General features: G+C 71.4%; 36 protein-coding genes. 13 read left to right on the forward strand and 23 right to left on the reverse strand.

The genetic code is table 11. The features are described 5' to 3' along the window. Nucleotides 1-98: 98 nt before the first annotated feature. The 7 genes from ACFWW9_RS22045 to ACFWW9_RS22075 all read right to left on the reverse strand — a co-directional run bounded on the left by ACFWW9_RS22045 (nt 99) and on the right by ACFWW9_RS22075 (nt 7,870). Complete coding sequence (locus ACFWW9_RS22045) at nt 99-1,727, reverse strand: alpha-amylase family glycosyl hydrolase (protein ID WP_390380824.1); 1,629 nt, start codon at nt 1,725-1,727, stop codon at nt 99-101. A gap of 25 nt (nt 1,728-1,752) precedes the next feature. Next, nucleotides 1,753-2,622, reverse strand: coding sequence for a carbohydrate ABC transporter permease (locus tag ACFWW9_RS22050; RefSeq protein WP_390380827.1), 870 nt, complete (start codon nt 2,620-2,622; stop codon nt 1,753-1,755). After that, nucleotides 2,619-3,569 carry a carbohydrate ABC transporter permease gene (locus ACFWW9_RS22055; RefSeq protein ID WP_390380830.1) on the reverse strand — a complete coding sequence of 317 codons (951 nt, stop codon included), beginning with the start codon at nt 3,567-3,569 and terminating at the stop codon, nt 2,619-2,621. The genes ACFWW9_RS22050 and ACFWW9_RS22055 overlap by 4 nt, the downstream gene beginning before the upstream one ends. Beyond that, nucleotides 3,569-4,930 carry an ABC transporter substrate-binding protein gene (locus ACFWW9_RS22060; protein WP_390380833.1) on the reverse strand — a complete coding sequence of 454 codons (1,362 nt, stop codon included), beginning with the start codon at nt 4,928-4,930 and terminating at the stop codon, nt 3,569-3,571. The genes ACFWW9_RS22055 and ACFWW9_RS22060 overlap by 1 nt, the downstream gene beginning before the upstream one ends. A gap of 231 nt (nt 4,931-5,161) precedes the next feature. Beyond that, on the reverse strand, nt 5,162-6,172 hold the full coding sequence (locus tag ACFWW9_RS22065) for a LacI family DNA-binding transcriptional regulator (RefSeq protein WP_390380836.1): 1,011 nt from the start codon (nt 6,170-6,172) through the stop codon (nt 5,162-5,164). Between the two features lie 21 nt (nt 6,173-6,193). Further along, nucleotides 6,194-6,754, reverse strand: coding sequence for an enoyl-CoA hydratase/isomerase family protein (locus ACFWW9_RS22070; RefSeq protein WP_390380839.1), 561 nt, complete (start codon nt 6,752-6,754; stop codon nt 6,194-6,196). Nucleotides 6,755-6,910: 156 nt separating this feature from the next. Beyond that, entirely contained in the window at nt 6,911-7,870 is a 960-nt protein-coding gene (locus ACFWW9_RS22075; RefSeq protein WP_390380843.1) for a helix-turn-helix domain-containing protein, read from the reverse strand. A 218-nt stretch (nt 7,871-8,088) separates the two neighbouring features. Between ACFWW9_RS22075 and ACFWW9_RS22080 the strand changes: the two genes are divergently transcribed. Continuing rightward, nucleotides 8,089-9,909 carry a S8 family serine peptidase gene (locus ACFWW9_RS22080; RefSeq protein ID WP_390380846.1) on the forward strand — a complete coding sequence of 607 codons (1,821 nt, stop codon included), beginning with the start codon at nt 8,089-8,091 and terminating at the stop codon, nt 9,907-9,909. 57 nt (nt 9,910-9,966) lie between these two features. Here ACFWW9_RS22080 and ACFWW9_RS22085 read toward each other — a convergent pair whose 3' ends face one another. After that, complete coding sequence (locus tag ACFWW9_RS22085) at nt 9,967-10,449, reverse strand: Lrp/AsnC family transcriptional regulator (RefSeq protein ID WP_390380849.1); 483 nt, start codon at nt 10,447-10,449, stop codon at nt 9,967-9,969. Between the two features lie 107 nt (nt 10,450-10,556). Between ACFWW9_RS22085 and ACFWW9_RS22090 the strand changes: the two genes are divergently transcribed. Next, nucleotides 10,557-11,570, forward strand: coding sequence for a Glu/Leu/Phe/Val dehydrogenase dimerization domain-containing protein (locus ACFWW9_RS22090; protein ID WP_390380852.1), 1,014 nt, complete (start codon nt 10,557-10,559; stop codon nt 11,568-11,570). 5 nt (nt 11,571-11,575) lie between these two features. Here ACFWW9_RS22090 and ACFWW9_RS22095 read toward each other — a convergent pair whose 3' ends face one another. Beyond that, nucleotides 11,576-12,361: an alpha/beta fold hydrolase gene (locus ACFWW9_RS22095; protein WP_390380855.1), complete on the reverse strand. Its 786-nt coding sequence runs from the start codon at nt 12,359-12,361 to the stop codon at nt 11,576-11,578. 86 nt (nt 12,362-12,447) lie between these two features. On the opposite strand from ACFWW9_RS22095, the gene ACFWW9_RS22100 reads away from it, so the two are divergent. Next, nucleotides 12,448-13,851: an aminopeptidase P family protein gene (locus ACFWW9_RS22100; protein ID WP_390380858.1), complete on the forward strand. Its 1,404-nt coding sequence runs from the start codon at nt 12,448-12,450 to the stop codon at nt 13,849-13,851. A gap of 1 nt (nt 13,852) precedes the next feature. Here ACFWW9_RS22100 and ACFWW9_RS22105 read toward each other — a convergent pair whose 3' ends face one another. The 11 genes from ACFWW9_RS22105 to ACFWW9_RS22155 form a co-directional block, all read right to left on the reverse strand. Continuing rightward, nucleotides 13,853-15,253, reverse strand: a complete 1,401-nt coding sequence (locus ACFWW9_RS22105) for a pyridoxal phosphate-dependent decarboxylase family protein (RefSeq protein WP_390380930.1) — start codon at nt 15,251-15,253, stop codon at nt 13,853-13,855. A gap of 2 nt (nt 15,254-15,255) precedes the next feature. Next, entirely contained in the window at nt 15,256-16,506 is a 1,251-nt protein-coding gene (locus ACFWW9_RS22110; protein WP_390380861.1) for an MFS transporter, read from the reverse strand. A gap of 1,089 nt (nt 16,507-17,595) precedes the next feature. Then, the gene (locus ACFWW9_RS22115; RefSeq protein ID WP_390380864.1) at nt 17,596-18,915 is read right to left on the reverse strand and encodes a M14 family zinc carboxypeptidase; all 1,320 of its coding nucleotides are present in this window, start codon (nt 18,913-18,915) and stop codon (nt 17,596-17,598) included. 128 nt (nt 18,916-19,043) lie between these two features. Further along, nucleotides 19,044-25,766, reverse strand: coding sequence for an amino acid adenylation domain-containing protein (locus ACFWW9_RS22120; RefSeq protein ID WP_390380867.1), 6,723 nt, complete (start codon nt 25,764-25,766; stop codon nt 19,044-19,046). A gap of 8 nt (nt 25,767-25,774) precedes the next feature. Then, nucleotides 25,775-28,912, reverse strand: coding sequence for an amino acid adenylation domain-containing protein (locus ACFWW9_RS22125; RefSeq protein ID WP_390380870.1), 3,138 nt, complete (start codon nt 28,910-28,912; stop codon nt 25,775-25,777). Nucleotides 28,913-28,944: 32 nt separating this feature from the next. Beyond that, a complete protein-coding gene (locus ACFWW9_RS22130; RefSeq protein ID WP_390380873.1) occupies nt 28,945-29,157 on the reverse strand; it encodes an MbtH family protein in 213 nt (70 codons plus the stop codon). Further along, nucleotides 29,157-30,467, reverse strand: a complete 1,311-nt coding sequence (locus ACFWW9_RS22135; RefSeq protein ID WP_390380876.1) for an MFS transporter — start codon at nt 30,465-30,467, stop codon at nt 29,157-29,159. Before ACFWW9_RS22135 ends, ACFWW9_RS22130 begins: the two co-directional genes overlap by 1 nt. Then, nucleotides 30,464-30,643: a hypothetical protein gene (locus ACFWW9_RS22140; protein WP_390380879.1), complete on the reverse strand. Its 180-nt coding sequence runs from the start codon at nt 30,641-30,643 to the stop codon at nt 30,464-30,466. The genes ACFWW9_RS22135 and ACFWW9_RS22140 overlap by 4 nt, the downstream gene beginning before the upstream one ends. Then, complete coding sequence (locus ACFWW9_RS22145; protein ID WP_390380882.1) at nt 30,640-31,902, reverse strand: glutamate synthase-related protein; 1,263 nt, start codon at nt 31,900-31,902, stop codon at nt 30,640-30,642. Before ACFWW9_RS22145 ends, ACFWW9_RS22140 begins: the two co-directional genes overlap by 4 nt. Further along, nucleotides 31,899-34,148, reverse strand: coding sequence for an amino acid--tRNA ligase-related protein (locus ACFWW9_RS22150; RefSeq protein ID WP_390380885.1), 2,250 nt, complete (start codon nt 34,146-34,148; stop codon nt 31,899-31,901). Before ACFWW9_RS22150 ends, ACFWW9_RS22145 begins: the two co-directional genes overlap by 4 nt. Then, nucleotides 34,145-34,585 (reverse strand): cobalamin B12-binding domain-containing protein, encoded by a 441-nt coding sequence (locus tag ACFWW9_RS22155; protein WP_390380888.1) that lies wholly within the window; start codon nt 34,583-34,585, stop codon nt 34,145-34,147. The genes ACFWW9_RS22150 and ACFWW9_RS22155 overlap by 4 nt, the downstream gene beginning before the upstream one ends. Nucleotides 34,586-34,773: 188 nt before the next feature. Between ACFWW9_RS22155 and ACFWW9_RS22160 the strand changes: the two genes are divergently transcribed. From ACFWW9_RS22160 to ACFWW9_RS22170, 3 genes are all read left to right on the forward strand, one after another. After that, nucleotides 34,774-37,767 (forward strand): type 2 lanthipeptide synthetase LanM family protein, encoded by a 2,994-nt coding sequence (locus tag ACFWW9_RS22160; protein WP_390380891.1) that lies wholly within the window; start codon nt 34,774-34,776, stop codon nt 37,765-37,767. A gap of 29 nt (nt 37,768-37,796) precedes the next feature. Further along, nucleotides 37,797-38,012 (forward strand): hypothetical protein, encoded by a 216-nt coding sequence (locus ACFWW9_RS22165; protein ID WP_390380894.1) that lies wholly within the window; start codon nt 37,797-37,799, stop codon nt 38,010-38,012. Between the two features lie 114 nt (nt 38,013-38,126). Further along, a complete protein-coding gene (locus ACFWW9_RS22170) occupies nt 38,127-41,042 on the forward strand; it encodes a helix-turn-helix transcriptional regulator (protein WP_390380897.1) in 2,916 nt (971 codons plus the stop codon). A gap of 197 nt (nt 41,043-41,239) precedes the next feature. Here the strand turns inward: ACFWW9_RS22170 and ACFWW9_RS22175 are convergent, their stop codons facing one another. Next, on the reverse strand, nt 41,240-42,226 hold the full coding sequence (locus ACFWW9_RS22175) for a pirin family protein (RefSeq protein WP_390380900.1): 987 nt from the start codon (nt 42,224-42,226) through the stop codon (nt 41,240-41,242). A gap of 247 nt (nt 42,227-42,473) precedes the next feature. Here ACFWW9_RS22175 and ACFWW9_RS22180 point away from each other — a divergent pair, with 247 nt between their 5' ends. Next, complete coding sequence (locus ACFWW9_RS22180) at nt 42,474-43,502, forward strand: NlpC/P60 family protein (RefSeq protein ID WP_390380903.1); 1,029 nt, start codon at nt 42,474-42,476, stop codon at nt 43,500-43,502. Nucleotides 43,503-43,556: 54 nt separating this feature from the next. Here ACFWW9_RS22180 and ACFWW9_RS22185 read toward each other — a convergent pair whose 3' ends face one another. After that, nucleotides 43,557-44,864 carry an alpha/beta fold hydrolase gene (locus tag ACFWW9_RS22185; RefSeq protein WP_390380906.1) on the reverse strand — a complete coding sequence of 436 codons (1,308 nt, stop codon included), beginning with the start codon at nt 44,862-44,864 and terminating at the stop codon, nt 43,557-43,559. Nucleotides 44,865-45,058: 194 nt separating this feature from the next. On the opposite strand from ACFWW9_RS22185, the gene ACFWW9_RS22190 reads away from it, so the two are divergent. After that, entirely contained in the window at nt 45,059-45,796 is a 738-nt protein-coding gene (locus tag ACFWW9_RS22190) for a peptidylprolyl isomerase (protein ID WP_390380909.1), read from the forward strand. Nucleotides 45,797-45,902: 106 nt separating this feature from the next. Further along, the gene (locus ACFWW9_RS22195) at nt 45,903-46,901 is read left to right on the forward strand and encodes a Ca2+-dependent phosphoinositide-specific phospholipase C (protein WP_390380912.1); all 999 of its coding nucleotides are present in this window, start codon (nt 45,903-45,905) and stop codon (nt 46,899-46,901) included. A 58-nt stretch (nt 46,902-46,959) separates the two neighbouring features. On the opposite strand, the gene paaZ is transcribed toward ACFWW9_RS22195, so the two are convergent. Continuing rightward, nucleotides 46,960-48,990, reverse strand: coding sequence for a phenylacetic acid degradation bifunctional protein PaaZ (gene paaZ / locus ACFWW9_RS22200; protein ID WP_390380915.1), 2,031 nt, complete (start codon nt 48,988-48,990; stop codon nt 46,960-46,962). A gap of 280 nt (nt 48,991-49,270) precedes the next feature. Here paaZ and ACFWW9_RS22205 point away from each other — a divergent pair, with 280 nt between their 5' ends. The 4 genes from ACFWW9_RS22205 to ACFWW9_RS22220 all read left to right on the forward strand — a co-directional run bounded on the left by ACFWW9_RS22205 (nt 49,271) and on the right by ACFWW9_RS22220 (nt 53,788). Further along, a complete protein-coding gene (locus ACFWW9_RS22205; protein WP_390380918.1) occupies nt 49,271-50,539 on the forward strand; it encodes a family 16 glycosylhydrolase in 1,269 nt (422 codons plus the stop codon). 239 nt (nt 50,540-50,778) lie between these two features. Beyond that, the gene (locus tag ACFWW9_RS22210; protein WP_390380921.1) at nt 50,779-51,786 is read left to right on the forward strand and encodes an efflux RND transporter periplasmic adaptor subunit; all 1,008 of its coding nucleotides are present in this window, start codon (nt 50,779-50,781) and stop codon (nt 51,784-51,786) included. Beyond that, nucleotides 51,786-52,484 (forward strand): ABC transporter ATP-binding protein, encoded by a 699-nt coding sequence (locus ACFWW9_RS22215; RefSeq protein WP_390380924.1) that lies wholly within the window; start codon nt 51,786-51,788, stop codon nt 52,482-52,484. Before ACFWW9_RS22210 ends, ACFWW9_RS22215 begins: the two co-directional genes overlap by 1 nt. 83 nt (nt 52,485-52,567) lie before the next feature. Continuing rightward, entirely contained in the window at nt 52,568-53,788 is a 1,221-nt protein-coding gene (locus tag ACFWW9_RS22220; RefSeq protein WP_390380927.1) for an ABC transporter permease, read from the forward strand. Nucleotides 53,789-53,895: the final 107 nt, after the last annotated feature.

Consider the following 53,895-nt stretch of genomic DNA (forward strand, 5'->3'; position numbering starts at 1 on the left):
TGGTTGTTCGGGCCGACAACCGAGGGGCGCGCGCGGAGGGCAGGGACCTACCGGGGCACGGGTCTCAGGCGGAACGACATCGTTGTCCTCCTCGCGGATCAGCCCAGGCGGAGCCAGGCGGCGGTGTCCGACGGCAGGTCGCCGTCGACCAGGGGGTTGCTGGTGAGCAGGACGCTCTCATGCTCCGGCAGGGGGATCGGAGTGGACGACAGGTTGACCACGCAGGCGAAACCGGGCGAGCGGGTGAACGCGAGCACGCCCGGCCCGAGGTCGAGCCACGTCAGGTCGCCGTCGCCGAGCGCCTCCTCGCTGCGGCGCAGGCCGAGCGCGGTCCGGTAGAACGACAGCATCGAGTCCGGGTCGGCCGCCTCCACCTCCGCGGTGAAGCCGCTCCACTCCGCGGGCTGCGGCAGCCACGCCGTGCCGTCGCCGAACCCGAACGGCGCTTCCGTGCCGCCCCAGGGGATCGGGATGCGGCAGCCGTCACGCCCGCGGTCGGTGTGGCCGGACCGCACCCACACCGGGTCCTCGCGCAGGTCGTCGTCGAGGTCCTCGACCTCCCAGAGGCCCAGCTCCTCGCCCTGGTAGACGTAGACGCCTCCGGGCAGCGACGTGGTCAGCATCGCCGCGGCGCGGGCCCGGCGGGTGCCGAGGTCGAAGTCGGTGGGCGCCAGGTGCTGGCGGTCGCCGAAGTCGAACGAGGTGTCCGCGCGGCCGTAGCGGGTGACGTGCCGGGTGACGTCGTGGTTGGACAGCACCCACGTGGGCGGCGCGCCGACGGGGGCGTGCGCGGCGAGGGTGTCGTCGATGACCCCGCGCAGCGCGGAGGCCTCCCACGGGCAGCCGAGGAAGTCGAAGTTGAACGCCGAGTGCAGCTCGTCCGCGCGCAGGTAGCGGGCGAAGCGCACCGGGTCCGGCAGCCACATCTCGCCGACGAAGACCCGTTCGCCGGGGTACTCGTCGGCGACGCGCCGCCAGTGCCGGTAGATCTCGTGGACGCCGTCCTGGTCGGAGAAGGGCAGCGGCTCCGGGGTCTCCCCGTTGAGGTCCGGCAGGCCGTCCTCCTTCACCAGGCCGTCGGCGACGTCGATGCGGAAGCCGTCAACGCCGCGGTCCAGCCAGAACCGGAGGATGTCGTCGAACTCGTCGTGCACCTTCTGGTTGGTCCAGTTGAAGTCCGGCTGCTCGGGGCTGTAGAGGTGCAGGTACCAGTCGCCCGCCGTGCCGTCCGGGTTCGTGGACCGGGTCCACGCCGGGCCGCCGAACCGGGACTGCCAGTCGTTCGGCGGCTCCGAGCCGTCCTCCCCCTTGCCCGGCCTGAACCAGAACAGCTCGCGCGCGGGGCTGCCCGGCCCCTCGGCGATGGCCTGGAGGAACCAGGGGTGCTGGTCCGAGCAGTGGTTGGGGACGATGTCGATGATGATCCGGATGCCGAGGGCGTGCGCCTCGTCGATCAGCTTCTCGGCCTCCACCAGGGAACCGAACAGCGGCTCGATGGCCCGGTAGTCGGCCACGTCGTAGCCGCCGTCGGCCATCGGCGACGGGTACCACGGGTTGAGCCAGATCGCGTCGATGCCCAGTTCGGCGATGTAGGGCAGCTTGCGCAGCAGGCCCTGGAGGTCACCGACCCCGTCGCCGTTGCCGTCCGCGAAACTCCGGACGTACACCTGGTAGATCGCCGCCCCGCGCCACCAACGCGTGGTCGTGGTCGTCTTCGCTTCGGCCACTTCAATGCCCTCCTCGTGGAATGGTTCAGCCCTTGACGCTTCCCGCTGTGAGTCCGGCCAGGATGTGCCGTTGGAAAACCAGGAAAACGGCGATCATCGGCAGGGCGGCGAGCACCAATCCGGCCAGCAGCAGGTTGATCGGGGTGTCGGGCGCGAAGCGCTGCAACGCCACGCTGAGCGTCTGCAGCGCCGGGTCGGAGAAGACCAGCAGGGGCCAGATGAAGTCCTTCCAGGCGGCCACCACGGCCAGGATCGAGACCACGGCCAGGATCGGGCGGGCCATCGGCAGGACCACCCGCCACAGCACGGTGACCGCGCCCGCGCCGTCCATCCGCGCGGCGTCGAGCAGCTCCGAGGGGATCTGGTCGAAGAACCGCTTCAGCAGGTAGATGTTGAACGCGTTGGCGGCGGCGGGCAGCCAGATCGCGGCGGGGTTGTTGACCAGGTTGACGCCCAGGATCGGGACGTCGGTGATGGTCAGGTACATCGGCACGAGCAGGGTGGACGGCGGCAGCATCAGCGTGATCAGCATCGCCACCAGCACCCCGTTGCCGAACACGGGCCGCAGCTTGGACAGCGCGTACGCGGCGGGCACGTCGAACAGGATCTGGATCACCCAGGCCCCCGCCACCACGAGCACGGTGTTGAGGAAGTACTTGCCCAGGTCCATCAACTGCCACGCCTCGGTGTAGTTGCCGGGCTGCCACGTCTCCGGCAGCACCGTCACCGGCACCCGAGCCAGTTCCACGGTGGGTTTCATCGCGCCGAGCACCAGCCACAGGAACGGCAGCACGAACGCCGCGGTGAACACCACGATCGTCACGGTGAACACGACCTTGTAGCCGAGGCCGGTGCGGTTGCCGGAGAAGAGGGTCCGAACAGGACGGTCGCTCACGCGTCTGCCCTCCTGGTGATCCGCAGGTAGGCGAAGGAGAACACCGACAGCACCACGAGCAGCAGCGTGCTGAGAGCGCTGGCCGTGCCGAAGTCGTTGTAGACGAAGGCGTAGCGGTACAGCAGGAGCAGCACGGTGACCGTGGAGTCGTCCGGTCCGCCGCCGGTCATGATGTAGGGCTCGGTGAACACCTGCATCGTCGCGACGATCTGCAACAGCAGCAGCACCAGCAGCACGAACCGGGTCTGCGGGATCGTCACGTGGCGCAGGCGCTGCACGACGTTCGCGCCGTCCAGCTCCGCGGCCTCGTACAGCTCGCCGGGGATGGTCTGCAACGCCGCCAGGTAGATCAGCGTCGCCGAGCCCAGGTTCGACCACGTGGCCACGAGCACCAGCGACAGCAACGACGTCGTGCTGTCGTCGAGCCAGTGCGGGCCGTCGATCCCGACGATCCGCAGCAGCGAGTTGAACAGGCCGGGGCCCGGATCGTAGAACCACTTCCACAGCAGCGCCGCGACCACCGGAGGGAGCATCACCGGCAGGTAGACGACCAGCCGGAAGTACCCCTTGGCGTGCCGGAGTTCGTTGAGCAGCACGGCGATCAGGAACGGGACGAAGAACCCGAACACCAGCGCCAGCCCGGTGAACAGCAGCGTGTTGCGCCACGCGTCCCAGAACAGCGGGTCCGCGAAGAGCCGTTCGAAGTTGTCGAACCCGACCCACTCCGGGTCGGTGATGAAGTTGACCTGCTGGAACGCCAGCAGGACACCGCGAACGATGGGGTACCAGGAGAACAGCGCGAAGCAGACCAGGGCGGCGCACAGGAACCCGTACGCCGTCAGGTTCTCCACGATCCGGCGGCGCGTCCGGCCGGGGGCCCGCCCCGGACGCCGGGTGGCGTCCGGGGCGGGTGCTCCGGCAGGGCGGAGCAGTGTGGAAGCCGACATCACTTCACCTGGGCCAGCACCGGGTTCACCTTGGCTTCGGCATCGGCGAGCAGCTTGGAGACGTCCGCGTCCTTGTCCGTGAGCACGGCCTGCATCACGTTGTCGAGGATCGCGTACACCTGCTGGGCGTTCGGGGGCTCGATGGCGCCCTTGATGCTCTCGAAGGAGTCGACGTAGGCCTTGAAGTTCGCCACCGGCACGGTCGCGTTGGCGTCCTTGAGCTGGTTCTGCTTGTCACGCGTGGCGCCGGTCCAGATGTCGGCGACCGGCGGGACCGGCAGCCCGATGGGCTGGCCCTCGGCCTTGTAGCGCTGGAGGTTCTTCTCGATGCGGTCCGGGTTCAGGTACTTCCACTGGATCCACTTGAGGCCGGCCTTGATCTTCTCGGGCGTGGCCTTCGGGTTGAGCATGTAGCCCTCGCCGCCGATCAGCGTGCCCTTGCCGTCCGGGATGCCCGCCAGGCCGTAGTCCTCGTACTTGCCCTTGAACTGGTTGACCAGCGTGGGCACGTTGTCCGGCGCGGACAGGTACATGCCGAGTTGGCCCGCGCCCATCATCTGCTGCACGTCGGCGAGTTCGAGGAGCTGCTTCTCGCCCATGCTGTTGTCCTCCCACCTCATCTTCTTGAGGTGGTTCAGCACGGCCTTGCCCTTGTCGTTGTTGAAGTCCGCGACCCACTTGTCGCCGTCCTTCTTCGCGATCTGGCCGCCCTGCGAGTACATCCAAGTGGTGAAGTGCCAGCCGCCCTGGTTGCTCTTGCTGTACTCGGCGAAGCCGACCGTGCCGCCGCCGAGGTCGGCGATCTTCTTGGCCGCCACCGCGACCTCGTCCCACGTCTTCGGCGGGGAGTCGGGGTTCAGGCCCGCCTTGGTGAACAGCGCCCGGCTGTAGAGCAGGCCCATGGAGTAGTTGGCCGTCGGGACGCCGTAGACCTTGCCGCCCGCGCTGAACACGTCCTTGAGGTTCTGCTGGATGTCCGCGTAGTGCGGCACGTCCTTCACGTAGTCCGTGATGTCCGCGGCCTGCTTGCGGGCGATGAGGTTCGCCGGGTCGGTGAAGTAGGCGTAGAACACGTCTTCGAGCTGGCCGCCCGCGAGCTTCGCCGAGAAGGTCTTGGGGTCCATGAACCCCTCCTTCGGCTGGAGGTCGATGTCGGGGTTCGCCGCCTCGAACTCGGCGACGTCGTCGTCGAAGACCTTCCGGTCGAACGCCTGCGTCTGGGGCGGCTGGCCGTTGACCGTGATGGCCACCTTGCCGCCGGTGGACGCGTCGGGCGTGCTGGAGGAGCACGCCACCGTGGCGAGGCTGAGGCTGCCGACCAGCACCAGGCCTGCGGCTCTGCGGACCGTTGATGTGTTCATCGTCTGGGGACCCTTCTCGACGAGGGTGCGCGGGATCTGTCCGTGAGTCGGAGGTGACTCTCGGCGGTGGATCAGCGACGGCTTGTGTGGCGCACACCATAAGCGTGACGAGCCGGAGTCCGCAAGATGTCTACGATATTTCGCAAGATGCTGACATTTATCACGAACGGGTGACGCGAAGAAGGGGCGAGCCGTGGCGGCTCGCCCCTTCGGGGTCTGACGGGAGCGGGACTAGCGCGGAGCGGGGCCCGTGGACGCGCGGACGACCAGCTCGGGCTCGAACAGCAGCTCCTCGTCGGGCACCTGCGCCCCGGAGATCTGGTTCGCCAACAGCTCGACGGCCGCCCGGCCCATGGCCTCGATCGGCTGCCGGACCGTGGTCAGCGGCGGCTCGGTGCAGTTCATGAACGCCGAGTCGTCGTAGCCGACCACCGACACGTCCTGCGGGATCCGCTTGCCCTGCCTGCGCACCGCGCGCACCGCGCCTAGCGCAAGCGGGTCACTGGCGCAGACGATGCCGGTGACCCCGCGGTGCAGCAGCCGGGTGGCCGCGGCCTGCCCGCCCTCGAGGGAGAACATGGTGTGCTCGACGTAATCGTGCAAGAGCTCCAGGTTCGCCCGTTCGGCGCACACCTGGAGGGCCGCCAGCTTGCGCTGCGACGGCACGTGGTCGGGCGGTCCGAGCACCGCGCCGATGCGCTGGTGGCCCAGCGACACCAGGTGCCCGAACGCCTGCTCGACGGCCACCGCGTCGTCGCACGACACCCGCGGGAAGCCGAGGTCCTCGACGGCCGCGTTGACGAGCACGGCGGGCAGCTTGCGGCGGGTCATCTGCCGGTAGTGCTCGTGCGGCGCGTCGGCCTGGGCGTACTGCCCGCCCGCGAACACGACGCCGGACACGTGCTGTTCGAGCAGCAGTTCCAGGTAGTCGGCCTCGGACACGCCACCGGCCGTGCGGGTGCACAGCACGGGGGTGAACCCGCGCTGCGCGAGCGCGTTGCCGACCACGTCCGCGAACGCCGGAAAGATCGGGTTCTGCAACTCCGGGAGCACCAGCCCGACCAGCCGGGCGCGCTCGCCGCGCAGCTGCGTGGGGCGCTCGTAGCCGAGCACGTCGAGGGCCGTGAGCACGGCGGAGCGGGTAGCGTCGGAGACACCCGGCTTGCCGTTGAGCACCCGGCTCACCGTCGCCTCGCTCACGCCGACCTTCGCGGCCACTTCCGCCAACCGTCGCTGCGTCATAGAGCAACTATACGACAATGATTAACGGACTTTTGCGTACTCTTGCGCTCGTTTGCGTGGTTTGTGTGCCGCGTGGCTGACGGCCAGCTCCCGCGCTGACGCAAGCAGTGCGCAAAACGGCACCACCAGGTCGACGAGCCCACCGCGCAACGCCTCCGCCGGGGGCACCCGGCGGCCGGTCAGGACCGCGCGATCCGCTCGCGCCGAGGTCACGCACCCCAGGCTGCCGGTGTCCGCGAGCACCCGCGCGTCGCACGCCATCGCCACCGCACACCCGCCGCCGACCGCGTCCCCGCCGATCGCGGCGACCACCGGGACGGGCATCCGGGCGATCCGCTCGCACAGCAGGCGGAGGTCCTCGGCGCGGGCCCGGACCTCGGCGGGCGAGGTGCGCGCGACGAGCCGGAGGTCGACGCCGGAGAGGAACGGGCGGTCGTCGCAGTGCAGCACGATCGCGACGGCGTCCGACGCGGTGTCGAGCGCCGACCGCACGGCGGCGAGGTCGGAGTCGGTCGGTCCGGCCGGAGAGTGCTCGACGCGGATCGACGCGACCCCGTCGGTGAACTCCAAGGTGACGGGCATGAGGCCGTCATCGTGACTGAAACCGCACCCGTGTGTCATGCGGGTGACCACCATCGAGTGACATGCGGCGTGTCATGTCGGCTGGTCAGGCGGGGTGCCGGATCGGACGGCGACGACGCGACCGGGTAGGTGAGTTCCAGAGGGTGACTCAGGTATTCAGAGCCAACCGCGTCTCATCGCCTGCACACCGGCCTGGAACCGGGTCTGGGCGCCCGAGCGGTCCATCAGCTGCCGCACCCGCCGCTGCACGGTCCGGGGCGCCAGCCCGAGCTGCCGCGCGATGCTCTCGTCGGTCAGCCCGGCGGCCAGCAGCGCCAGCAGCTGCGGGTCGGCGACCTCGTCGGCGGGCGCTCCGGCCGACGACCGGGGCGTGAACGGGATCCCCTGGTCCCAGTACAGCTCGAACGTCGAGAGCAGCACGTCCAGCAGCGCGGACGGCCGGATCAGCAGCACCTTGTCCACGACCCCGTTCGACCCCACCGGCAGCACCGCGACCCGCGCGTCGACCAGCCCGAGCTTGAACGGCAGCGTGGGCGTGACCCGCGCCCGCTCCCCCGCCGCGACCAGGTGCACGATCTCGGCCAGCCGACCGGGCAGCTCGATGCTGGACCGGTCGTAGATGACCCGCCACTGCACCTGCCGGGCGCGCGTGTCGACCTCCAGCGCCACGTGGTCCTCCGGCGGCGACACGTACGGCGGCTGGTCCAGCACGCACACCTCGCGGCGCGCGCCCGCGAGCAGCGTCTCCCACAGGTCGCGCACGGCGTTCACACCCGTGACGACCTCGACCATGCCGCTGTCGTCCTGGTGCTGCTCGTCGCGGCCCTTCAGGTACAGCTCCATCAGCGGCAGCGCCTCGGCGCGCGCCCGCCGGTGGCCGTCCTCGCGCGCGGCGATGAGCATCTCCACGGCGAGGTCCGGCGCGACGGCCTGCCACACCGCGGGGTCGCCGGACCGGCGTTGAACCAGGCCGAGGGCGTCCAGCGAGGCCACGACGGGCTCCGCGGCGACGCCCGGCAGCTCGGCGGCGATCTCGTCGACCGTGCACGTGCCCACCCGGACCAACACCTCGTAGACCCGCGACTGCTCCGGCGTGACGCCCAGGTGTTCGAACACTCACGCATTGTCCACCACTGGACCGAAGGGACTCACGCGTACGACCGTTCGGACCAGTGGCAGTGGCGGGATTACGCCGCTGACGGGAACCTGCCCGCCCAGGCCCTGTGCCAGGCGCCACACCGCTGCCTACGTTCCAGCTCAACTCCGCAGCCGCTTCAGAAACCCTGATCCCTCGGCGGCAAGCGGGGTCCCTGTAGGTGGAAGGAACAACCGCTGTGAATGGATTGCGACGCACCGCCACGTGCGCTGCCGTCACGGTGACGCTGCTCGGTGGCATCACCACTACGGCGTTCGCGGCCCCCGCGGCCCAGCCCGGCGCGGACCTGGTGGCCCAGCCCGTCCCCACCGGGACCGCTCGGCCCTACGAACGCCTGATCGTCGGCTACAAGTCGACGGCGACCGAGTCCAGTTCCGACACGGCCGCCGCGGCGGACGCGCGGACCAAGGGCGCGAAGGCCGGTCGCACGCTCAAGCTGGACCGGCGGCTCGCCACCGGCGCGGCCGTCGTCGACCTGGGTGGCACGACCACCGCGGGCGACGCCGCCAAGACCATCGCGGAGTTCCGGGCCGACCCGGACGTCGCCTACGTCGAGCCCGACCTGATGATGCAGGCGCTGGCCGAGCCGAACGACACCGAGTACGCCAAGCAGTGGGACCTCTACGAGCCCACCGCGGGCATGAACGTCCCCGCCGCGTGGCCCACGTCGACCGGCGCGGGCGTCACGGTCGCGGTCATCGACACCGGCTACGTCACGCACTCCGACCTCGCGGGCAAGACCGTGGCGGGCTACGACTTCGTGTCCGACGCCTCCCGCGCCCGTGACGGCGGCGGCCGCGACAGCGACCCGTCCGACAACGGCGACTGGATGAAGAGGGGCGACTGCGGCACCGACTCGCTCGGCCAGCCCGTCCCGCCCACCGACCAGAACTCCAGCTGGCACGGCACGCACGTCGCGGGCACCATCGCGGCGTCGACGAACAACGGCAAGGGCGTCGCGGGCATCGCGTACGACGCGAAGATCCAGCCCGTCCGCGTGCTCGCGCAGTGCGGCGGCAGCACCTCCGACATCGCCGACGCCATCATCTGGGCGTCCGGCGGCACCGTCGCGGGCGTGCCCGCCAACCCCACCCCGGCCAAGGTCATCAACATGAGCCTCGGCGGTCCGGGCGCGTGCTCGTCGACCTACCAGAACGCGATCAACTCGGCCGTCGGCCGGGGCACGACCGTGGTCGTCGCGGCGGGCAACTCCAACGCCGACACGGCGGGCTTCGCCCCGTCGAGCTGCAACAACGTCGTGAACGTCGCCGCGGGCAGCCGTGAGGGCAACCGCTCGTACTACTCCAACTACGGGGCCAAGGTCGACATCACCGCGCCCGGCGGCGAGACCCGCCGCGGCACCGTGTCCACCCCGGAGAACGGCATCCTGTCCACGCTGAACACCGGCACGACCACGCCGGGCAGCGAGACCTACGTGCCGTACCAGGGCACCAGCATGGCCGCGCCGCACATCGCCGGACTGGCCGCGCTCGTGCTGGCGAGGAACAGCTCCCTCACGCCCGCCCAGGTCGAGACGCTGATCAAGAACAACGCCCGGCCGTTGGCGGGCACCTGCACCGGTGGCTGCGGCGCGGGCCTGGCCGACGCGGCGAAGACCGTGGCGGCGGCGGGCGGCGGCACCACGCCCCCGACCGGCGGCACGTTCGAGAACACCGCCGACGTCCAGATCCCGGACAACGGCGCCGCGGTCACGTCGTCGATCACCGTCTCCGGCCGCACGGGCAACGCCCCGTCCGCGCTGAAGGTCGGCGTCGACATCAAGCACACCTACCGGGGCGACCTGGTGATCGACCTGCTCGCGCCCGACGGCACCGCCTACCGCCTGAAGGGGTCGGCCAACGACTCCGCGGACGACGTGACGACCACCTACACCGTGAACGCCTCCAGCGAGGTCGCGAACGGCACGTGGAAGCTGCGCGTCCAGGACGTGGCGGCGGCCGACACCGGCTACATCAACTCCTGGAACCTCGTGTTCTAGGAGCCGACCCGGCCTCCCCCTGTCCGGCCGGACCGCTTGGTGGCAGCGCCCCGGACCTCATCGAGGTCCGGGGCGCTTCCCGTTGTCCGGCAAGGGCTCCAGCACGGTCCGGTGGTGGTGCCGGAAGATGATCGAGCTGCGGAAGCCGACGACCTCCTTGCGCACGGCGAGCCGGTCGGCGAGGAACGAGTGCAGGTGGTCGATGTCCCGCACGCTGACGTGGACCAGGAAGTCGTCGCTGCCCGCCGTCACGAACACCGACATCACCTCGGGCAGGTCCGCGAGCGTGCGCTGGAACGCGTCGATCACCACCCGGCTCAACGGCCGGACCTGCGCCGACACCATCGCCTGCACACCTCGGCCCAGCGCGGCCAGGTCGATGTCCGCGTGGTAGCCGCGGATCACCCCGCGCTCGCGCAGCAGCCGGATCCGCTCCAGGCACGTCGACGGCGCGATCCCGACCTTGCGGGCGATGTCGCGGTTCGACTGCCGGGCGTCCTCCTGCAGCAACGCGACGATCGCCGAATCAAGTTCGTCCACGGCCCCTCTTCCCGCTCGCCACCGAACAACGTTCGGCGGACCGACCACGCCGTCGCGCTTCACCCTAACTTCGGTGCCACGGGCCGTTCATCGTTCAGGAGGCAGTCATGTGGGAGCACGAGGAGCTGGTCGTCCGGCGCGGCCGCCGGTCGGGGGTCACCACGATGGTCGCCGTGCACTCGCGGGCGCTGGGCCCGGCCGTGGGCGGGACCAGGCTCAAGGCGTACCCGGACCTGGACGCGGCGGTGCACGACGTGCTGCGGCTGTCCCGCGCCATGACGGACAAGTGCGCCGTCGCCGGGGTCCGGTTCGGCGGCGGCAAGAGCGTGATCGCACTGGCGGAGGGCGAGGTCCTGACCGCGGCGCGACGCCGTGACGTGCTGCTGGACCACGCGGACCTGATCGCCTCGTTCGACGGCGGCTACCGCACGGGCCCGGACGTCGGCACCGGCCCGGAGGACATGCTGGTGCTGCGGGAGATCACCCCGTACTCGTCCTGCCTGCCCGAGTCGCACGGCGGCGTCGGCTCGTCCAGCGCTCCCACGGCGGTCGGCGTCCTGGCCTCGCTGCGGGCGGCGGCGAGGCAGGTGTTCGGCTCGGCCGACGTCACGGGCAAGCGCGTCGTGATCGCCGGTTTCGGCTCGGTCGGCGAGCACCTCGCGGCGGGCCTGACCGGAGCGGACGTCACCGTGTCCGACATCGACCCGCGCCGCGAACGCCTGGCGCGCGACCTCGGCTACGGCTGGGTCGCCCCGGAGAAGGCGTTGGCGACCCCGGCCGACATCCTCGTCCCGGCGGCCGTCGGCGGCGTCCTGGCCGCGGACACGGACCTGGGCGCGTCCCTGGTGGTAGGCCCGGCGAACAACCAGCTCACCGACGACGCGGTGGCGGCCGACCTCGCCGCCAGGGGCGTCACGTGGGTGCCGGACTTCGTGGCGAGCGCGGGCGGCATCGTCTACGTGCTGGCCCGCGAGGTGGACGGCCTGTCCCACGAGGCCGCGCTGGCACGGGTGGAGGCCATCGGCGAGACCGTGGCCGCGATCCTGGCCGCCGCCACGGCCGCGGGCACCACGCCGCTGCGCGAGGCGACCGCGCTGGCGGCCCGTCGGCTGGCGGCCTGACCCGGTCAGCCGAGGAACGCGAGCACCTCCCGGTCGAACTCCTCGGGCCGCTCCAGGTTGACCACGTGCCCCGCGCCGCCGACGACCACCTTCCTGGCGTCGGCGGCCGAGGCCTCCACCAGGTCGGCCACCCCGTGGATGTCGGTGGAGTCCACGTCGCCGACCACCAGCAGGGTCGACGCCACCAGCTCGGCCACCCGCTCGATCGCCCCGAACTGGACGGAGGGCGTCATCGCCTGCCGGTGCCGGGCGAAGTTGTCCAGCATCATCGCGCGACACGACTCCCGCACGGCGGGCTCCACCTCCTCCGGAGCCCGGTGCGGGCCGTCGACCCACGCCCGCAGCACGCACTCGACCGCGCCCTCGACGCTCCCCGCCGCGCCGATCCGGCCCATGTGCTCCAGCACGAACGGATCGCGGAACGCCATCCCGCTGATCCCCGGCGAGGCGAGCACCAGCCGGTCGACCCGGTCCGGGTGCGCGATCCCGAAGTCGATCGCCGTGCGGGCCCCCAACGACAGCCCCACGACCGACGCCCGCGCGATCCCCAGACCGTCCAGGAGCACCCGGAGGTCCTCGTGGTGGGCGAAGAGGCCGCTCGGCGTGGACGACCGGCCGTGGCCGCGGGTGTCGTACCGGACGACGGTGTGGGCCCGGCCGAACCGCGCGACCTGCGCGTCCCACATCGCCCCGTTGAGGAACCCGCCGTGCAGCAGCACGACCGGGCTGCCGGACCCGCGGATCTCGTACGCCAGTTCGCCGCCGTCAACGGTCATCGTTCCCGAGGTCATGGTGATCGACGCTACCGGGATGCGCCCGGACCAGGCCGGATGGCACAGTCGTGCCGACCGCCACCGCCGCTTCCAAGGGGGATCGCATGACCCGACCCGCCCGTCGTGACCCGAGCAGGCTCGTCGACGCCACCGGTTTCCGCGAGAACGTCCGCCACGGCTGGGGTGACGCCGATCGCGTCGTCCGCCTGCCGGAGGGCGCCGCTCGTGCCGCCGCCGACCACCGCGCGCGCCTGTCCGCCGCCCTGCCGGGCAAGAGGATCGCCGTCGCGTCCGGCTGGGCGCCCGTCCGCGCGAACGACTCCGACTACGGCTTCCGCCCGGACAGCGACTTCTCCTGGCTCACGGGCTGCTCCGCCGAGGGAGCCGTCCTCGTCCTGTGCGACGGCGAGGCCGAGCTGTTCCTGCACGAGCCCGCGGGCCCGGACGACCCGGACTTCTTCGCGAACGCCCGCGACGGCGAGCTCTGGATCGGCCCGGTCCCCGGCCTCGCCGAGTGGTCCGACGCCCTGGGCCTGCGCTGCCGTCCGATCGACCAGCTCGCGTCGGCGTTGCGCGGCCGACTGCCCGAGGTGTTCGCGGCGCGCGGCACCGATCCCCTGCTGGACGCCCTGACCAGTGGCGAGAACTCCGCCGAGCTGCGGCGCACGGCGGCCGAGCTGCGCCGGATCAAGGACGACTGGGAGGTCGGCCAGCTCCAGCGGGCGGTCGACGCGACCGTGCTCGGCTTCGCCGAGGTCGCCGCCGAGCTGCCGACGGCCGTCAAGGGCGGCGGCGAGCGCTGGCTGGAGGGCACCTTCGACCGCAGGGCCCGCACCAGCGGCAACGGCCCCGGCTACGCGTCGATCGTGGCGGCGGGCCCGCACGCCCCCGTGCTGCACTGGGTGCGCAACAACGGCGTCGTCCCGCAGGACGCGGTGCTGCTGCTGGACGCGGGCGTGGAGGTCGACACCCTCTACACCGCCGACATCACCCGCACCCTGCCGATCTCCGGCGAGTACAGCGCCGCGCAGCGCCAGGTGTACGACCTCGTGGCCCGCGCCCAGGTCGACGCGCTGGCCGCCGTGCGCCCCGGCAACGACTACCGCGCCTTCCACCACGCGGCGATGCGCGTGCTGGCCGAGGGCTTGGACGACTGGGGCCTGCTGCCCGTGTCGGTCGACGAGGCCCTGTCCACCGACGGCCAGCAGCACCGCCGCTACATCGTGTGCGGCGTCGGCCACTTCCTCGGCCTGGACGTCCACGACTGCGCCAACTCGCGCGCCGAGGCCTACCACGACGGCACGCTCGAGGTCGGCATGGCGCTGGCCGTCGAGCCCGGCCTGTACTTCCACCCGAACGACCTGACCGTGCCCCCGGAGCTGCGCGGCATCGGCGTCCGGATCGAGGACAACGTGGTCGTCCGGGAGAACGACGTGGAGGTCCTGTCCAGCGCCCTGCCCACCGCTCCGGAGGAGCTGGAGCGGTGGGTCCGCGCCCAGCAGCGCTGACTCAGCTGTAGAGGACCCCCAGGAACTCCACCAGCAACCGCTCCCGCAACCGCGGCCGTGCGGCGGCGAGCAGCGCGTTGACCGGGGCCATCCGCTCCGGCAGCACGCTGTCGCCGCCGCCCAGCCCGGCGGCGACCAAGAGCCCGGCGAAGTCCTGCGCCGTCAACGTGTCCGGGTCGAGCCCCGCGATCACCGCCACCACCTCGGCCCCGACCGGCACCGGCCCGGCCTTGACGGCGGCCCGCACCGAGTCGGCCAGGTCCGCCACCAGCGCGGCCTCGCCACCGGCGTTCGCCGCCGTCACGGTGAGGTGCAGGTTCGCGGGCGACCCGCCGTAGGCGAACTGCGGCTGCACGTACCAGTTCCGCGCCCGCATCTCGTCGGCGACGGTGAACACGTCGAACTCGTCGCTGTCGGCCGTGATGGCGATCAACGTCGAGTCCGGCCGCCCCAGCACCCGCAGCCCGTCGATGCCCTCGATCCCTTCGAGGATCAGCCGGACAGCGCCCAACGTCTTCTCGGCCAGCTCCAGGTACCCGGCGTCGCCGAGGTGCCGGGTCACCGCCCAGGCGGCCGCCAGCGGCCCACCGGACCGCGTGGACTGCATGGTGGAGTTCAGCATCGTGTAGCCGGGCCAGTCCGCGCTCGCGAAGTACTGCGGCCGCCGCAGCTCCGCCGACGCGTGCAGCAGGACCGACGTCCCCTTCGGGCAGTACGCGTACTTGTGCAGGTCAACGGAGACGCTCGTGACACCGGGCACGGAGAAGTCGAACGGCGGGACGTCCACGCCGAGCCGCCGGAAGTACGGCAGCACCCACCCGCCGATGCAGGCGTCCACGTGACACCGCACCCCCGCCTTCAACGCGGCGGCGGCGATCTCCACCACCGGGTCGACGACACCGTGCGCGTACGATGGCGCGCTCGCGACCACAAGCACGGTGTCACCGTCGATCGCCGCCGCCATCGCCTCGGCGTCCACGCGGAACGTCTCCGGATCGACCGGCACGGCCACGACCCGCACCCCGAAGTAGTGCGCCGCCTTGTGGAACGCGGCGTGCGCGGTCTCCGGGATCACCATCGACGGCGAGGCCACCTCGGGCCGTGCGTCACGCGCGGCCAACACAGCCAACAGACACGACTCGGTGCCCCCGGACGTCACCGTGCCGACGGTCGCGTCGGTCCCGCCGAGGTTCTTCGCCGCCATCGCCACGACGTCGTTCTCCAGCCGCAGCAAGCTGGGGAACGCCGTCGGGTCGAGCCCGTTGACCGACGACGCCAACGCGTGAGCGCTCGCGGCCAACTCGTCGAGCCCCGGCACCGCGCTGTCGTAGACGTAGGCCAACGTCCGCCCGCCGTGGGTGGGCAGGTCCCCGTCCCGCAACGCCCGCAGTTCGTCCAGCACGCTCACGCGGACTCCTCACGCCTCAGCAACGGCAACGCCGCCAACGCCAACACGGCCGGAATGGCCGTGAACCCGATCAACGCAGCCAACACGGCCCCGGACGACTGCACAACAGCACCGTCCGAGCTGGCTTCGTACCCACCAACAGCGAGCACCAACCCGTACACCCCAGGCCCGATCGCCAACCCCAACGTCTCCCCAGCAGTCCACACCCCGGAGAACAACCCGGCCCGACTCGTCCCACTGGCTTCCTCGGACGCGGTGATCACATCAGGCAACATCGCCAACGGGAACACCTGCATCCCCGCGTACCCCACCCCGACGAACGCCATCAGCCCGAACACCACACCAACGGGCAGCACCCGTGACGCCCCCAGCCCCACCACAGCGGCGGCGAACACCGCCGAGGAAACCAGTAGCCCAACCCGTTTCCCGTACTTCCGCCCCACCCGCTGCCACAACGGCATCACCACCAACGCGGGCCCGACAAACCCGACGAACAGAAACGTCTGATAAGCCGAGTCCCCTAACACCAACCGCGCGAAGTAGTCAACGCCGGCCAACATCGTCCCCAGCCCAACGGCCTGCACCACGAACACGGCCAACAGCAGCCGAAACGGCCGACAGTCCTTCACCACGGCCCACAGCTCACGCGGCGTAGCCGACACAGCGACCCGTTGTGACACGGACGCGCCGGCAGTGCCGAAGTAGGTGGCCAACGTCCCCACCAGGATGAGCACCCCAACAGCGATCCCCATCACGGGATAACTGGTGGCATCCCGGACAGCGGGCGCACCGGCCCCACTCACCAGAATCGCCAGGGCGAGGATGGCCATCCTCCACGCCATCAACCGGGTGCGCTCGTCGTAGTCCGTGGTGATCTCAGCCATCATCGCCACGTACGGCACCTGGAAGAACGCGTAGGCCGTGGCACAGAGCAGAAACACCACGGCCACGTAGACCGCCGACCCACCAGCAAACAGCGCCGCAAAAAGTACAGCCACTGCAATTCCACCGAACAACAGGAAGGGCCGCCGAGCCCCAGCCCGATCACTGATCCGCCCAGCAACAGGATTGAACACCACATCCCACGCCTTGGGCAGCAACACCAGCAACCCGGCAACGGCAGCGGGCACAGCGAGGCTGTCGGTCAGGTACGGAAGCAGCAGAAGACCGGGAACCGTCCCAAAGGCCCCAGTGGTGAACGAGCCCATCGCGTAACCCGCACGCACGCGGGTGGAAACCTGCTGCATAAGCAGGGGATCGTAAGCCAGCGTGACCAAGTGGGACACAGCCCAGCCGGAGGGAGAGGGGAGAAGGCGGAGGCGAGGGGTGAGAGGCGAGAAAGCGGGCGTGAGGGGTGAGGGGTGAGGGGTGAGGGGTGAGGGGTGAGGGGTGAGGGTAGTGGCATCTGGCCGGTGGGCTTGGGCCAGCGGGCTCGAATCGGCGGTCACGGGGTCACGGACTCGGTGGCAAGTACGGAATTGGGCAGAGCTGCGGATGCGGATGCGGATGCGGGATGGCGAGTCCGAGTCAGCGGGTTCGGGGCGGCGGGTTCGGGGCGGCGGGTTCGGGGCGGATGCAGGCTGTGGGCGCGGCGGCCGAGTTTGGCTGCGAGAGTTGGGTGGTCGGACGGACCAAGGGATTCAGGCCGACGGTCCTAGGGCAGCGGATGAGGAGCCAGCAAACGCCAAATGAAGGGCCCAGGGTGATGGCTCGGGCAGCGGATATGAGCAGCGGGCGCGGACAAGTGAGCCAGGGCAGGTGGGCTTCTGGGGGCGGCTCGGACTGGTGGGTCGAGTTGTCGGGCCGGGGTAATGAATTGAGGCGGTGGGCTTGGGGTGATGAGAGTGAGTGGGGTGGGGGTGAGTGGGGTCGGGGTGGTGGGGCGGATTGGTGGGTGCTGCTTACCGGCGGGTGCGGGCCACGGAACGTGGCCGATTTGACATGGGGATTTCGGCCTTAAAATTGGAGATCGGGCAGAGCTTTCGGGCACTGCCTTTTGGCCCGATCAAGGCCGAAATGAGGGGCCCCATGTCAAATCGGCCACAGCACGCTGGAAATCGCAGCCGCCGACCCGACCACGCCGGAACCGGCAGCCGCCGACAGACCAAGCTGACACCGGCAGCCGCCGACAGACCACGCTGGAAATCGCCAGCCACCAACCGACCCCGCTGACACCGGCAACCGCTCGAAGGATCCGCTGGAAGCCGAACTCACCGGAAGCCCCCAACGCACCCGAAGGCCAAGACCGAACCAGCCACAGCAAGCCCACACCCCAACGCAAGAACCACCCAAAGCCAAACGGCCGAGCGCCCCAAAGGAGCGCCCGGCCGAATCGGTCAGCTCTGGTAAGGCGCTGCCGCGGCCTTGGCCGCCACGATGAACGCCCCCTTGTTCTTCGGCCAGAACGTGCTCGTCACACAGGAGTAAGCCGGGAAGAAGCCGCCGCAGGTGCCGCTCGAAGCGCCCACCTCGAACGTCACACTCGCCACGCCGAGGACTCCGTAGGTGAAGTCGTCGGTCGTGCCGGTGGTGTCGTAGCCGACGGTCTCCTCGTTCGTCCCGACCAGATACCCGTTGTAAGCGGCCATCTTCTTGCCGAAGGCGCGCATCTGGGCGTCGTTCGGGGCCTTCGTCGGGCTCCAGCCCCACGGGACGATGATGTCGTTGCCGTAGCTGTGCAGGGTGATCATGGTGCCGCGCGCGGTCACCGGGGCCGGGGCGGTGTCGGAGCTGCCGCGCTGGTCCGGGTAGATCGAGGTGAACAGGTTTTCCAGGGCTTGGGTTTCCGGTTCGGACTTCGCCGACGCGCCCTGGTAGGTCTCGGCGCACGGGGAGTTCGAGTCGCCGCCCCACTTGAACGACGAGTTGCGGTTCAGGTCGATGCCGATGGACGTGCCGCTGCACCCGCGCAGGTTGTTGGCGTTCTTGCGCTGCAACCTCGGGCTGTTGCCGCCCGCGGCGACCAGGTCGACGCCGTCGGGGTTGGCGACCGGCACCACCCACACCTCGGTGGTGTCCAAAATGGACGTCGCGTCGGCGTCCGTGCCGTAGCCGTTCACCAGGTAGTCGATCCACCGGTAGGCCAGTTCACCGGTGGACAGCTCGCGCGCGTGGATCTGCGCGATGATCGAGAACCTCGGCTTCGTCGAGTTGGGCGTGCGGGCGCAGTCACCCGCCTGCTTCTTGGTGATGCAGATGGCCTTGATGTCGTGGCCGGTCGACAGCCCGCGGGTCTTGCGCCACGAGTCGCCGATGTCGTACTGCGTGGTCAGGTCCGGGTGGGCGGCGGCGACGGCGTCCAGGTGGGCTTCCTGTTCGGCGGGGGTCTTGTACCCGCCGTAGAACGTCGCCGCGCTGACGTCGGCCTTCCCGGCGTCCAACGGCTTGTACACCGTGTCGAACCGGGTGGGCGCGTAGCCGGCGCGCCGTAGCCGCTGGGCTTCGGCCGCGTCGCCGACGACGAGCACGGCGTCCGCGTCGCGTTCGGTGACGTCGAAGCCGGCCTCGTCCAACTGGTGCATCTGGGCGGCGGACGTGACCGGCACCCGCCAGACGTAGGGAACGCCGCCGGGAGCGGCCGTGGCCGTCGTGGGGACGACCAGGGCCGCCGCCACCAGCACGGCAGTGAGCAGGGATTTCGATCGCAAGGCAAGCACCTCTCGTGCAGGCCTGACCATGCAGGGGTGATCAGGCGAACACGCTCAGTGTGCCGATCGGGCCGCCCGCCGCCACCCCTCGAACGGCTGATTCCCACAATCAGGGGCGGATATTCCGGCATAAGGCGTCATGTCAGGCGTTCGTTGACCAGTGGTCCCACCACCTCCAGCGCCACCCGATCGGTCATCTCCCCGTGCGAGCAGTCGATCGGGCGCACCTCCAGCGAACCCACGTGCGCCGACCAGTCGCCGGGCACCGGCGACGACGGCCCCTTGTCCGCGGTGGCCGTGAAGAACAGCATCTCCCCGTCGTAGAACCCGGACGTCACGGTGCTCATCAGGTTCACGTTCTGCGCGAACACCGTGACCAGCGCCGACAACGGCACTCCCGGCACCGACGGCTCGTGCCCCAGCGACCGCACCATCGCCGCCAGCGCCTCCGGGTCCGACGCCACCAACGGCGGCACCGCCGCGTCCGCCCGCGTGGGATACCCGTCCAGCACTGCCAGCAACGACACCCGTTCGCCTTCGGCCCGCAGCCGTTCCGCCAGCAGGTGCGCCATCCCGCCGCCGAACGACCACCCGAGCAGCCGGTACGGGCCTTCGGGCTGGACTTCCCGGATCCGCTCCAGGTAGTCCTTCACGATCTCGTCGGCCGACATCGCCAACGCCTCGGGCTCCGTCAGCCCGCGCGACTGCAACCCGTACACCGGGCAGTCCACGTGCCGCAGCAGCCCCGAGTACACCCAGCTGATCCCGGCCGCCGGGTGCACGCAGAACAGCGGCGCCCCAACGCCTCCCGTCCGCAGCGGCAGCAGCACGGCCAGCGGATCGCCTGCCCCGCCGTCCAGCCGCGGCGCCAGTTCCGCCACGGACGGCGACTCGAACAGGTCCCGGATGCTGATCTCCGCGCCCAGCACCGCCCGCACCCGCCCGATCAGCTTCACCGCGAGCAGAGAATGCCCTCCCAGGTCGAAGAACGAGCTGTCGACGTCCACTCCGGACAGTCCGAGCACCTCGCCGAACAACCCCGCCAACGCCTCTTCACGGGGCGTCCGAGCGGCTCGCCCGACGCCGGAACGGTCGACGGCGGGCAGCGCCGCCCGATCCAGCTTCCCGTTGGGCGTCAACGGCAACTCGTCCAGCACAACGCACGCCGACGGCACCAGGTGCTGCGGCAGGACGTCGGCCAGGCGCTTGCGCAGCACCCCGGTGTCCACGGACGTGCCCGCGGGCACCACGTACGCGATCAACTGCTGGCGTTCGGCGACCACCACGGCCGCCGCCCGCGCCACCTCGGAACAGGCCAGGAGAGCCGCCTCCACCTCGCCCAGCTCGACCCGGAACCCGCGCAGCTTCACCTGGTCGTCGGCCCGCCCGAGGTACTCCAACTCCCCCTCGGGCAGCCACCGCACCAGGTCCCCGGTCCGGTACATCCGCTCCCCGAGGCCGAAGGGCGACGCCACGAACCGACCGGCGGTCAACGACGGCCGGTTCAGGTACCCCCGCGCCACCCCGTCCCCGGCCACGTACAGCTCGCCGACCACCCCGACCGGCACCGGCCGGAGGAACCCGTCGAGCACGTACACCCGCGTGTTCCACGTCGGCCGCCCGATCGGCACCGCGCCCGGCCGCAGGGACTCCCCCGGCCGCACCCGGAACTCCGTGCACCCCACGGTCGCCTCCGTGGGCCCGTACTCGTTCACCACGGTCGCGGTCGGGTGCCGTTCCCGCCACTGGTCGACCACCTCGCCGAGCAACTGCTCCCCGCCCACGACGAGGTCCCCGGTCGGCGAGAACCCGTCCGGCAACTCGGCCAGCAACGCCAAGTGGCTCGGCGTCGCCTTCAACAGCCCGCAAGCGAAGTCACCCAAGCCGTCCAACGGCGTCACGCGCACCGTCCCGCCGACGGAGAGCGGCACGTGCACGGCCGTCACGGTCAGGTCGAACGCGATCGGCGAGTGGAACAGCGATTCGCCACGCGCGCTCGGGTAGGCGTCCCCGGCCCACGCCAGGTAGTCCACGACCGACGCGTGCGACACCACGACGCCCTTGGGCTTCCCGGTCGACCCGGACGTGTAGATCACGTACGCCGGGTGCGACGGCAGCAGCGGCCGCACCCGGTCCGCGTCGGTGAGGTCGGTGTCGTCGCCCTGCGGCACCGCCACGGAGTCCAGCACCAGCACGGGTTTCGCGTCCTCCAGCAGGTACGCGATCCGGTCGGCCGGGTAGTCCACCTCGACCGGCACGTACGCCGCACCGGTCTTCAGCACCGCCAGCAGCGCCACGACCAGGTCCGCCGACCGCGGCAGCACCAGCGCCACGACCTCCTCCGGTCCGGCCCCGGCCGCCACCAGCGACCGCGCCAGCCGGTTCGCCCGCGAGTTCAGCTCGGCGTACGTCAGCGAGTCCGGCCCGTCGACCACCGCGATGGCGTCGGGCGTGCGCCGGACCTGCGCCTCGACCACCTCCGGCACCGACAGCGAGGGCACCGGGTGGTCCGTGGCGTTCCAGTCCACCAACACCCTCTGCCGCTCCCCCGGCAGCAGCACGTCCACCGCGCCCACCGGGAGGTCCGGAGCCACCACGACCTGCGCCAGCACCGCCGCCAACCGCGCCACCAGCGACTCGGCCGTCGCGAGGTCGAACAGGTCGGTCCGGTACTGCAAGACGCCGTCGAGCCCGTCCGGCGTCTCGCCGAGGCTGAGGTTCAGGTCGAACTTCCCCGCGCCACCGGCGATCGGCTCGGCGGCCACCTCGACACCGGGGAACTCCAGCGACGCCCCGGCGTTGTTCTGCACCACCAGCATCACCTGGAACAACGGGTGCCGCGCCAGCGACCGCGTCGGGTTCAGCACCTCCACCAGCCGCTCGAACGGCAGGTCGGAGTGCCCGAACGCGGACAGGTCCGTGTCCCGCACCCGTGCCAGCAGCTCGCGGAAGCTCGGGTCGCCGGACACGTCGGTGCGCAGCACCAGCGTGTTCACGAAGAACCCGACCACGTCGTCCAGCGCCTCGTCGGTGCGGCCCGCGACCGGCGTGCCGATCGGCAGGTCGTCGCCCGCGCCCATCCGCGACAGCAGCACGGCCAACCCGGCTTGCAGCACCATGAACAGCGTCGTGCCGGTGGCGCGGGCCAGTTCCACCAGCCCGGACCGCACGGAGTCGTCCCAGTGCACCGGCACCACGCCCGCCTCAGCGCCGGGCACGGCGGGGCGGGGGCGGTCGACCGGCAGCGCGATCTCCTCCGGCAACCCGGCCAGCGCCTCGGTCCAGTACGCCGTCTGGTCGTCCGCGGCGAGCAGGTCCCGTTGCCACAGCGCGTAGTCCACGTACGTGACGGGCGGCGGCGACCACGACGGCGCACCTCCGGAGCGCCGGGCGTCGTAGGCCGTGCCGAGGTCGCCGAGCAGCGGTCCGAGGGACCAGCCGTCGCAGGCGATGTGGTGCAGCACCAGGACGAGCACGTGCTCGTCCGGTGACACGACCAGCACCGACGCCCGGATAGGCAGTTCCGACGCCAGGTCGAACTCGTGCCACGCCGCCGCCGTCACCGCCTCGGCCGAGTACTCCCCCACGTCGAAAGGCACCGAGCCGGACGCCCGGACGTGCTGGTACGGCTCGTCGTCCACGACCGGGAACACCGTCCGCAGCGCCTCGTGCCGCGCCACCACGTCGTCGAGCGCGGCCGCCAGCGCCGGGAGGTCGAGCGCGCCGCGCAGCCGCAGCGCAAACGGCACGTTGTACGCCGACCGCTCGCCGAACTCGGCCAGGAACCACAGCCGTTGCTGGGCGAACGACAGCGGCGGTCGCTCCGGTCGTTCACGGGACGTCAAAGCGGGCCGGGCGTTCGGCCCGTCGAGCCGCAGGGCCAGCCGCGCCGGGGTGGGAGCCTCGAACACGGCCCGGATCGACACCTCGGCGTCGAACGTCGACCGCACCCGGCTCACCAGCCTGGTCGCGAGCAGGGAGTGCCCGCCCAACGCGAAGAAGCTGTCGTCGGCCCCGACCGACGGCAGGCCGAGTACCTCGGCGAACAGCCCGCACAGGATCTCCTCGCGGGCCGTGCGCGGGGCCCGACCGCCCGCCGCGGCGGCGAAGTCCGGTTCGGGCAGCGCGGCCCGGTCCAGCTTCCCGTTGGCCGTCAACGGCAGCGCGTCCAGCACCAGCACGGCGGCGGGCACCAGGTGCGTGGGCAGGACCGCGCCCAGGTGCTCGGCCAGCGCGGGCCCGTCGACCGACGCGACCGCGTAGGCGACGAGCTGCTTCTGCCCGGAGGAGTCCGGTCGCACGACCACGGCCGCCCTCGACACGGCCGGGTGCGCCGCCAGCGCGGCCTCCACCTCGCCGGGCTCCACCCGGAACCCGCGGATCTTGACCTGGTCGTCGGCGCGGCCGACGAACTCCAGGTCGCCTCGGCCGTTCCACCGGGCCAGGTCGCCGGTCCGGTACAGCCGGACCCCGGACCCGAACGGCGACGCCACGAACCGCTCCGCCGTGAGCCGGGCGCGGCCCAGATATCCCTCCGCCAGGCCGAGTCCGCCCACGTAGACCTCGCCGACGACACCGGGCGGCACGAGCCGCAGGGAGTCGTCCAGCACGTGCACGTCGGTGTTGCCCAGCGGCTTGCCGATCGGGACGACGACCGCGTCGGCGGCGGTGATCCGGTGCGTGGTCGCGAACACCATGCTCTCGACCGGCCCGTACCCGTGCACCAGCGCCAGGTCCGGGTGGTCCGCGCGGACGCGGGCGACGTGCGCGACGGATGGCGCGTCCCCACCGGTCACGACCTGCGCGACCCGCCCGAACACCTCCGGGTGCAGGTCGGCCACGACCGCGAACAGCCCGGCGGACAACCACAGCACCGTCACGCCGTGCCGCTCGACCAGCCGGGCGATGTCGGCCGGGTCGGGGCTCTGCCCCAGTGCCAGCACGCAGGTCCCGCCGTGCAGCAGCGCGCCGAACAGCTCCAGCACGGCGGCGTCCCAGGACACCGGCGCGCACTGGAGGAACACCTCGTCCGGTCCGAAGTGGACGTACGACTGGCCGAAGAACGTGCGCACCACCGAGCGGTGCGACCCCATCGCGCCCTTGGGCACGCCGGTCGAGCCGGACGTGTAGAGCACGCAGGCGGTCCCGCGCGGGTCGATGTCGAGCACCGGGTCGTAGGAGGAGTGCGCGGACACGTCCGGGACGGCCGTGAGCACCCGATGCGCGCCCGCCTCCCGCACCACGGCCCGGATCCGCTCGGCCGGGTGCGACGGGTCGAGCGGCAGGTAGCCCGCGCCGGTCTTGAGCACGGCCAGCAGCGCCACCACGAAGTCCGGCCCGCGCTCCACGCACACGCCGACCAGCTCGCCGCGCCGCACGCCGTCGGCGATCAGGTGGTGCGCGACCCGGTTGGCCCGCGCGTTCAGCTCGCCGTAGGTGATCCGCTCGTCGCCGAAGACCAGCGCGACCGCGTCCGGCGTGGTGCGGGCGTGCCCCTCCACCAGCTCGTGGACGCACCAGTCCGGGATGTCGGCGGCGGTGTCGGGCAGCAGCGCCTCGCGCTCGCCGGGCAGCAGCACGTCGAGCGTGCTCAGCGGCGCGTCCGGCGCGGCGGCCACCTGGTCCAGCACGGCGGTGAACCGGCCCGCGAGCCGTTCCGCCGTGGCGGGGTCGAACAGGTCGGTGGCGTACTCGATCAGCCCGGTGACGCCGTTCTCGCGCTCCCGCAGGTTCACCGTCAGGTCGAACCGGGAGGAGTGCGAGCCGACAGACTCCACGGCCACGTCCGCGCCGGGGAAGCTGATGTCGCCGTCGGAGTTGTTCTGGAGCACCAGCATGACCTGGAACAACGGGTGCCGCGCCAGCGAGCGCTCCGGGTTCAGCGCCTCCACCAGCCGCTCGAACGGCACGTCCGCGTTGCCGAACGCGGACAGGTCCAGCTCGCGGACCCGTGCCAGCAGCTCGCGGAAGCTCGGGTCGCCGGACACGTCCGTGCGCAGCACGACCGTGTTGACGAAGAACCCGATCAGCTCGTCGAGCGCCTCGTCCGTGCGGCCCGCGACGGCCGCGCCGAGCGGGATGTCCTCCCCCGCACCGAGTTTCGCCAGCAGCACGGCCACGGCCGCTTGCAGGACCATGAACATCGTCGCGCCGGTCTCGCGGGTCAGCTCGGCCAGCGCGTCGCTCGTGCCCGACGGCACCAGCACCGGCACCAGCCCGCACTCGCCGGTCGACTCCGCGGGGCGCGGCCGGTCGAACGGCAGCGCCAGCTCGTCCGGCAGGTCCGCCAACGACTCCGTCCAGTACGCGAGCTGCCGCGAGATCGCGCTGTCCGGGTCGTCCTCCTCGCCCAGCACGTCGAGCTGCCACAGCGTGTAGTCGGCGTACTGGACCGGCAGCGGCTCCCACTCCGGGGCCCGGCCGTTGCGCCGGGCGTCGTAGGCCTCGGCGATCCCGGCCAGCAGCAGTCCCATCGACCAGCCGTCGCTGGCGATGTGGTGCACCACGACGAGGAACACGTGCTCGTCCGGCGACACCTCGAACAGCCAGGAGCGCAGCGGCAGGTCGACGGCGAGGTCGAACGGCAGCTCGGCCGCCGCCTCCACGACCCCCTCGCCGTACGGCTCGACGAGCAGGTCCGGCGCCGTGTCGAGCACCTGCTGCTCCGGCACCCCGTCGACGTCGGGGAACACCGTGCGGAGCACCTCGTGCCTGGCCGCGACGTCGGCCAGAGCCGTCCGGAGCGCGCCGACGTCGACGGCGCCGCGCAGGCGGAGGGTGAACGGGACGTGGAACGCGGAGCCGGTCTCGAACCGGCTCAGGAACCACAACCGTCGTTGCGCGTGGGACAGCGGGACCATGACTCCTCCTACCTCGCCCTGCGGCGCAGTGCCGGACGGGCCTTGGCCGCGCCGCCGAGTCGTTCGGCGAGCCCGGCGACGGTGGGCGCCTCGAAGATCGCCCGGATGGACAGCTCGACGCCCAGCGCGGTGCGCACTCGGCTGATCAGCCGGGTCGCGAGCAGCGAGTGGCCGCCGAGGTCGAAGAAGCTGTCGTCGATGCCGACCTCGTCCAGCGCCAGCACCTCGCGGTACAGGCCGCACAGGACTTCCTCGTGCGGGGTGCGGGGCTTGCGGCCGGTGACGTTGGCGGAGAAGTCCGGCGCGGGCAGCGCCCGCTTGTCGAGCTTCCCGTTGGGGGTCAACGGCAACGCGTCCAGGACGACGAACGCGGACGGGATCATGTGCTCCGGCAGCAACCCGGTCAGGTGGTCCCGCAGTTCGCCGGAGTCCGCCGTGCCGACGACGTACGCCACGAGCTTCTGGTCGCCGGGCCGGTCCTCGCGGACGAGCACGGCCGCCTGGCCGACGTCGATGTGCCGCATCAGCGCGGACTCGATCTCGCCCGGCTCGACCCGGAACCCGCGCACCTTGACCTGGTCGTCGACCCGGCCGATGTACTCCAGCACGCCCGCCGCGGTCCAGCGGACCAGGTCACCCGTGCGGTACAGGCGCTCGCCGCCGCCGAACGGGGAGGCGACGAACCGCTCGGCCGTGAGACCGGGGCGGCCCACGTACCCCTGCGCCAGGCCGATCCCGCCGACGTACAGCTCGCCGACGACGCCGACCGGGGTGAGGCCGAGCGCGCGGTCGAGCACGTACGCGCGCTTGTTGCCGATGGGCTTGCCGATCGGGATGGAGTGGCTGGCCAGATCGGACTCGACGACGTCGTGCACGGTGGTGAAGCCCATGCTCTCGGCCGGGCCGTAGCCGTTGATCACCCGCAGGCCGGGGAAGTCGCGCAGCGCCTTGGCGACGTGCGCCACCGACGCGGCCTCGCCGCCGGTCATGGCCTGGCGGACGACCTTGAAGACGTCCGGGTACTCGTCGAGCATGAAGTTGAACAGGCTGGCGGACATCTGCAACGCGGTCACGTCGTGCTTGGCCACCAGCGCGGCCATCACCGCGGGCTCGGGGTTCTGGCCCGCCTGGAGCACCGACGTGCCGCCGTAGAGCAGTGGGCCGAACACCTCCAGCGCGAACGCGTCCCACGAGACCGGCGAGCACTGGAGGAACACCTCGTCCGGCCCGAAGCGCAGGTACTCCTGGCCCAGGTAGGTGCCGACCAAGCCGCGGTGCGACGTGGCCACGCCCTTGGGCTTGCCGGTGGAGCCGGAGGTGAACATGACGCAGGCGACGGTGTCCGGGTGGCCGAGGCCCTCCAGGTCGTCCGCGGACTCGCGGCCGATGAGCGAGCCGTCGAGGTCGGTGCGCACGCAGTCGACCGGCGCGCCGTCCAGGCGTTCGGCCAGGCCGCGGCGGGTGATCACGGTCCGCACGCCGGAGTCGGTGAGCACGCCGGTGAGGCGCTCGGCCGGGAACTTGGGGTCGAGCATGGTGTAGCCCGCGCCCGCCTTGAGCACCGCGAGCAGCGCCGCGACCAGCTCCGGGCCGCGGTCGAGGTACACGCCGACGAGGTCGCCGGGCCGCACCCCGCGCCGCACCAGGTGGTGGGCGAGCTGGTTGGCGGCGGCGTTGAGCTCGGAGTACGGGATCTCCGCGCCCTCGTAGACCACGGCGACCGAGTCCGGCGTGCGCAGCGCTTGGTCCTCGAACAGCTCGTGCAGGCAGCGGTCCGCCGGGATCTCGACGTCCGTGCTGTTCCAGGCGACGCCGAGAACGTGGCGCTCCTGGTCGTCCAGCACGTCGATGCCGCCGACCTTCGCGTCCGGGTTCGCCGCGGCCTGGGTGAGCACGCGGACCAGGCGGGTGGCGAGGGCGGCGATCGTGGAGCGGTCGAACAGGTCGGTGGCGTACTCGATCGCGCCGCCGATGCCCGCCGAGGTCTCCTCGAAGCCGAACATCAGGTCGAACTTCGACGAGCCGGTGCGGACGATCTCCGGGCTCACCGCGAGACCGGGGAACTCCAGCGCGGCCTTGCTGTTGTTCTGCAGCACGAGCATGACCTGGAACAGCGGGTGCCTGGCCAGCGAGCGGGCCGGGTTGATGGCCTCCACCAGCCGCTCGAACGGGATCTCCTGGTGGGCGTAGGCCGCCAGGTCCGTCTCGCGGACCCGTGCCAGCAGGTCGGAGAACGTCGGGTTGCCCGACACGTCCGTGCGCAGCACCACCGTGTTGACGAAGAACCCGACCAGGTCGTCGAGCGCCTCGTCGGTGCGGCCCGCGACGACCGAGCCGACCGGCACGTCGTCGCCCGCGCCGAGCCTGGTGAGCAGCGCGGCCACACCGGCCTGGAGCACCATGAACAGGGTCGTGTTCGACGTGCGGGCCAGGTCCGCCAGCTTGGCGTGCAGCTCGGCGTCGATGCGGAACCCGTAGACCTCGCCCCGGTTGCTGGTGGCGGACGGCCGCGGCCGGTCCACCGGCAGCGCCAGCTCGCCGGGGATCCCCTCCAGCGCCCCGGTCCAGTACTTCAGCTGCGCGGCCAGCAGGCTCTCCGGGTCGTTCGCGTCGCCCAGGAGCTCCTGCTGCCACAGCGTGTAGTCCGCGTACTCGACGGGCAGCGGCTCCCACACCGGGCGGTCGTCGGCGCAGCGCGACTGGTAGGCGATGCCGAGGTCGCGCAGGAACGGGCCCATGGACCAACCGTCGCTGGCGATGTGGTGCACGACCACCAGGAGCACGTGCTCGTCGGCGTTGACACCGAACAGCCACGCCCGGATCGGCAGGTCGGCGGCGAGGTCGAAGTGGTGGCCGGTGTACTCGGTCAACGCGTCGGCCAGGCCGGACTCCGGGATCTCCAGCACGGTCAGCTCCGGCGTGGCCTCACCGGGTTCCAGGATCCGCTGGTACGGCTCGTCGTCGGCGACCGGGAACACCGTGCGCAGCGCCTCGTGCCGGGCGACCACGTCGGCCAGCGCGACCCGCAGCGCGTCGCGGTTGAGCGCGCCCCGCAACCGGACCGCGAACGGCACGTTGTAGGCGACGCCCTCCCCGAGCTGACCGAGGAACCACAACCGGCGCTGGGCGAAAGACAGGGGGATCACAGCAACTCCTCAGGACAGGCGGGGGGATCAGGTCAGTTGGTCATGGCCGCGACGAGGCTCGCGGGCCGCAGGTCGGTCCAGTGCGCCTCGACGTAGTCCAGGCAGCCCTGCCGGGTGTCCTCGCCGTGCGCGGTCGTCCAGCCGGACGGGACCGCGATGGCGGCGGGCCACAGCGAGTGCTGGCGCTCGTCGTTGACCAGGACCAGGTAGACGCCGTCTTCCTGCTCGAACGGGTTGCCGCTCATCACTGCACCTCTTCTTTCGACACGACGGGGGGTTCGGTGGGGAGGACGCGCTGCGAGCGGAACGGGCCCAGCAGGCGCAGGAGCTTGCCCAGGGTGGTGGCGATCAGCAGGGCCCACATGGCCTCGCGGATGCCGATCGCGTCGGCCAGGACGCCGCCGAGCAGCGCGCCGATCGGGATGACGCCGAAGGCGACGAAGCGGGAGCTGGTGAAGATCCGACCGAGCAGGTGGGGCGGGCAGTAGGACTGGCGGAAGCCGTTGACGACCACGTTCATCACGACGATGCCGATGGACGGGATCATCAGGCCCGCCACGAAGAACGCCAGCCCGTAACCGGGTTGGGTCAACGGGATGAGCAGGCCGAACGGGGTCGCGCCGAGCGCCGCGATCAGCAGCGCGCGGCCGGTGCCGAACCGCTTCACGATCCGGGTGGCGATCAGCGCGCCGAGCACGCCGCCGAGGGCGTCCGCGCCGATCAGCAGGCCGACCGTGCCGGGGCCCTCGCCGACCTCGCGGAACAGGAAGATCACCAGCAACGCCTGCGCGCCGGATAGCGTCAGGTTGTCGACCGCGCTGCACAGGGCGAGCACCCGCAGGTACGGGTCGCGCACGACGTACCGCAGCCCTTCGCCGATGTCCTTGCGCAGGGTGGTCTTGACGGCCTTCTGCTCGACCGGCGGCTCCTGGGCCCGGATGGACCGCAGGCAGATCGCCGACACCAGGAACCCGATGGCCTGGGTCAGCAGGCCCGTGGCCGCGCCGAGCGCCTGCACGACGAGCCCGCCGAGGCCGGGACCCGCGACCATCGCGACCTGCTCGCTGCCCGCGAGCTTCGCGTTGCCCTCGGCCAGGTCGTCCTTGTCCACGATGGTGGGCAGGTACGCCTGGTAGGCGGCGCTGAAGAACACCTGCCCGACCCCGGCGAGCAGGGTCACCACGAGCAGCTGGGTCATGGTGAGCGCGCCGAGCCAGGCGGCGATCGGCACGCTGAGGAACAGCAGCATCGACACCAGGTCGACGGTCACCATCACCGGCCGCCGCCGCATCCGGTCCGTCCACGCTCCCGCGGGCAGGCCGATCAGCAGCCACGGCACCCACGACATCGCCCGCAGCAGCCCCATCTCGAAGCCGCCCGCGCCGAGCACGTCCACGGCGACCAGCGAGATCGCCACCGCCGTGACCGTGCCGCCGACCTTGCTGATCGTCTCGCCCGCCCACAGCAGCCGGAAGTCCCGGTGCCACAGCAGGCCGCCCCGGCGCTTCACCGGCGGGGGCTCGGTGGCGACGGGCGTGGACTCGGTGGTCGTCACGGCTGGACCTCCTCGTGGGGCAGCAGGACGAGGTCCGCCGTCGAACGCGACTTCCGCGGCGGTCGGGCGGTGCCGACCACCGGCGTGGGCGAGGCGGCGCTGACCCGGCCGAGCAGCAGGAACGGCTCGACCTCGGCCCACACCTCGCGGCCCCGCCCGAACTGGATGGTGCTCACGACCGCACCTCCTGCTCCGGCAGGAGGATCTGCTCGGGCGACGGCCGCGACCACACGTCCTCCGCGCCCAGCGCCCACGGCGCGTACTTGCCGACCGAGCTGATCAGCAGCCGCAGTTCCAGCGCGAGGCACTCGGCCAGCCGCACCAGCCCCACCTCGGGGTCCTCGTCGACGGCGATCAGCGCGGCCCGGCCCAGGCCGACGGCGCGCGCGCCGAGCGCGATGGACTTGGCCGCCCGGCCGCCCTCCCACATGCGGCCGGTGACCAGCAGGCAGCCCTCGGGCTCGCCGATCCGGCGCAGGCACTCGACCAGCGGCAGGCCGACGTGGTCCAGGAACCCCGACGGGGCCCAGCCGGTGCCGCCCTCGGCGCCGTCCACGGTGACCGCGTCCGCGCCCGCCCGCCACGCGACCCGCACGGCCGCGCCGACATCCCGCGCGGGCGGCAGCTTCACCCACACCTTCGCGCGCGGGAAGTTGTTGCGCATGAACCGGATCTGCTGGTGCAGGATCTCCTCGGTGAACGTGCCGGGGCTGCTGGAGCGCAGCACCCTGTCGCCGAACAGCGGGTCGATCGCGAACGCGTCCGCGATCCGCGCCGCCTTGTCGGCGTCCAGCACGGTCATGCCGCCGAGGCCGGGTTTGGCCCCCTGCCCCACCTTCAGCTCGAACGCGAGCCGCCCGCTGTCCAGCAGCGGCTGCGCGGACAGGTCGCTGTAGACGAGGTTCCACACCTCGGCGTCGGCGTCCTCGGTGCTCTGCTGCACGACGACGCCGCCCCAGCCGTCCGGCGCGGTGTCGGCGTAGGCGCGGATCCGCTCCAGCAGCGACTTGTCCGCCGAGCCGAGCCTGCCGAACCCGTTGACGGGCACGATGTTCTCGCCGATCACCATGGGGATGCCGAGCGCGCCCGCCTGCCTGCTCGCGGCCCGCCCGAGGTCGGTGCTGGCGACCTGCGTGGACCCGAAGGCCGACAGGTAGACCGGCATCGTGGACCGGAAGCCGCCGACGACCGTGGTCAGGTCGACGTCGCCGTAGAGCGGCTCCCTGGCCAGGTCGATCAGCTTCTCCAGCCGCCGCGGCATGAACACCGGCGGCACCAGCCGCATCGCGTCCAGCTCGTCGACCACGACGCCGGGCGTGGCGCCGAACAGCTCCCGGCCGTACTGGGCGACCGGCGGGAACGCGCACGCGGCGCCGTCCCGAGCCCGAGCGCGGACCGCGTCCTCGGGGAACCCCTGTGCCGTCAGCCCGCTCACGCCGACACCACGCCGGGGATCTTGGGGTAGGCGCTGGCCTGCCACACCGAGTCGAGTCCGGCGAGGTAGCGCACGAAGCGCTGGATCCCGATGCCGAAACCGGCGCTGGACGGGATGCCCTCGCGGACCATCTGGAGGTACCAGCCGTACTTGGCCGGGTTCTCCCCCGACTCGCGCATCCGGGCGACGATGCGGGCGTACTCGTACTCCCGCTCGCTGCCGGAGCACAGCTCGCCGTAGCCCTCGGGGGCGATCAGGTCGAAGTTCTGCAGGATTCCCGGCTGGGCCGGGTCCTCGCGGTCGTAGAACCCGCGCGAGCCCTTGGGGTAGTCGGTGATGAAGAAGGGACGGCTGGACTTGTGCGACAGGATCGCCTCGCCCTCCCAGTCGATCTCGGCGTCCGCGCTCTGGTGGTGGCCGAGGCCGCGCAGGTCCGCGACGGCCGCGCCGTGCGTGACCCGGCCGAACGCGCCCGCCAGCAGGTCGGCGAAGGCGTCCTTGTCGCGGCCCAGCTCCTCCAGCTCGCCGGGCATCGTCGTGACGACCCGGTCGACCATGACCCGGACCAGGTCCTCCACGACCTGGACGGCGTCGTCGCGCTTGGCGCCCGCGATCTCCACGTCGAGCTGGTGGAACTCGGCCAGGTGCCGCGCGGTGGACGCGGTCTCCGGCGGCTCCAGCCGCACGTTCGGCGCGATGTAGAACAGCTTCTCGAACCCGAGCAGCGACGCCTGCTTGTAGAGGATCGCGCTGGTCATCAACTTGTAGCGGTGGCCGTAGTAGTCGACGTCCACCTGCTTGGAACCGCGGCCGCCGGGGTCGGTGACCGGGCCGATGATCGCGGGCAGCAGCTCGATGAACCCGTTGTCCCGCAGGTATTCGCGGGCGGCGGCGAGCGCGGTGTTCTGGATCCGCATCACGGTGCGCGTCACCGGCGAGGCCAGGTGCACCTGGGGGGAGGGTGGTGGGGTCATCTGCGCGGTCCTCTCCAGCTGGGGGGAATCGAAGGTCCGCTCCACGTGGGTCAGAGCGGTCAGCAAGGTCGCCGAGGTCATGCCCTCGGCGCGGGGCGGGGTCACGAGGTGGCCGATCGGCAGCGCGCCGATCCGGCTCCACGCCAGCCGCCCGGCCCCGTCGACGTGGCCGCGGGTGCGACCGGCGTTGTCGGGGTGCAGGCAGTACGGGACGTCCAGGTAGCCGCGCTCGAACGCGCGCACGAAGCCGCGGCCGAGGTCGGGGTGCAGGTCGAGGACCGCGTCGACGATCGCGCGGGCCTCCAGGTAGACGGCGCTGTCGGCGTCGCCCTCCGGCGCCGTCCCGGCCCGCTCCGCCTCGCGGGCGGCGTGCTCCAGCGCGGCCACGTTCTCCGCGATGGTGGGGATCCGGGCGGACTCGGCCACGGTCTTGACGATCAGCCGGGCCCCGCCGGTGCGGGCCGCCAGCCGGGCCGCGCCGCCGAGCAGGCTCAACGCCCCGCGCGGGGTGCGCGGGTAGACGCCCATGTAGGCGTAGACCACGACGTGCCACTGCACGCCGTCCAGGAACTCGTGGCCCAGCCTGCGCAGGGCCCGCATGGCGTCCTCGTCCTGCGCGGTGTCGGTCTGCTGCGCGTAGCTCAGCGAGACGCTGCGCAGCCCGTGCCGCCGGAAGAAGATCCCCTCCAGCACGGAGATCGCCACGAGCAGGCTGGGCGGGCACAGCTGGCCCATCATGCAGCCGCCGAACGTCTCCAGGTGCGCGTCCGGCACCGCCGCCAGCAGCTCGCACGCCCGCGACCAGTTGTCGACCGAGTCGCGCAGCGGCAGCCTGCTGTAGGGCAGGCAGTAGGACACCGGCCCGCCCTCGGTGGCGGTGAACCCGGCCGCGACCAGCGCGGCCACGATCGGTTCCGGGTGGGCCGAGCCGTGCCGGACCTGGACCGGGAAACCCCGGCCGCGCAGGCCTTCCACGACGGCGGCGGTCGTCGCGGGCTCGTGGGCGACGATCGGGTAGCCGTTGAGCGCCACCCCCTCGTCGAGCGCCCGCCTGGCCTCGCCGTTCGCGCCGACGCGGGTGTAGCTGTCGAGCGTGATCGTGCCGACCGTGGTGGCGTCGGCGAGCTTGGTGGCGATCAGCCCGGACCGCATCTGGCCCGGATCGCTGAACCCCATCCTCGGCTGCACGACCAGCCGCCCCGCCGCGTGCGCCTGGGCGACGAAGTCGCCGAACGCCACGGCCGTGGACGTGTCGCGCACACCCCTGGTCACGCGGTCACCGCGGCCAGGGAACCGAGCGCGCCGAGGTACTCGCGGAACGGGTCGACACCGGCGCTGTCGTCGAACACGGCGTCGAAACCGGCCCGCAGCAGGTCGTCGGTGTGCCGCGCGTTGTCGACGCCGCCGATGCCGAGCTTGCCGCCGATCACGACCGGCAGCCCCACGAGGTCCGGTCGCGACCGCAGCTCGCCGATCACGCGGGCGCCGTCGTGGTGGCCGTGGCCGTTGACGCTACTGATGACCACCAGGTCGGGCCGGTGCAGCCTGCAGGACTCGACCAGCAGGTCGTCCGGGACGCAGGCGCCGATGTTCACCACGCGGTGCCCCAGCTCCTCCAGCAGCAACTGGAGGAAGACGAGGTTCCACGTGTGGGAATCGGAGGCGACGCTGCTGACCAGGACGGTGAACTTCTTCTTCTCGAGCTCCATCGTCGGCCTTTGTGAGTGACGGGTAGAAGCGGGACCGAGTCTCACCGCGCCACACCGCCGCAGGCATGGGTGCGGCACCCCCACATTCCCCGCTGACCTGGGACGGGACCGACCGCCGGGGGCGCGACGGGAATCTGGGGGCGTTGCCCCCATGTCGAGCGGGGGGTGGGGGTGACACCGTCTACCCCGTGACCCCGACACCCGCCGCGCAGCAGCCCACCGCCTGGTGGGCGGGTGGCCTCCGCCTCGCGGAACGGCCGCCCGCCCCGACCGGGCGGACGAGCGCGCGGCTGGCGAAGTGGCGGGCCTCGCACGACACCGCCGAGTGGTTCGCGCGGCGTCTGGCGGACGTCGGTCTCGACGAGGACGGGCTCGCCGCGCTGCTCGCCGAGCCCGCACCGGAGCTGGCCGCCCGCACCGGGCGGCCGGAGTGGGCCGCGTTCGTGGAACGCGCCACCACGAGCGCGGCTCGCACCACCTTCACCGGCGGCACGTGGTCGGCGGCGTTCGCCCACGTGCTCCGGCCGCTGGCGCTCGCGGCGACCACGGACCCGCGGCTGGGCCGCGCGTTCACCGACCACCTGGCGAACGCCCTGGTTCGGATCGCCGCCCGCACGCTGGTGCTGGAGCTGAACCTGGCCCGGCAGGCGGGCGACCTGGTCGGCGCGACCCCGGCGGACCGGTTCCGGCACTTCGTGAACCACGTCGACCTGGCGGGCCTGCTGCGCCGCTACCCGGTGCTCGCGCGGATGCTGGGCCAGACGTGCCTGAACGCCGCGGCGGCGCGGGTCGAGATGCTCGACCGGTTCGCCGCCGACCGCGACCGGATCGTGGCCGACCTGCTGGACGGCGTCGACCCCGGCGCGATCATCGCGGTGGAGTCCGGCGGCGGCGACTCGCACGGCGGCGGCCGGGCGGTGTGCGCGCTGCGGTTCGCCGACGGGTCGCGGCTGGTCTACAAGCCCCGCACGATCGACCTGCACGTGCGCTTCAACGAGATGCTCGGGTGGCTGGACGGCCACACCCGCCTCGGCCTGCGGCAGGTGCGGGTCGTGCGCGGCGAGGACTACGGCTGGGTCGAGTTCGTCGAGCACGAGGAGTGCTCCGAGGTCAGCGGGATCGGCCGGTTCTACCACCGGCTCGGCGCGCTGCTGGCCCTCGTCTACGCCGTGGACGGCACGGACATGCACTACGAGAACCTGATCGCGTGCGGCGACCAGCCGGTGCTGATCGACGTCGAGACCCTGTTCCACCCGACGCTGCTCACGGCCGCGCCGAGCACCGACCCGGCGGCGAACGCGCTGGCCGACTCCGTGACCCGCACCGCGCTGCTGCCGCAGATGCTGCTGGGCGACCACGGCGTGTTCGACCTGTCCGGCCTGGGCGGCGACCACGACGGCGCGAACTACCCGGCCGAGGTCGTCGACTGGCAGGACCCGGCCACCGACACCATGCGGCTGGTCCGCCGCGCCAAGCCCAGCACCGGCGCGCACAACCGCCCGCGGCTGGGCGGCGTGGAGGCCGAGCCGGGCGACTACCAGACCGCGCTGCTGGCGGGGTTCCGCGTCGGCCACGACACGATCTGCGCGCACCGCGCCGAGCTGCTGGACCTGCTGGGCCGCTGCGCCGACGTGCCGGTGCGGTTCGTCGCCCGCGCCACCCGCTCCTACGCGACCGCGCTGGACGAGACGACGCACCCGGACGTGGCGCGCGACGCGCTGGACCGGGACCTGGCGCTGGACCTGCTGTGGACCGAGGCCCGCGAGGACCCGCTGCTGCGCGCGCTGGTCCCCCACGAGCTGGCCGACCTGTGGGCCGGGGACGTGCCGCTGTTCACCGTCCGGCCGGGCAGCCGCGACGTCTGGACGTCGACCGGCGCCCGCCTCCCCGACCTGCTGCCGATCACCGGCCTGGACGCCGCTCGGCGCAAGGTCGAGCGGATGGACGAGGTCGACCGGCACGACCAGCAGTGGCTGATCGCCGCGTCGCTGGCGGGCCGGACCGGCGCCGCCGTGCACCGCAGCTCCGACGTGGTGCCGGGGCGGGTCGCGGCGGGCGTGCCGGACCCGCAGCGGCTGCTGGTCGCGGCCTGCGGCATCGCGGACGAGATCCTGGCGCACGCCACCGTGGAGGGGAACCGGGTCAACTGGCTCGGCCTGGAACTGGTGGACGACAAGCACTGGACCGTCCTGCCGATGGGCGCGGGCATGTCCAACGGCTACACCGGTGTCGCGCTGTTCCTCGCGCAGCTCGGGGCGCTGACCGGCGCCGAGAGGTACACCGAGTTCGCCCGCGACGCCCTGCGGCCGATCCCCCACCTGCTCGACGCGATGGCCGCCGACCCGGCACTCGCGCCCGCCGTCGGCAGCGGCGGCTTCCACGGCCTCGGCGGCATCAGCTACGCGCTGGCCCGGCTGTCCACGATCCTGGCCGACGACCCCGACCTGCCCCGCTGGCTGGACAAGTCCGTGGACCTGGCCGCCGACCTGGAGGACGAGTCGTCGTCCGTGGTCGAGGGCGCCGCGGGCGGGCTGGCCGCGATGGTGGCCGTGCACGCCGAGACCGGACTGCCCCAGGCGGGCAAGCTCGCGTCCCGGTTCGCCGACCGGCTGGCCGAGCGGGCCGCCGTGGGCGACGGGTTCGCCCGCGGCGCCGCCGGGGTCGGCTGGGCGCTGCTGCGCTTCGCCGCCGCGAGCGGCGAGGTCCGGCACGCGGTGTCCGGACGGGCCGCGCTGCGCGCCGACCGGAGCCTGCGGCAGCGGCTGCTGCCCGTCGGCGAGGCCGACCACGGCTGGTGCTCCGGCCTGTCCGGCGCGGTCCTCGCCCACGTCGCCCACCCCGAACAGCCGCTGGACGCGTACACGCTGCACCTCGACCGGTGCCTCAACGCGCTCGCGGTGCACGAACCCCTGCGCGACCTCAGCCTGTGCCACGGCGAGCTCGGTGTCGTGGAGGCGCTGACGGTCCTCGCGGAACGCGGCCACGACCGGGCCGCCGCCGCGCGGACCCGGCGGGCCGGTCTCGTGCTCGGCGCGCTCGAGCAGTACGGAGCGCGCTGCGGAACTCCCGGCGGAGTCCCTTCCGCCGGTTTGCTCACCGGGCTGTCCGGTATCGGCTACGGACTGCTCCGGCTCGGCTTCGCGGACCAGGTGCCCTCGGTGCTCCTGCTCCAATCCCGGTAGAACACGAACCCCTCAAGGAGAGAATTCCGATGAACAACGCCATGAACATCGACGTCCCGGCGCTCGACACCGACGAGTTCGACGCCGAGACCAACCCCGCCGGGGAGATGGCGCTGTCCAGCATGACGAAGGTCGGCCTGCGCACCAGGGTGCTCGGCGGGTTCGCGCTGACGGCGGGCCTCGCGGTCGTCGCGTTCGGCGCCACCACGCTCACCACGGTCAGCGCCCCCGGCAACCCGGCCTGACCCCCTCGACGACCGGACTGCCCGCCCCCTGGGGGTGCGGGCAGTCCGGTGCCGCGCATACGGCATTCCAATAGCGGAACCGGTGGACGCCGGCGGCTCGCTAAGGTCGGCCTCATGCAGACCCGCGCGCCGGTGGTGGTCGGCCGGGACAAGGAAGTCCACGAGCTGGAGCGGGCACTGGAGCACTCCAGGGCCCGCCGCGGCAGTGCCGTGTTCCTGGTCGGCGAAGCGGGCGTGGGGAAGTCGAGACTCGCGCGGGTCGCCGCGGGCCGCGCGTTCGACAGCGGTATGCGGGTGCTCCGCGGCCGCGGCAGCACGATCGGCCCGATGGTCCCGTTCCGCCCGCTGTCGGAGGCGCTGCTGTCGCTGTTCCGCGGCGGCGAGGCCCCGGACGAGGAGGAGCTGGGCCCGTACAAGCCGGTGCTCGGCAGGCTCATCCCGGAGTGGAGCCGGGGCGAGGGCCAGCACAACGGCGAGTCGCTGGTCGTGCTGGCCGAGGCGGTGCTGCGGCTGCTGTCCATCGTCGGCAAGCGGCAGGCGTGCCTGCTGGTGCTGGAGGACCTGCACGACGCCGACGCCGAGACCCTCGCGGTCATCGAGTACCTGGCCGACAACCTGGACCAGCAGCCCGTGGTGCTGCTGGTGACCATCCGCGCCGAGCCCGGCAACGCACTGGACGTGGTGTCGCTGTCCGCTCAGCGCGACGCGGGCGTGCTGCTGGAGCTGTCGCGGCTCTCCCGCGACGAGGTCCGCCGCATGGCCGCGTCCTGCCTGGAGGTCGAGCCGGACGCCGTGCCCGCCGAGGTGGCGGACCGGCTGTGGGCCGACAGCGCGGGCAACCCGTTCGTCGTCGAGGAACTGCTGCACGGCATGGTCAGCAGCGGTCTGCTGGTGCCCGGCCCGGACGGCTGGCGGGTGCTCGGCGAGCTGCGGATCGAGGTGCCGACGGCGCTCGTGCGCAGCATCGCCCACCGCACCGACCGGCTCGGGCCGCAGGGCCGTGAGCTGCTGTCGGTGGCCGCGGTGCTGGGCCACCGGTTCCCGCTCTCGGTCGTGCAGCGGGTGACCGGCATGGACCACCGCGGACTGCTCAGCCACCTGCACGCGGGCGTGGCCGCGCAGCTCGTGACACCGGACGAGCCCGCGCCGGACTGGTACGCCTTCCGCCACCCGCTCACCGCGGAGGCGCTGCGCGCGCAGCTGACGCCCAGTGACAGGGCGGAGATCTCGGGCCGAACGGCCGACGCCATTCAGATCGCCTATCCCGACCTGCCGGGCGAGTGGTGCGCGCTGGTGGCGTCGCTGCGGCTGGACGCGGGCGAGGACGCCCAGGCGGGCAGGCTGCTGGCCGAGGCGGGTCGCCGCGCGCTCAAGGGCGGCGCGCCCGGTTCCGCGATCACCCTGCTCGACCAGGCCAACCGGCTGCTGACCAGCGGCGTCGACCCGGAGATCCGCGCGGACGTGCTGGAGTCGCTGCTGCCCGCGCTGACCGAGGCGGGCCAGTTCGAGGCGGGGATCCGGCTCGCGGACACGCTGGCCGAGCTGGCGGCCGCCGGGCTCGCCCGGCCGCGGCGGGCCACCCTGCACATCGAACTCGCGCGGGTGGCCTACATCGCGGGCCGGTGGGACTACGGCATGGCCCAGGTCGCCGCCGCCCGCGCGCTGCTGGGCAACCACGCCGAGGACGAGCAGACCGCGCCGGTCGACGCCATCGCGGCGGCGCTGACGCTGCACACCCAGAGCCCGGACCGGATCGCCGCGGCCGCGGTGCTCGCGCGCCGGGCCGTGGACGCCGCGAAGCGGGTGCCGCTGCCGCTGGTCGGCTGCGAGGCGTGGCAGCTGCTGGGCATCCTCGCCCGCGAGAACAACCTCGCCGAGGCCAACGCGTGCTTCGAGCAGGCCAGGATGCTGGCCGAGGAGTACGACCTGCCGATCCAGCAGGTGTACGCGATGGTGCGGATCGCGGGCAACGACTGGCTCGTCGACGCGACCACGACGACGCTCGACCGGACCCGTGAGGAAGCGCAGCGGGTCGGCGCGATCACCATCGCCTACAACGTGGACGCGATCCGGTCGCTGCACGCGGTGCTCGTGGGCGCCTACGACGAGGCCGCCGACCTGGTGGAGCGGACCGCGCAGGTCACCTCCCGGCTCCAGATGACGCCGCTGACCCGGTACCTGCTGATGGTCAAGGCGACCTCGGCCGCGCACCGGCTCGACCGCCCCGCCATGGAGCAGGCCATCGCCGAGTTCCGCTCGGTGTCCGGCGGCGGCTCGCAGGAGCTGCCGCTGTGCTTCGGCCTGGCGCGGACGTTCTGCGCGCTGCTGGAGGAGGACCGCGACCTGGCCGAGAGCGAACTGGCCCAGGCGCTGGCGTACGAGGCGGAGAACCCGACCACGTTCCACCTCGCGGGCCGCCACGGGCTGCACCTGCTGCTCGGCGTGCTCGCGGGCCGGGCGGGGTGGCCGCACTACCGGGAGATCACCAGCGCCGCCGCCAGCGGCATGCGGTGGAACCGGGTGTTCGCCGACCTCGCCCACGCCGTGCTGCTCGGCCGCGAGGGCAGGACCGCCGAGGCGGGCGACGCCGTGCGGGCCGCCCAGGAGTCCGCCGCCGTGTTCCCGGTCGCCCGGCACCTCGGGCTGCGGCTCGTCGCCGAGGCGGCGCACGCCGACGGCTGGGGCGACCCGGTGGCGTGGCTGCGCGGCGCGGAGGAGTACTTCCACCAGGCGCAGGTCACGCCGGTCGCCAGCGCGTGCCGCGGGCTGCTGCGCCAGGTCGGCGTGTCGGTGCAGCAGCGGCGCACCGGCACCGAGCAGGTTCCGCGCCAGTTGAGAGTGCTCGGGATCACTGTTCGGGAGTTCGAAGTGTTCCTGCTCCTGGCGAACCGGATGGGCAACAAGGCCATCGCGGCACGCCTGCACATCTCCCCCAGGACCGTGGAGAAGCACGTCGCGAGCCTGATCAGCAAGACGAGCCGACCGGATCGGGAGGCGCTCAGCACGTTCGCCGCGGCGATGGCGAGCTGAGCCCGGTCGGGCTGATCGGAAATTCTCATGGGCTTGTCCGCGCGGTTGGCGTACACGAAACCGATTCACCGCATAGACTCTTGGTTGCCCGGTGTTGTCGACCCCCCTGACCGCACCCGGCGTGTACACGGCCCCCGGCTCCCAACCCCCCAGGTGAGCTGGGGGCCGTCGCACGTTCCACGGCCCCCTCACCAGGGTCAGGACATCTGTCCGCCCACGTCACCGTGGGGCAGGTACTGGGCCGGGATGCTCCCGAGTCGGCCCGCCTGGTGGTCCTCGAAGGCCTGCAACACCTCGGCGCGGGTGTTCATGACGAACGGCCCGCCCCACGCGACCGGCTCCCGGATCGGCGCTCCACCCAGGACGATCACCTCCATCTCGGCGTGGCGCGACTCCTGCTTGCTCGCGCCGTCCACCACGATCGTGTCGCCGGGCCCGAACAGCGCGAGCTGCCCGGTGGAGATCGGCCGCCGCTCGGCGCCGACCGTGCCGTCGCCCGCCAGCACGTAGACCAGCGCGTTGAAGTCCGGCCGCCACGGCAGCCGCACGCGGGCTCCGGGGCTCACGGTGGCGTGCAGCATCGTCATCGGCGTGTACGTGGAGCCGGGCCCCTCGTGGCCCGCCACGTCACCGGCGATGACCCGCGCCAGCACCCCGCCGTCCGGGCTCGCGAGCAGCACGGACTGGTGGCCGCGCAGGTCCTGGTAGCGCGGCTCCACCCACTTGCGGGCCTTGGGCAGGTTCACCCACAGCTGCACGCCGTGGAAGACCCCGCCGGTGCGCACGAGTTCCTCGGTGGGCTTCTCGATGTGGAGAACTCCCCCGCCCGCCGTCATCCATTGGGTGTCCCCGTTGGTGATGTTGCCGCCGCCGCCGTGCGAATCGGCGTGTTCGAATTCGCCGTCGATGATGTACGTCACGGTCTCGAACCCGCGGTGCGGATGCCACGGAGTGCCCTTCGGCTCGCCCGGCCCGTAGTCCACCTCGCCCATCTGGTCCATGTGGATGAAGGGGTCGAGGTCGGCGAGGTCGATGCCCGCGAAGGCGCGTCGGACGGGGAAGCCCTCGCCCTCGAAACCGCGCGGACCTGTGGTTACCGAGCGGACCTTCCGGTCGGCCGCGTCCGGGGCGGGTTCGGGGATGCGGGCCAGGCTGGTGATGTCGGTGACGGTGACCGCGGGCATGTCGTCCTCCAGGTTGACACTTCAACTCACCGGTTCAACGTAATTTCGAGTGATCGCATTCCCGTAGAGCCGTTCGGGGCAGCGAAAACTCTAAGGTGGACTCCAAGCAAGACGTTCCGTAACCTGATCGAGACTTCGCGCCAGTCGCTAGCCCTTATGGGCGAAACGACCAGGTCACCGCCGCACAGACTGTGACAGTGCTGCATGGGCACAGGTGGGAAGTACCCGACGAAGGAGGCTGCGCGACGTGTCGTCGCAACCACGCAAGCGGATGTTCCAGGGAGTCCTGGCGGCCACAGCCGTGGCCGCGACGGTCCTCGGCACGGCGCCCTACGCCAACGCCGACCCCGAATCCGAGGCGCTGCAGAAGTACAACGACCTCTCCCACGAGGCCGACGTCCTCAACGCCGACCACATCAAGGCGCAGGAAGCGCTGAAGGTCGCCGAGGACGAGCTGGGCAAGGCCAACACGGACCTCTCGACGGCCACCGACGCGGAGAACGCCGCGAAGGCCACCGAGGAGCAGTTCCGCGGCCAGGTCGACCTGCTCACCGAGGCGTCCTTCGAGGGCGCGCGCTTCAACAACCTCTCCGCGTTGTTGGTGAGCGACTCCCAGCAGGACTTCCTCAACCGCATGTCGGCCATCAGCGTGCTCGCGGCGGACAACAACGAGGCCCTCGGCAAGCTGTCCGGCGCGGTCGCCACGGCGGACCAGGCCCGGTCGTCGGCCAAGGACGCCACGGACCGCGCGAGCAAGGCCAAGGACGACGCCGCGAAGCTCCTCGACGACATCGACAAGAAGGCCGCGGACCTCGACGGTCGCGTCAAGGAGGCGAAGGCGGCGTACAGCTCGCTCAGCTCCTCGACCAAGAACACCCTGAACAGCGGCAGCGCCAACACGCCGATCAACACCACCGCCACCGGTGACGTGGCCGTGGCGCTGAACTTCGCGCTGAGCCAGCGCGGCAAGCCCTACGTGTTCGGCTCCAACGGCCCGGACTCGTGGGACTGCTCCAGCCTCATGCAGGCCTCCTACCGGGCCGCGGGCATCTCCATCGGCCGCACCACGTACGCCCAGGCGGTCCTGGGCCGTCCGGTGTCGCGCGGCGAGGTGCAGCCGGGCGACCTGGTCATCTACTACGCCGACCAGGGCCACGTCGCCATGGTCGTCGACAGCAACACCGCCGTGCACGCCTCCACCGAGGGCGTGCCGGTGAAGACCGCGCCGATCGACTCCATCGGCCCGATCAACACCATCCGCCGCATCGTCGGCTGACCGACCTCGCACCGGAACGGGCGCCAGGGACTCCCCCGGCGCCCGTTCCGCGTTTCACCCCACCAGGTGGCGCACTTCCCCGGCCAGGGTGTCCGGGTCGTTGAAGAAGGCGGTGTGGCCCACCCCGGTCCACGTCAGCAGGCGCGAGCCGCGGATCTGCGCGGCCAGCCCCACGCCCCACGAGTGCGGGGTGGCGGGGTCGTGCTCGCCGCTGACCACCAGCACGCGCGCGGCTCCGCGGACCGGCGTCGGCCCCCACGGGTTGGCCGCGCGGATCGGCCAGCCCAGGCAGCCGGCCTGCACGTCCCAGCCCTCGACGTAGCCGCGGGTCACCGGGGCCGCGGCGCGGATCTCGCGTTGCCGCGCGGCGAGGTCGGTGTAGCCGTGGACCGTGCTCGGGAAGTCGTGGCAGCCGATCACCCGGTACGCGGCGTCCGAGCCGATGCCCGCGAACGCGCTCGCGTCCGGATCTTCCGCCAATGCGGGGACCAGGATCTCGGCCACCCGTGGCCACTGGGAGCGCAGCGACAGGCCCGAGTACATGCCGTAGCCGATCTCGGCCGCCGTGACCCCGCCCGGCGGGTGGTCCAGGAGGTTGCCGTACTCCGCGGCGATGTCACGACCGTGCAGCGCGCAGGTCGTGTCCTCCGCGCACCACGCCGTGAAGCGGGCGAACACGTCCTCGCTGACCACGGCCTCGTCCAGGGCCAGCCTGCGGGAGCCGACGGTGTGGTCGACCGCGCCGTCCAGGACGGCCGCCCGCACCCGACGCGGGAACAGCTGCGCGTAGGTGGCGCCCAGCAGCGAGCCGTACGACAGGCCGAGCCAGGACACCTGCCGCTCCCCCAACGCCCGGCGCACGGCGTCGAAGTCCTTGGCGACGCTGACGGTGTCCACGTGGTCGACCAGCGGCCCGGTCGCCCGGCGGCAGCCCTCGGCCACGTCCCGGTTGTAGGCCACCAGCCGGTCGAACTCGGCCCGGTCGCGGGGGAAGTGGTCGACCTCGGGATCCATCGGCGGCTTCTCGCACGCGATGGCGGGCTTGCTCTCGCCGACACCGCGCGGGTCCACGCCGACGACGTCGAAGCGGTCCCGCAACCCCTGCGGGAACAGGTCCGGCTCGTCCCGGACGACCGACACGGCCGGGCCGCCGGGACCGCCGGGGTTGAAGAACAGCACGCCGAGGCGGTGCGCCCGGTCCGTCGCGCGCTGCCTGCTGACGGCGAGGGTGATCCGCTCGCCTCCGGGCTTCGCCCAGTCCAGCGGGACCTCCACGGTCGCGCACTCCGCCCCGCGGTCGCCGCAGGGCAACCAGGTCGGGCCGGTCGCCGCGTCGGCGTGCGCCACACCTCCTCCCGCCATCGTCACTACCAAAGCCACTGCCAAAGCCCGTCTCACTGCTGCTCCCCGTGCTCGTCGAGTCGAGACGATCTTCAGCCGTGCTTCGGCACCCCGTCGTCAGCCCCGGTGATGACGCGAGGGTCCGACCACCGGCCCTTGTGGCGTCGGCCGGGGGTCCACTAAGACTGGTGGCCGCCCTGACGAGGAGGACTTGAGTGGACGGCAAGAAGATCGTGGTCGCGCTGGTCGTGGCAGCGGGGTTCCTGGTGGGCACCGCGTCGGCGGCCGGGGCCGCGCCCGATCCGGACGCGACCCGAGGCCCGGACGTGACCCGCGGCCCGTGCGCGTACACGAAGACCCCGGACGAGCCCGCCGCACGGCCGGTGCGCCTCCCGAACGACCCGAGGCACACCCCCGACCGCGGCACGGTCGACGTCCTGCTGAGGACCAACCAGGGCCCGATCCCCCTGACGCTCGACCGCAAGCAGGCCCCGTGCACCGTGCAGAGCTTCGTGCACCTGGCCGAGCACCGGTTCTACGACGTCACCACGTGCCACCGGCTCACGACGTACCCGACGCTCAAGGTCCTCCAGTGCGGCGACCCGAGCGGCACCGGCGAGGGCGGGCCGGGCTACAAGTACAAGGACGAGCTGCCCACGACGCTGCCGCCCGCGCCGAACGACCCGACCGGTGAGCGGCGGATCTACCCGCGCGGCACGCTCGCGATGGCCAACGCGGGCCCGGCCACCAACGGCAGCCAGTTCTTCCTGGTCACCTCGGACTCGGTGCTGCGCCCCAACTACACCGTGTTCGGCCGGATCAGCGAGGAGGGCCTGAAGACGCTCGACAAGGTCGCCGCCGCCGGTGTCCTGCCGACGCCGGAGGACCCCGCGCCGGTCGACGGGGCCCCGAAGCTCAAGGTCGACATCCGGCGCGCGACGGTCAACTGTTGACGACCCCGAGCACTTCCCGCGAAGGCCATGCGGAGTTCATCGTGAACACTCTTCACGTTCCTACCCTGCGTAGTCGTACGGGAACGTCCAGTGCGAGGAGTCTCGGATGAAGCGCTTCTTGGCCGCGGTGGCCACGGCGGCCCTGCTGATCACGGTGGTGCCGTCGGCACAGGCGACGCCGACCGCCACCGGCACGACGGCCGTCGGCCTGCACAACAGCTACACGCAGGAGACGGCCCCCTGGCTGGTCGACGTGCTGGACCGCAACCCCGGCATGGTCGAGATCGACGTGTGGACGAACTTCTTCTTCACGAACGACTTCCAGGTCGGCCACGACCCCGGCAACGCCAACAACTGCTCCAACGCCACGACCTACGAGGGCCTGAGGTCGGGCAGCCGCAACCAGAACCTGGCGGGCTGCCTGCGCAACCTCAAGCTGTGGCACGACCACAACCCGAACCACGCGCCGCTGGTGGTCAAGGTCGAGATGAAGAACGGCTTCGACGGTCGCGCCGGGTTCGGCGTGCCGCGGTTCGACAGCCTGATCGCCTCCACCCTGGGCGCGGGCAACGTCTTCGGGCCCGCCAACCTCAAGGGCGGCAGCGCCGACCTCGACTCGGCGGTGCAGGCGAACGGGTGGCCGTCGCGGTCGTCGCTGACCGGCAAGTTCATCTTCATCGTGGAGAACGGCACGTTCGAGCTCCAGAACCCGTTCGACAACTACGACACCGACCTGGAGGTGGCCGACCGGCTGATCGCGGCCAACTCCGGCGGCACCCTCGCCTCGGCGCTGTCGTTCCCGGCGATCAACGGCGCGTCGGCGACCGACCCGCGCACCGGTGACCGCGGCGGCTCGCGCAAGCCGTGGATGGTCGTGTTCGACGGGAGCGCCACGTCCTTCGCGGGCTTCGGCGGCGGCCCCTACCTCGGCGGCAAGTACCTGGTCGTCATGACGGACGCGCACAGCGTGCCGCCCGCCATCGACAACCGCGCGCCCGCCGCGGCCGACGCCCAGGCGAAGGTCCGGCAGCTCGGCGCGCTCGGGGCGACGATCGTGTCCAGCGACTGGACGGCCCCGGAGGTCCTCTCCTACACCACGAGCTAGTCGAACGAGAAGGGACCGTTTCGTCCACTGTGGACGAAACGGCCCCTTTCCCTTTGTGCTAGCGGGTCTTCGCGACCAGCGTCAGCACGTCGTACTTCGCGACCGACTCGCCCTTCTGGTTGACCAGGTCGGCGTCCCACCGCACCTCGCCGTAGTCCTGGTCCTCGCGAGGCGTGATCTGCTTCGCCGTCAGCGTCACGGTCAGCTCGTCGCCGGGGAACGTGGGCGTGAGGAACCGCAGGTTGTCCAGGCCGTAGTTGGCCAGCACCGGACCGGGCTCCGGCGAGACGAACAGGCCCGCCGCGAACGACACCACGAGGTAGCCGTGCGCGACCCGGCCGCCGAAGAACGGGTTCGCCTTGGCGGCCTCCTCGTCCATGTGCGCGTAGAACGTGTCGCCGGTGAACTCGGCGAAGTGCTCCACGTCCGCCAGCGTCACCGTGCGCGGACCGGCCACGACGCTGTCGCCGACCCTCAGCTCCGCCAGGCTCTTGCGGAACGGGTGCTCGTCGGACTCCGTGCGCGGCGCGCCCGGCACCCACCGGCCGGTGATGGCCGCGAGCACCTTCGGGCTGCCCTGCACGGCCGTGCGCTGCATGTGGTGCAGCACGGCCCTCATGCCGCCCATCTCCTCGCCGCCACCGGCGCGGCCGGGGCCGCCGTGGACCAGCGCGGGCAGCGGCGAGCCGTGCCCGGTGGACTCCTTGGCGTCGTCGCGGTCCAGCACCAGCATCCGGCCGTGCCACGCGCCCGCGCCCAGCACGACCTCGCGGGCGAACGCGGGGTCGGCCGTGACGACCGAGCCGACCAGGCTGCCCTGGCCCCGTGCGGCCAGGCGGATCACGTGCTCGGTGTCGGTGTACGGCATCAGCGTGCTGACCGGGCCGAACGCCTCGACCTCGTGCGGCTGGGCCAGTTCCGGGTCGTCGGCGCGCAGCAGCACCGGCGAGAGGAACGCGCCGCGCTCGGCGTCGGCGTCCACGACCTCGACGTGCTCGGGGTCGCCGAACACGATCCGGGACGCCTCCAGGAGCCCCTTGAGCGACCGCCGGACCTCCTCGCGCTGCTCCAGGCCCGCCAGCGCGCCCATCCGCACGTCCGGGTTGGCCGGGTTGCCGACGACGACCTTGCCCAGCCGCGCGGACACGGCCTCGGACACCTCGTCGATCAGCGACGCGGGCACGAACGCGCGGCGGATCGCGGTGCACTTCTGGCCCGCCTTGGCGGTCATCTCGGTGACGAGTTGCTTGACGAACAGGTCGAACTCCGGCGTGCCGGACACCGCGTCCGGGCCGAGGATCGAGCAGTTGAGCGAGTCGGCCTCGGCGTTGAACCGGACGCTGGAGCGGACCACGGCCTGGTGCGTGCGCAGGTGCTGCGCGGTGGAGGCGGAGCCGGTGAAGCCGACGAGGTCCTGCTCGGTCAGGTGGTCCAGCAGGTCGCCCGCGCTGCCGGACACGAGCTGGAGCGACCCCTCGGGCAGCAGCCCGGAGCCGATCATCAGCTCGACCAGCTTCTCGGTCAGGTACGCGGTCTGCGACGCGGGCTTCACCAGGCTGGGCACGCCCGCGAGGAACGCCGGGGCGAACTTCTCCAGCGGGCCCCACATCGGGAAGTTGAACGCGTTGATCTGCACGGCGACCCCGCGCAACGGGGTGGCGATGTGCTGGCCGAGGAACGTGCCGCCGCGCCCGAGCGGCTCGACCGCGCCGTCCACGTAGACCGTGTCGTTCGGCAGTTCCCGCTTGGCCTTGCTGGCGTAGCCCAGGAGCACGCCGATGCCGCCGTCGACGTCGATCATCGAGTCGTTCTTGGTGGCGCCGGTGCGGGCGGACAGCGCGTACAGCTCGTCGCGGTGCTCGCGCAGCGTCGACCCGAGCGCCTTGAGCAGGGCCGCGCGCTGGTGGAACGTCAGCTCGCGCAGCGCGGGGCCGCCGACCTCGCGGCCGTGCCGCAGCGCGGCGGCCATGTCGATCCCCGCCGACGAGATCCGGGCGATCTCCTCCCCCGTCACCGCGTCGTGCAGGGGCGCGCCCTCCGCTGTCGGCACGTGCCAGCGGCCGGAGACGTAACTGCGCAGCAGAGCCATCGGGGTCGTCCTCCAAGGTCCGGGGTGATCTACCGACCGTTCGTTCAGTAAAGCAGGCGGGTCGCGCCCTCGTCAGCACACTAGCGGGGAATGCCTTCGTTCAGTCCGCACTGAAACGATAAATAGGGTTGGATCTTCTTTCATCGTGACTTGAACAAAGAGGTCGAGTAACGTCCCCGTGACACCAGGTGGTTCGGACCATTTACCACTGATCCCCCCTGACGACCGCCGATCAGTGGTTCGACGCCGAACCGCCACCCTGCCTGAAAGGTGATCTGCGATGTCGACACGAGGGCCTCTTCGGCGCGCCCGAGCAGCGGGAATCCTGGGCGCCGTCCTGCTGATGACCCTGGGCGCGGTCTCCCTGTCCACCCCGGCCAGCAGCGCGCCCGCCGCCACCGCACAGGACGTCGGCGCCATGGCGACCACGTTCGCGGACGAGTTCAACGGTCCCGCCGGGGGTGGGGTGGACGGCAGCAAGTGGCAGTTGGAGACGGGTGACAACGTCAACAACCACGAGCGCCAGATGTACACCAACAGCCGGAGCAACGCGTCGACCGACGGCGCGGGCAACCTGGTCATCACCGCCCGCCGCGAGAACCCGGCCAACTACAACTGCTGGTACGGCCGCTGCGAGTACACCTCGGCGCGGTTGAACACGGCGGGCAAGTTCACCCAGACGTACGGCCACTACGAGACGCGGATGAAGCTGCCGCGCGGCCAGGGCATGTGGCCCGCGTTCTGGATGCTGGGCGCCGACATCAACAGCGGCAACCCGTGGCCGGGCAGCGGCGAGATCGACATCATGGAGAACGTCGGCTTCGAGCCCAACACCGTCCACGGCACGCTGCACGGCCCCGGCTACTCGGGTTCCGGCGGCATCGGCGCGGGCTACAACGGGCCGAACTTCTCCGACGGCTTCCACACGTTCGCGATCGACTGGGCGCCCAACCAGATCCGCTGGTCGGTGGACGGCAACGTCTACCAGACCCGCACGCCCGCGGACCTGAACGGCAACCAGTGGGTGTTCAACAAGCCGTTCTTCATCATCATGAACCTGGCGGTCGGCGGCTACTGGCCCGGCGACCCCAACAGCAGCACCCAGTTCCCGCAGCAGCTGCTGGTGGACTACGTCCGCGTCACGACCTCCGACACCACCCCGCCGCCCTCCGGCGGCGGCCGGATCATCGGCCTCGCGGGCAAGTGCCTCGACGTGGCCGGTGCCAACAGCGCCAACGGCACGCCGATCCAGATCGTCGGCTGCAACGGCAACGCCGCGCAGAACTGGAGCCGTCCCGGCGACGGCACCATCCGCGCGCTGGGCAAGTGCCTGGACGCGGCGTCGGCTGGCACGGCCAACGGGACCCTGGTCCAGTTGTGGGACTGCAACGGCACCGGCGCCCAGCAGTGGGCCGTCAGCGGCGCTCGGGACATCGTGAACATCCCGGCGAACAAGTGCCTCGACGTCATCGGCAACAACTCCGCCGACGGCACCCGGACGCACCTGTGGGAGTGCACGGGAGCGGCCAACCAGAAGTGGACCGTCTGATCCGACTTACCGGGAACCGCTCGTGTCCTCTTCGGACACGGGCGGTTTTCTCTTTGCGCTGAACGAGGAACTCGCAGGTCAGCTCGTCGGGCACGATTCGGGATTCGCGGCAATCGGCCGATCGGCCACTCCCGCGATGACCGTTTTGCCGAAGCGCGTGGTGCAACCCGGATCGTCTCATGGGCGTCTAGTTCTCGAGGTCGAATCCGACCGGACACTCGTCAGTGGGGGGATACCCGGTGTTGAAGCAAGTCCTCGTCCGCGCGGGCGGACTGGCCGTCGTGGTCGTCGCCGCGACCGCCTGCGGCTCGTCGGGGGCGGCCCCGTCCAACCCGGACCTCGCGCCGCGCGGCACGGCCATGACCACCGCCAAGCCGACCCGGCAGGACCTCACGAACAAGGTGAGCCTGACCGGGAAGGTCACGATGAACCCGGTGTTCGGCCTCGTCGCGCCGATCGACGGCCAGGTGCGGTTCATGGACGTCAAGGAACCCACCTCCACGCCCACCGTGGCGACGAGGATCGGGTCGGTGTGGGCGAACGGTGAGCCGACGTGGTTCGAGGTGCCCGCGGGGGCCGCGTTCTCCGGGCGGTTGGTGGACGACAAGGCGACCGTGACGGCCGGGATGCCGGTGGCGTCGGCGAAGCTGGCGGGTTACGGCATCGCGGCGGACATCGACAGCGCGCAGGCGTACCGGATCGCGGACGGGGCGGCGTCGGTGCAGGGGCAGATCAAGAACGGGCCGGGGCCGTTCCCGTGCACGGTGCTCGGGACGATCGCCGCGCTGCCCGCGGGGACCGTGCCCGCCGCGCCGCCGGAGGAGAAGAAGGACGAGGAGAAGGACAAGACCCAGTCGACGGGTGCTCCCCAGGCCCCGCAGAAGGACCAGTCCGGCACGGGGCAGAAGTCCGAGGCGACCGGGCTGCGGCTGGTGTGCACCGCGCCCGGTGACGTGAAGCTGATCAACGGCGCGGCGGCGACGCTGGAGGTCGTGACGCAGACGTCGGCCAACGCGCTCGTGGTACCGGTCGAGGCCGTCGCGGGCGGGCAGGGCAACGGCAAGGTCGAGATCGTGAAGGCCGACGGCAGCAAGGTGATCGCGGACGTCGTCCTCGGGTTGACCGACGGCAAGGTCGTGGAGATCAAGTCCGGCCTCACCGGGGACGAGACCGTGAGCCTGCCGGGGCCGAACCTGCCCACCGCGCCCCAGCAGCAGGACCCGAACTCCCCCAAGTCGGGGTCGTGATGACCCCGCTCATCGACATCACCGGGCTCACCAAGACGTTGAAGGGGCAGGACGAGCCCCGCACGATCCTCGCGGGCGTCGACCTGACCCTGCACGCCGGGGAGAGCGTCGCGATCCTCGGCCGGTCCGGGTCCGGCAAGAGCACGCTGCTCAGCCTGATCGGCCTGTTCGACCGGGCGGACGGCGGGCGGTACCTGTTGAACGGCAACGACATCACCCGCGTCCCCGAGCGCAAGGCCGCGGCGCTGCGCAGCGAGGAGTTCGGGTTCGTGTTCCAGCGGTTCTTCCTGCTGAAGCACCTGACGGCCGTGCAGAACGTGTCCATGGCGCTGGTGAACGGGCAGGGGTGGCTGCCGCGGCGGAAGCGCAAGGCGAAGGCGATGGAGGCGTTGGAGAGGGTGGGGATCGGGCACCTCGCCAAGCACAAGCCGCCTCGGTTGTCGGGTGGTGAGCAGCAGCGGGTGGCTATTGCTCGGGCTTTGGTGCGGGAGCCGAAGATTCTGTTGGCGGATGAACCTACTGGGGCTCTGGATACCGAGACGGGGAACTTGGTGGTGGAGGCGCTGCGGTCGGCCACTGATCGGGGGTGCGGGTTGATCCTGGTGACCCATGATCACGACCACGCGGCGAAGATGGGGCGAGTGCTTCAGTTGACCAACGGGGTGTTCGACCGGGAGTCGGGGCGGGTGGTCGTGTGATGCGGCTGTCCGGGCGGTTTCGGTCCTCGTTGATCATCGGGGGGCAGGGGATTCGGGCCCGCAAGATGCGGACCTTCCTGTCGATGGTGAGCTTGTTCCTGGGGGTGCTGGCCGTTGTCACCGTGCAGGCGGGGTCGGTGATCGCTCAGCGGGCGTTGTTGTCGGACATCGAGATCAGTCAGGGTAAGGATGGGACTGTCCGGACTTACCTGCCGAGCAAGTCTTCGCCGGTGGCGTTGGAGTTGGTGAAGGGGCGTTCTGATGCGGCTGGGTTGACTACTGGGAAGGCGGTTATCGGGGAGCCTGGGGTTAAGCCTCTGAATGAGGGGGGCGGGCCTTTGGATGAGGGTGGCGGGTTTCGTGGGGCTATGTCTATGACCTGCGATGCCAGTGGGCAGTGTCGGCCTGTGGAGGACAATCCTGGTGCGCCGCCCGGGCAGGCTATTGAAGTGGCGATGAAGTCCGTTACCGGGGATGTTCGGCAGTTTCGGCCTTATCGGGTTGAGTCCGGGGAGTGGTTGGATTCCAGTAGTGCGCCGTCGTTGTCGCCGCGGATCGTGGTGAACAAGAAGGCTGCGGAGGGGTTTGCTCGGCATAAGGTGCCTGCGGAGATGCGGGTGGAGGGGGCTGTTGCCAACACCACTCCGCGGATTGTGGGGGTGGTGGATGATGGGAGTTGGGGGCCGACGATTTACATTCGGTCTGATGAGTTGTTGAACTGGATGTCTGTTGAGAGTTTGAGTGATGAGCGGTATGGCGGGGTGGAGTTGATGCTCGCGCCTGGTTCGACTGCTGATCTTCAGCAGACGTTGAGGAGTCGGTTGGTGGCGTCGGGGGTTGCGCCGGAGGAGATCTCGTTCCAGACGGTGAACTCGTTGAAGGAGATGCAGTCGCAGCTCACGTTGATGCGGTGGATCTTCCTGGGGATGGCCGGGTTGGTGTTGTTGATCGGTGTGGCTGGGATCTTGAACGTTGGGTTGGCCACTGTGGGGGAACGGATCGAGGAGTTCGCGTTGCGGCGGGCTGTGGGGACGCCTCGGTTGTTGTTGGCGGGGATTGTGTTGGCGGAGACGTTGTTGACCGGGCTGTTGACTGCGGCGTTCGCCATTGGGGTGGGGGCGGTGGGGTTGAAGGCCGTTAGCGTGGTTTTGGGGTCTCGGGAGCCGTTTCTTCAGGATGTGGCGTTTCCCTGGGAGGCTGGGGTTGCCGGGGTGATCGCCGGGTTGGTCGCTGGGGTGTTGGGTGGGTTGATTCCGGCTGTGCGGGCTGCTCGGATTCCGATTGCTACTGTGATGAGGGCTTGAGGGTTAGGGGCTAACCCCCGATTGCGCCAATTATCCCACCCTCTTTCGTCTTGTCAAGGCTGGAAAGACGCCTTGACAAGACGAAAGAGGGTGGGGGCGCAAAAACA

This window comes from Umezawaea sp. NPDC059074, from assembly GCF_042738955.1.
GTDB lineage: Bacteria > Actinomycetota > Actinomycetes > Mycobacteriales > Pseudonocardiaceae > Umezawaea.

Excerpts from the sequence above, each read along its gene's own strand:
- ACFWW9_RS22100 (WP_390380858.1), top strand. The coding sequence starts at position 12,448 with ATGACCCGACCCGCCCGTCGTGACCCGAGCAGGCTCGTCGACGCCACC.
- ACFWW9_RS22095 (WP_390380855.1), bottom strand. The coding sequence starts at position 12,361 with ATGACCTCGGGAACGATGACCGTTGACGGCGGCGAACTGGCGTACGAG.
- paaZ (WP_390380915.1), bottom strand. The coding sequence starts at position 48,990 with ATGGCTCTGCTGCGCAGTTACGTCTCCGGCCGCTGGCACGTGCCGACA.
- ACFWW9_RS22185 (WP_390380906.1), bottom strand. The coding sequence starts at position 44,864 with ATGGCGGGAGGAGGTGTGGCGCACGCCGACGCGGCGACCGGCCCGACC.
- ACFWW9_RS22110 (WP_390380861.1), bottom strand. The coding sequence starts at position 16,506 with ATGCAGCAGGTTTCCACCCGCGTGCGTGCGGGTTACGCGATGGGCTCG.
- ACFWW9_RS22165 (WP_390380894.1), top strand. The coding sequence starts at position 37,797 with ATGAACAACGCCATGAACATCGACGTCCCGGCGCTCGACACCGACGAG.
- ACFWW9_RS22120 (WP_390380867.1), bottom strand. The coding sequence starts at position 25,766 with ATGGTCCCGCTGTCCCACGCGCAACGACGGTTGTGGTTCCTGAGCCGG.
- ACFWW9_RS22065 (WP_390380836.1), bottom strand. The coding sequence starts at position 6,172 with ATGACGCAGCGACGGTTGGCGGAAGTGGCCGCGAAGGTCGGCGTGAGC.
- ACFWW9_RS22130 (WP_390380873.1), bottom strand. The coding sequence starts at position 29,157 with ATGAGCGGCAACCCGTTCGAGCAGGAAGACGGCGTCTACCTGGTCCTG.
- ACFWW9_RS22170 (WP_390380897.1), top strand. The coding sequence starts at position 38,127 with ATGCAGACCCGCGCGCCGGTGGTGGTCGGCCGGGACAAGGAAGTCCAC.
- ACFWW9_RS22175 (WP_390380900.1), bottom strand. The coding sequence starts at position 42,226 with ATGCCCGCGGTCACCGTCACCGACATCACCAGCCTGGCCCGCATCCCC.
- ACFWW9_RS22090 (WP_390380852.1), top strand. The coding sequence starts at position 10,557 with ATGTGGGAGCACGAGGAGCTGGTCGTCCGGCGCGGCCGCCGGTCGGGG.
- ACFWW9_RS22070 (WP_390380839.1), bottom strand. The coding sequence starts at position 6,754 with ATGCCCGTCACCTTGGAGTTCACCGACGGGGTCGCGTCGATCCGCGTC.
- ACFWW9_RS22220 (WP_390380927.1), top strand. The coding sequence starts at position 52,568 with ATGGTGAGCTTGTTCCTGGGGGTGCTGGCCGTTGTCACCGTGCAGGCG.
- ACFWW9_RS22155 (WP_390380888.1), bottom strand. The coding sequence starts at position 34,585 with ATGGAGCTCGAGAAGAAGAAGTTCACCGTCCTGGTCAGCAGCGTCGCC.
- ACFWW9_RS22055 (WP_390380830.1), bottom strand. The coding sequence starts at position 3,569 with ATGTCGGCTTCCACACTGCTCCGCCCTGCCGGAGCACCCGCCCCGGAC.
- ACFWW9_RS22060 (WP_390380833.1), bottom strand. The coding sequence starts at position 4,930 with ATGAACACATCAACGGTCCGCAGAGCCGCAGGCCTGGTGCTGGTCGGC.
- ACFWW9_RS22215 (WP_390380924.1), top strand. The coding sequence starts at position 51,786 with ATGACCCCGCTCATCGACATCACCGGGCTCACCAAGACGTTGAAGGGG.
- ACFWW9_RS22205 (WP_390380918.1), top strand. The coding sequence starts at position 49,271 with ATGTCGACACGAGGGCCTCTTCGGCGCGCCCGAGCAGCGGGAATCCTG.
- ACFWW9_RS22195 (WP_390380912.1), top strand. The coding sequence starts at position 45,903 with ATGAAGCGCTTCTTGGCCGCGGTGGCCACGGCGGCCCTGCTGATCACG.